This is a genomic window from Streptomyces sp. NPDC057099, assembly GCF_042671245.1.
Classification (GTDB): Bacteria; Actinomycetota; Actinomycetes; order Streptomycetales; family Streptomycetaceae; genus Streptomyces; species Streptomyces purpurascens.
Genome location: NZ_JBHUTX010000029.1, coordinates 1 through 57,671 on the forward strand (window position 1 = coordinate 1; position 57,671 = coordinate 57,671).

Annotated in this window: 46 protein-coding genes (1 of these 46 running past the window's edge); 25 read left to right on the top strand and 21 right to left on the bottom strand. The window is 71.6% G+C overall.

Going from position 1 to position 57,671, the window contains the following annotated elements; all coding sequences use genetic code 11:
* Window positions 1–13: 13 nt before the first annotated feature.
* The 9 genes from hypE to ACFT4A_RS28390 form a co-directional block, all read right to left on the bottom strand.
* Window positions 14–1,084, bottom strand: coding sequence for a hydrogenase expression/formation protein HypE (gene hypE, locus ACFT4A_RS28350; protein ID WP_382835236.1), 1,071 nt, complete (start codon window positions 1,082–1,084; stop codon window positions 14–16).
* Window positions 1,077–2,219, bottom strand: coding sequence for a hydrogenase formation protein HypD (hypD, locus tag ACFT4A_RS28355; RefSeq protein ID WP_382835239.1), 1,143 nt, complete (start codon window positions 2,217–2,219; stop codon window positions 1,077–1,079). The genes hypE and hypD overlap by 8 nt, the downstream gene beginning before the upstream one ends.
* Window positions 2,216–2,497, bottom strand: coding sequence for a HypC/HybG/HupF family hydrogenase formation chaperone (locus tag ACFT4A_RS28360; protein WP_356949379.1), 282 nt, complete (start codon window positions 2,495–2,497; stop codon window positions 2,216–2,218). The genes hypD and ACFT4A_RS28360 overlap by 4 nt, the downstream gene beginning before the upstream one ends.
* Before the next feature lie 3 nt (window positions 2,498–2,500).
* Window positions 2,501–4,825 (bottom strand): carbamoyltransferase HypF, encoded by a 2,325-nt coding sequence (gene hypF, locus ACFT4A_RS28365; RefSeq protein WP_382835243.1) that lies wholly within the window; start codon window positions 4,823–4,825, stop codon window positions 2,501–2,503.
* Window positions 4,822–5,559: a hydrogenase nickel incorporation protein HypB gene (gene hypB, locus ACFT4A_RS28370; protein ID WP_382835246.1), complete on the bottom strand. Its 738-nt coding sequence runs from the start codon at window positions 5,557–5,559 to the stop codon at window positions 4,822–4,824. The genes hypF and hypB overlap by 4 nt, the downstream gene beginning before the upstream one ends.
* A 49-nt stretch (window positions 5,560–5,608) precedes the next feature.
* A complete protein-coding gene (locus ACFT4A_RS28375) occupies window positions 5,609–6,196 on the bottom strand; it encodes a hydrogenase maturation protease (protein WP_382835250.1) in 588 nt (195 codons plus the stop codon).
* Window positions 6,193–7,929: a hydrogenase maturation protein gene (locus ACFT4A_RS28380; RefSeq protein ID WP_382835252.1), complete on the bottom strand. Its 1,737-nt coding sequence runs from the start codon at window positions 7,927–7,929 to the stop codon at window positions 6,193–6,195. The genes ACFT4A_RS28375 and ACFT4A_RS28380 overlap by 4 nt, the downstream gene beginning before the upstream one ends.
* Window positions 7,930–8,006: 77 nt before the next feature.
* Window positions 8,007–9,497, bottom strand: a complete 1,491-nt coding sequence (locus tag ACFT4A_RS28385; RefSeq protein WP_382835255.1) for a family 43 glycosylhydrolase — start codon at window positions 9,495–9,497, stop codon at window positions 8,007–8,009.
* A complete protein-coding gene (locus tag ACFT4A_RS28390; protein ID WP_382835258.1) occupies window positions 9,494–12,754 on the bottom strand; it encodes a hypothetical protein in 3,261 nt (1,086 codons plus the stop codon). Before ACFT4A_RS28390 ends, ACFT4A_RS28385 begins: the two co-directional genes overlap by 4 nt.
* Before the next feature lie 267 nt (window positions 12,755–13,021).
* Here ACFT4A_RS28390 and ACFT4A_RS28395 point away from each other — a divergent pair, with 267 nt between their 5' ends.
* Window positions 13,022–14,650: a family 43 glycosylhydrolase gene (locus ACFT4A_RS28395; RefSeq protein WP_382835261.1), complete on the top strand. Its 1,629-nt coding sequence runs from the start codon at window positions 13,022–13,024 to the stop codon at window positions 14,648–14,650.
* Here ACFT4A_RS28395 and ACFT4A_RS28400 read toward each other — a convergent pair.
* The 6 genes from ACFT4A_RS28400 to ACFT4A_RS28425 are packed head-to-tail and all read right to left on the bottom strand — an operon-like array spanning window position 14,568 to window position 22,443.
* Window positions 14,568–15,302, bottom strand: a complete 735-nt coding sequence (locus ACFT4A_RS28400; RefSeq protein WP_382835264.1) for a TetR/AcrR family transcriptional regulator — start codon at window positions 15,300–15,302, stop codon at window positions 14,568–14,570. The two genes, ACFT4A_RS28395 and ACFT4A_RS28400, sit on opposite strands and share 83 nt — an antisense overlap.
* Entirely contained in the window at window positions 15,269–17,275 is a 2,007-nt protein-coding gene (locus tag ACFT4A_RS28405; protein ID WP_382835267.1) for a CocE/NonD family hydrolase, read from the bottom strand. Before ACFT4A_RS28405 ends, ACFT4A_RS28400 begins: the two co-directional genes overlap by 34 nt.
* Window positions 17,272–19,020, bottom strand: a complete 1,749-nt coding sequence (locus ACFT4A_RS28410) for a dipeptide ABC transporter ATP-binding protein (protein WP_382835270.1) — start codon at window positions 19,018–19,020, stop codon at window positions 17,272–17,274. Before ACFT4A_RS28410 ends, ACFT4A_RS28405 begins: the two co-directional genes overlap by 4 nt.
* Window positions 19,020–19,904, bottom strand: a complete 885-nt coding sequence (locus ACFT4A_RS28415; RefSeq protein ID WP_382835272.1) for an ABC transporter permease — start codon at window positions 19,902–19,904, stop codon at window positions 19,020–19,022. The genes ACFT4A_RS28410 and ACFT4A_RS28415 overlap by 1 nt, the downstream gene beginning before the upstream one ends.
* Complete coding sequence (locus ACFT4A_RS28420; RefSeq protein ID WP_382835274.1) at window positions 19,901–20,857, bottom strand: ABC transporter permease; 957 nt, start codon at window positions 20,855–20,857, stop codon at window positions 19,901–19,903. Before ACFT4A_RS28420 ends, ACFT4A_RS28415 begins: the two co-directional genes overlap by 4 nt.
* Before the next feature lie 2 nt (window positions 20,858–20,859).
* The gene (locus ACFT4A_RS28425) at window positions 20,860–22,443 is read right to left on the bottom strand and encodes an ABC transporter substrate-binding protein (protein WP_382835276.1); all 1,584 of its coding nucleotides are present in this window, start codon (window positions 22,441–22,443) and stop codon (window positions 20,860–20,862) included.
* A 201-nt stretch (window positions 22,444–22,644) separates the two neighbouring features.
* Between ACFT4A_RS28425 and ACFT4A_RS28430 the strand changes: the two genes are divergently transcribed.
* Together ACFT4A_RS28430 and ACFT4A_RS28435 are read left to right on the top strand one after the other, a co-directional pair.
* On the top strand, window positions 22,645–23,403 hold the full coding sequence (locus ACFT4A_RS28430) for an IclR family transcriptional regulator (protein WP_382835278.1): 759 nt from the start codon (window positions 22,645–22,647) through the stop codon (window positions 23,401–23,403).
* Between the two features lie 116 nt (window positions 23,404–23,519).
* A complete protein-coding gene (locus ACFT4A_RS28435; RefSeq protein ID WP_382835280.1) occupies window positions 23,520–24,734 on the top strand; it encodes a PP2C family protein-serine/threonine phosphatase in 1,215 nt (404 codons plus the stop codon).
* Here the strand turns inward: ACFT4A_RS28435 and ACFT4A_RS28440 are convergent.
* The gene (locus ACFT4A_RS28440) at window positions 24,701–25,963 is read right to left on the bottom strand and encodes an acyltransferase family protein (protein WP_382835283.1); all 1,263 of its coding nucleotides are present in this window, start codon (window positions 25,961–25,963) and stop codon (window positions 24,701–24,703) included. The two genes, ACFT4A_RS28435 and ACFT4A_RS28440, sit on opposite strands and share 34 nt — an antisense overlap.
* 84 nt (window positions 25,964–26,047) lie before the next feature.
* Between ACFT4A_RS28440 and ACFT4A_RS28445 the strand changes: the two genes are divergently transcribed.
* Window positions 26,048–29,773, top strand: coding sequence for a helix-turn-helix domain-containing protein (locus ACFT4A_RS28445; RefSeq protein WP_382835286.1), 3,726 nt, complete (start codon window positions 26,048–26,050; stop codon window positions 29,771–29,773).
* Window positions 29,774–29,777: 4 nt separating this feature from the next.
* On the opposite strand, the gene paaK is transcribed toward ACFT4A_RS28445, so the two are convergent.
* Together paaK and paaI are read right to left on the bottom strand one after the other, a co-directional pair.
* Complete coding sequence (paaK, locus tag ACFT4A_RS28450) at window positions 29,778–31,085, bottom strand: phenylacetate--CoA ligase PaaK (RefSeq protein ID WP_382835288.1); 1,308 nt, start codon at window positions 31,083–31,085, stop codon at window positions 29,778–29,780.
* Window positions 31,082–31,519: a hydroxyphenylacetyl-CoA thioesterase PaaI gene (gene paaI / locus ACFT4A_RS28455; protein WP_382835433.1), complete on the bottom strand. Its 438-nt coding sequence runs from the start codon at window positions 31,517–31,519 to the stop codon at window positions 31,082–31,084. The genes paaK and paaI overlap by 4 nt, the downstream gene beginning before the upstream one ends.
* 197 nt (window positions 31,520–31,716) lie before the next feature.
* On the opposite strand from paaI, the gene paaA reads away from it, so the two are divergent.
* Genes paaA through paaE form a run of 5 tightly spaced genes read left to right on the top strand, consistent with a single transcriptional unit; the run spans window position 31,717 to window position 35,458 of the window.
* Window positions 31,717–32,703 carry a 1,2-phenylacetyl-CoA epoxidase subunit PaaA gene (paaA, locus tag ACFT4A_RS28460; protein WP_382835291.1) on the top strand — a complete coding sequence of 329 codons (987 nt, stop codon included), beginning with the start codon at window positions 31,717–31,719 and terminating at the stop codon, window positions 32,701–32,703.
* On the top strand, window positions 32,700–32,996 hold the full coding sequence (gene paaB, locus ACFT4A_RS28465) for a 1,2-phenylacetyl-CoA epoxidase subunit PaaB (RefSeq protein ID WP_382835294.1): 297 nt from the start codon (window positions 32,700–32,702) through the stop codon (window positions 32,994–32,996). Before paaA ends, paaB begins: the two co-directional genes overlap by 4 nt.
* A gap of 10 nt (window positions 32,997–33,006) precedes the next feature.
* Window positions 33,007–33,834: a 1,2-phenylacetyl-CoA epoxidase subunit PaaC gene (gene paaC, locus ACFT4A_RS28470; protein WP_382835297.1), complete on the top strand. Its 828-nt coding sequence runs from the start codon at window positions 33,007–33,009 to the stop codon at window positions 33,832–33,834.
* Window positions 33,828–34,343, top strand: a complete 516-nt coding sequence (gene paaD, locus ACFT4A_RS28475) for a 1,2-phenylacetyl-CoA epoxidase subunit PaaD (protein WP_382835300.1) — start codon at window positions 33,828–33,830, stop codon at window positions 34,341–34,343. Before paaC ends, paaD begins: the two co-directional genes overlap by 7 nt.
* Window positions 34,343–35,458 (top strand): 1,2-phenylacetyl-CoA epoxidase subunit PaaE, encoded by a 1,116-nt coding sequence (gene paaE / locus ACFT4A_RS28480; RefSeq protein WP_382835303.1) that lies wholly within the window; start codon window positions 34,343–34,345, stop codon window positions 35,456–35,458. The genes paaD and paaE overlap by 1 nt, the downstream gene beginning before the upstream one ends.
* Window positions 35,459–35,491: 33 nt before the next feature.
* Here paaE and ACFT4A_RS28485 read toward each other — a convergent pair whose 3' ends face one another.
* Together ACFT4A_RS28485 and ACFT4A_RS28490 are read right to left on the bottom strand one after the other, a co-directional pair.
* Complete coding sequence (locus ACFT4A_RS28485; protein WP_382835306.1) at window positions 35,492–35,794, bottom strand: hypothetical protein; 303 nt, start codon at window positions 35,792–35,794, stop codon at window positions 35,492–35,494.
* A gap of 80 nt (window positions 35,795–35,874) precedes the next feature.
* The gene (locus ACFT4A_RS28490; RefSeq protein WP_382835309.1) at window positions 35,875–37,491 is read right to left on the bottom strand and encodes a PucR family transcriptional regulator; all 1,617 of its coding nucleotides are present in this window, start codon (window positions 37,489–37,491) and stop codon (window positions 35,875–35,877) included.
* Window positions 37,492–37,714: 223 nt separating this feature from the next.
* On the opposite strand from ACFT4A_RS28490, the gene ACFT4A_RS28495 reads away from it, so the two are divergent.
* The 3 genes from ACFT4A_RS28495 to ACFT4A_RS28505 are packed head-to-tail and all read left to right on the top strand — an operon-like array spanning window position 37,715 to window position 43,301.
* Complete coding sequence (locus tag ACFT4A_RS28495) at window positions 37,715–38,983, top strand: aspartate aminotransferase family protein (protein ID WP_376385305.1); 1,269 nt, start codon at window positions 37,715–37,717, stop codon at window positions 38,981–38,983.
* Entirely contained in the window at window positions 38,980–41,865 is a 2,886-nt protein-coding gene (locus ACFT4A_RS28500) for an FAD-binding and (Fe-S)-binding domain-containing protein (RefSeq protein ID WP_382835311.1), read from the top strand. Before ACFT4A_RS28495 ends, ACFT4A_RS28500 begins: the two co-directional genes overlap by 4 nt.
* Window positions 41,862–43,301, top strand: a complete 1,440-nt coding sequence (locus ACFT4A_RS28505; RefSeq protein WP_382835314.1) for an NAD-dependent succinate-semialdehyde dehydrogenase — start codon at window positions 41,862–41,864, stop codon at window positions 43,299–43,301. Before ACFT4A_RS28500 ends, ACFT4A_RS28505 begins: the two co-directional genes overlap by 4 nt.
* Before the next feature lie 107 nt (window positions 43,302–43,408).
* Here ACFT4A_RS28505 and ACFT4A_RS28510 read toward each other — a convergent pair whose 3' ends face one another.
* Window positions 43,409–44,155: an IclR family transcriptional regulator gene (locus ACFT4A_RS28510; RefSeq protein WP_382835436.1), complete on the bottom strand. Its 747-nt coding sequence runs from the start codon at window positions 44,153–44,155 to the stop codon at window positions 43,409–43,411.
* A gap of 270 nt (window positions 44,156–44,425) precedes the next feature.
* On the opposite strand from ACFT4A_RS28510, the gene solA reads away from it, so the two are divergent.
* The 13 genes from solA to ACFT4A_RS28575 all read left to right on the top strand — a co-directional run.
* On the top strand, window positions 44,426–45,559 hold the full coding sequence (gene solA, locus ACFT4A_RS28515; protein WP_382835317.1) for an N-methyl-L-tryptophan oxidase: 1,134 nt from the start codon (window positions 44,426–44,428) through the stop codon (window positions 45,557–45,559).
* A 5-nt stretch (window positions 45,560–45,564) separates the two neighbouring features.
* Window positions 45,565–46,563 (top strand): succinylglutamate desuccinylase/aspartoacylase family protein, encoded by a 999-nt coding sequence (locus tag ACFT4A_RS28520; RefSeq protein WP_382835320.1) that lies wholly within the window; start codon window positions 45,565–45,567, stop codon window positions 46,561–46,563.
* 99 nt (window positions 46,564–46,662) lie between these two features.
* Entirely contained in the window at window positions 46,663–47,790 is a 1,128-nt protein-coding gene (locus ACFT4A_RS28525; protein WP_382835323.1) for an extracellular solute-binding protein, read from the top strand.
* Entirely contained in the window at window positions 47,783–48,922 is a 1,140-nt protein-coding gene (locus ACFT4A_RS28530) for an ABC transporter ATP-binding protein (RefSeq protein ID WP_382835326.1), read from the top strand. The genes ACFT4A_RS28525 and ACFT4A_RS28530 overlap by 8 nt, the downstream gene beginning before the upstream one ends.
* 4 nt (window positions 48,923–48,926) lie before the next feature.
* Window positions 48,927–49,847, top strand: a complete 921-nt coding sequence (locus ACFT4A_RS28535; RefSeq protein WP_382835329.1) for an ABC transporter permease — start codon at window positions 48,927–48,929, stop codon at window positions 49,845–49,847.
* The gene (locus tag ACFT4A_RS28540) at window positions 49,844–50,710 is read left to right on the top strand and encodes an ABC transporter permease (protein WP_382835332.1); all 867 of its coding nucleotides are present in this window, start codon (window positions 49,844–49,846) and stop codon (window positions 50,708–50,710) included. The genes ACFT4A_RS28535 and ACFT4A_RS28540 overlap by 4 nt, the downstream gene beginning before the upstream one ends.
* A complete protein-coding gene (locus ACFT4A_RS28545) occupies window positions 50,707–52,116 on the top strand; it encodes an aminotransferase class III-fold pyridoxal phosphate-dependent enzyme (protein WP_382835335.1) in 1,410 nt (469 codons plus the stop codon). The genes ACFT4A_RS28540 and ACFT4A_RS28545 overlap by 4 nt, the downstream gene beginning before the upstream one ends.
* 41 nt (window positions 52,117–52,157) lie before the next feature.
* Window positions 52,158–53,111 carry a succinylglutamate desuccinylase/aspartoacylase family protein gene (locus tag ACFT4A_RS28550; RefSeq protein WP_382835338.1) on the top strand — a complete coding sequence of 318 codons (954 nt, stop codon included), beginning with the start codon at window positions 52,158–52,160 and terminating at the stop codon, window positions 53,109–53,111.
* Entirely contained in the window at window positions 53,108–54,562 is a 1,455-nt protein-coding gene (locus tag ACFT4A_RS28555; RefSeq protein ID WP_382835341.1) for an aldehyde dehydrogenase family protein, read from the top strand. The genes ACFT4A_RS28550 and ACFT4A_RS28555 overlap by 4 nt, the downstream gene beginning before the upstream one ends.
* The gene (locus ACFT4A_RS28560) at window positions 54,559–55,497 is read left to right on the top strand and encodes an aldo/keto reductase (RefSeq protein WP_382835344.1); all 939 of its coding nucleotides are present in this window, start codon (window positions 54,559–54,561) and stop codon (window positions 55,495–55,497) included. Before ACFT4A_RS28555 ends, ACFT4A_RS28560 begins: the two co-directional genes overlap by 4 nt.
* Window positions 55,498–55,561: 64 nt before the next feature.
* Window positions 55,562–56,227, top strand: coding sequence for a haloacid dehalogenase type II (locus ACFT4A_RS28565; RefSeq protein WP_382835346.1), 666 nt, complete (start codon window positions 55,562–55,564; stop codon window positions 56,225–56,227).
* Window positions 56,228–56,256: 29 nt separating this feature from the next.
* Complete coding sequence (locus ACFT4A_RS28570; protein WP_382835349.1) at window positions 56,257–57,540, top strand: NAD(P)/FAD-dependent oxidoreductase; 1,284 nt, start codon at window positions 56,257–56,259, stop codon at window positions 57,538–57,540.
* A 104-nt stretch (window positions 57,541–57,644) separates the two neighbouring features.
* Window positions 57,645–57,671: the 5' portion of a heavy metal translocating P-type ATPase gene (locus ACFT4A_RS28575; protein ID WP_382835352.1), read on the top strand. The gene runs 1,941 nt beyond the window's last position; only the first 27 of its 1,968 coding nucleotides appear in the window; it begins with the start codon at window positions 57,645–57,647; the stop codon falls past the right edge of the window.

Here is a 57,671-nt window from a genome sequence, read left to right on the forward strand (position 1 = left end):
GTCGCATGCCCGGTCAGCAGATGCGCGGCAACTGCTCGCCCAACGGCAGATCCACCACCCGTGTCCCGCCCAGACCGGTGGCGACCACCACCATCCCGGGGTGCTCGGCGACGCACTCGCCGATCAGCGTGGCCCCGGCACCCTGCGGATGGGCACGCATCGCCGCGAGCACCTCGTCCGCCGCCGACGGGGGCACGAAGGCGACCAGCCGGCCCTCGTTGGCGACGTACAGGGGATCGAGCCCGAGGAAGCCGCAGGCGTTCGCCACGGCGTCCGGCACCGGAACGGCCCGCTCCTGAAGCCGGACCCCGGTCCCGGAAGCGCGGGCGATCTCGTTGAGGGACGCCGCGAGGCCACCCCGGGTGGGGTCGCGCAGCACATGGATGTCCGGCGTGACGGCCAGCATCGCCGCCACCAGATCCGCCAGCGGCGCGGTGTCGCTGGCGATCTCGACCCCGAACTCCAGCCCCTCCCGCACACTCATGATCGCCACCCCGTGCAGACCGATCGGCCCGCTGACGATCACGACGTCACCCGGCCGCGCACGCTGAGGCCGGATGTCCACGCCGTCGGGCACGAGCCCCACCCCGGCGGTGGTGACATACACCCCGTCGCCGTGCCCGGACTCGACGACCTTGGTGTCACCCGTGGCGATCGTGACCCCGGCCGCCTTCGCCGCCGCACCCATGGCGCGCGCGATCCGCCCGACGACGCTCAGCTCCACGCCCTCCTCCAGGACGAACGCGGCGGAGAGGTAGGCCGGCCTGGCGCCGCTCATCGCGAGATCGTTGACCGTGCCGTTGACCGCGAGGTCACCCAGGCTGCCGCCCGGGAAGAACAGCGGCCTGACCACGTAGGAGTCGGTGGAGAACGCCAGCCGCGCGCCGCCCAGTTCGAGGACGGCGGAGTCGGCCAGAGCGGCCAGGGTGGCATTGCCGTAGGCGGGGACGAAGACCTGCTCCATCAGCTCCGCCGACAGCGCGCCTCCGCCGCCGTGCCCCATCACCACCACCGGCTGGTCGCGCAGGGGAGCGGGGCAGGTCCAGTTCGCCGGGTCGACGGTGTCGGCGAGTTGTTCAGGCAACGGGATTCATCTCCTCCCGCGCGGCCCGATCGGCCTGCGGTGTCGCGGCGTTCATCCGGCGGTACAGGTAGTAGGCCGCGCAGGCGCCCTCGCTGGAGACCATGGTGGCGCCGAGCGGGGTGCGCGGGGTGCAGGTGGTGCCGAACGCCTCGCACTCGGTCGGCTTGATCAGCCCCTGGAGCACCTCGCCGCTGCGGCACTCGGCGGGCTCCTCGGTGCGGATGCCGGTGACGTCGAAGCGGTGCTCGGCGTCGTACGCGCGGAAGGCGTCGGTCAGCCGCCAGCCGCTCAGCGGGATCGGCCCGATGCCGCGCCAGTTCCGGTCGGTGACCTCGAACACCTCCTCGATCATCCGCACCGCGGCCGGATTGCCCTCCTCGCGCACGGCACGCGGGTAAGCGTTCTCCACCCGGTGCTCACCGCGCTCCAGCTGCCGGACCGCCAGGCGGATGCCCTCCAGGATGTCCAGCGGCTCGAAGCCGGTCACCACCATCGGTACACGGAACCGCTCGGCCAGTTCCGGGTACTCCGCCATGCCCATCACGCTGCACACGTGCCCGGCGGCCAGAAAGCCCTGCACCCGGCAGGCGGGCGCCGTCATGATCGCCTCGACGGCCGGGGGCACCCGCACATGGGAGACCAGCAGGCTGAAGTTGGTCAGCCCGAGTCGTCGCGCCTGGTGCACGGCCATCGCGTTGGCCGGGGCCGTGGTCTCGAAGCCGATCGCGAAGAACACCACCTCCCGGTCCGGGTGGCGACGGGCCAGTTCCAGGGCGTCGAGCGGCGAGTAGACGACCCGTACGTCGCCGCCCTCGCCCTTGACCCGGAACAGGTCGCGGTCGGTGCCCGGCACGCGGAGCATGTCGCCGAAGGAGCAGAAGATCACGCCGGGCCGCGAGGCGATCTCCAGCGCCTTGTCGATGACGTCCAGGGGCGTGACACAGACGGGGCAGCCGGGGCCGTGGATCAACTCCACCTGTTCGGGCAGCAGTTGGTCGATGCCGTGCCGGATGATCGAGTGGGTCTGCCCGCCGCACACCTCCATCAGGGCCCACGGCCGGGTGGCGGTGGCTCGGATCTCGTCCAGCAGCCGCCGGGCCAGATCGGGGTCGTTGAACTCGTCGATGTACTTCACGCCGTTCCCGCCTCCTTCGCCGCCTGCTCCCAGGCGTCCCCGAACTCCTCCTCCAGCAGCCCCAGTTCCTCGAAGAGCTTCAGCGAGGCAAGAGCCGACTCCTCGTCCAGCCGCTGGAGCGCGAAACCGACATGGACGATGACGTACTCACCCACCCGCACATCGGACACGTACTCCAGGCACGCCTGCTTCTGCACTCCGCCGAAGTCGATCAGCCCGGTGAGCGGATCCGCGCTGTCGTCGATGGACACGACCTTTCCGGGCACTGCCAAACACATGGGTCACTCCTCCTGTCGTAGATGCGCCGCGACCATCAGCTGGCCGAGGGCCAACCCGCCGTCGTTCGGCGGGACTTCGCCGTGGCGAAGCACCGCGAAGCCGTCTTCGGACAGCAGCCGCGCGCACTCCTCCTCCAGCAGCGCGTTGGCGAAGACCCCGCCGCTGAGAGCGACGGTGACCAGGCCGGTGTCCTGACGCGCACGCCGGCAGATCTCCGCGACGGCCCTCGCCACCGCACGGTGGAAGCGGGCGGCGAGCACGGGGGCCGGGGTGCCGCGCCGCAGATCGGCGACGAGCGCGTGCAGCACGGGCGCCGGGTCGTACGTACCGGCGGCGAAGCCGAAGTCGTAGGCCGAGGCGCCCTCGCCCCAGGCCGCAGCGGCGGCGGCCTCCAGCTCCAGGGCTGCCTGGGCCTCGTACCCCGCGCGATGGCACACGCCCACCAGGGACGAGACGGCGTCGAAGAGCCGGCCCATGCTGGAGGTCGCCACACAGGCCACGCCGCGCGTCAACTGACGCTGTACGACGGCCAGTTCATCGGCCGCGCAAGCGGTCACACTCGGCAGGTCCGCGTCCCACGCCAGGCCCGCCGCCCACAGCCGGGCCAGGGCCAGGCGGCACGGGTTGGCCACGCCCGCGTCCCCGCCGGGCAGCGGGGCGGGCGCCAGACGGGCGAAGCGCCGGTAGCCGGAGTAGTCGGCGAGCAGGATCTCGCCGCCCCAGACGGTGCCGTCGTCGCCGTAGCCGGTGCCGTCGAAGGCGACGCCGATCACGGGCGCGGTGCCGTCGAGGCCGTGCTGGGCCATCGCCGAGGCGATGTGCGCGTGATGGTGCTGGACGAAGACGGGCGCCAGCCGGTGGGCTCGCCTCCGTGCCCACCGCGCGGAGTGGTATCCGGGATGCCGGTCGGCGGCGACGAGCTCGGGGGTGATGCCGGTCAGCGACCGCAGGTGCGCCTCGGCCCGCCGGGCCGCCTCCAGGGTGCTCAGATCGCCCATGTCCCCGATGTGCGGGCCGAACCAGGCGTGGTCGCCCTCGCCGAGGCACAGGGCGTTCTTCAGATCCCCGCCCACGGCGAGCGTCGGGCGTACCGGGACCGGCAGCCGCAGCGGGCGGGGCACATACCCCCGGGACCGGCGCAGCACCTGTTCGGTGCCGTCGGGGCGTACCCGCAGCAGCGAGTCGTCGCAGGGCGAGGAGATGGGCCGGTCATGGGCGAGCCAGGCGTCGGCCAGACCGGCCAGCCGGGTCAGCGCCTCGTCGTCGTCCGTGACGATCGGTTCGCCGGAGCGGTTGCCGCTCGTCATGACCAGCACGCGCGGGCCGGGCGGATCGCCGGGCAGACCGAACAGCAGGGTGTGCACGGGCGTGTAGGGCAGCATGACGCCGAGGTGCGGGCTGCCGGGACAGACACCCGGCGCGAGGCCCGCCCGCTCCGCTCGCCGCCGCAGCAGGACGATGGGCCGCCGGGCGCTGGTGAGGGCGGCCAGTTCAGCCGTGGTGGGGTCGGCGATCCGCCGTACGGCGTCGAGGTCCGCGCACATCACCGCGAACGGTTTGCCGCCGCGCGCCTTGCGGATGCGCAGCGTCTCGACGGCCCGTGCGTCGGTGGCGTCACACGCCAGGTGGTAGCCGCCGAGGCCCTTGACGGCGACGATCCGCCCGGCGGCCAGCAGCGCCCGCGCCCCGGCCAGGGCGTCGGCGTCCCGGGCCGGGCGGACGTTGCCGCCGGAGCCGGGCACCAGACGAAGCCGGGGGCCGCAGCCGGGGCAGGCCACGGGCTGGGCGTGGAAGCGCCGGTCGCCGGGATCGCCGTACTCCCGGGCGCAGTCGGCACACATCGGGAAGCCGGCCATGGTCGTGACCGCCCGGTCGTACGGCATGCCCGTGGCGATCGTGAAGCGGGGCCCGCAGTGGGTGCAGGTGACGAACGGGTGCCGGTGGCGGCGGTCGGCCGGATCGGCCAGGTCCCGCAGGCAGTCGGGGCAGGTCGCCGTGTCGGGCGGGAGGAGGGTGCGGCCGGGGGAGCGGTCGGTGGAACGGATGCTGAAGGCGTCGTCGGCGCCGCTGACGGGCAGGTCCTCGAATCCGACGCCGGTGACCGTGGCCAACGGCGGCGGCTCCAAGGCCAGCCGGTCGCAGAAGTCGGCGACGCCCTCCGGCGGTCCCTCCACCTCGATGAGGACACCGCTCGCCGTGTTGCTCACGAACCCGGCGAGCGCGAGGTCGGTGGCCAGGCGGTGCACGAAGGGGCGGAACCCCACGCCCTGCACCGTGCCGCGCACGGTGACGCGGCGGCGCACCGCCTGAGCGGCGGGCGCCGTCACGAGACGAGGCCGGCTTCGGTGCCCTCGTGGGAGTGGGAGTGCGGGCGGGGCGCCAGGGGAGGCCGGTGGACCGGGGCACCGTCCCGTACGGCGAGTACCCGCTCCAGGAGGGTGTCGACACCGTCGTCGGTCCGGGCGCAGGAGAACAGCAGCTCCACACCGGGGTTGACCCGCTGGACGTTGGCGGCGAAGGCGGCCTGGTCGAAATCGGCGGGCCCGGCCAGATCGACCTTGGTGAGTACGACCAGATGGGCGGACCCGAAGGCCGTGGGGTACTTCAGCGGCTTGTCCTCGCCCTCCGTCACGGCCATGAGCACGATCCGCAGGCTCTCGCCGAGGTCGTAGGAGGCCGGGCAGACGAGGTTGCCGACGTTCTCGACGAACAGCAGCGAGGTGCCCTCGGGCAGCCAGCTCTCCACATGGCCGCGCAGCTGCCGCGCCTCCAGATGGCACAGCCCGTCGGTCAGCAGCTGCTTCACCGGGGCTCCCGAGCGGGCCAGCCGGTGGGCGTCGTTCTCGGTGGCCAGGTCGGCGGTGAGCGCGGCCACCGGAAGGCCCCGCCGCACCGCCCTGGCCAGCACCCGCCCGAGCAGTTCCGTCTTGCCGCTGCCCGGGCTGGACAACAGGTTGACCACGCTCACGCCACGCCGGGCCAGCTCCTCGCGCAGCCCCGCGGCCAGGGAGTCGTTCTTCGCCAGGACGGCCTGGGTGACCTCGTCCACGGAATCGCACATGGAGCCGCTCCTCGCGGTCGGTAAGGACATCGGTAGGGAAATCAGTCCGCTACCGATCCTCCGCGCCACCGCTCACCGTGCCCGGCAGCCCGGCCGACGACAGGGCGCCGGATTCGTCCGGGCGGCTCAACGCGGGCGTGGCACCCGGGTCCGCGAGCAGCTCCGGGACCATGGTGTGCAGCGCCGCGACAGCCCGCCCGACCGCCTCGCGCACCGTCGCGCTGATGCCCGGAGCGATGTCCTCGTCGGCGGGTGCCCGCAGCTCGGGCTCGCAGGCCAGGACGAGGACACGCGGCAGCGGCTCGTCGCCCAGGTGGGCGGCCAGGGCGAGGACCTTCGCCGGGTCCATGCCGTGCGCCTCGGGCGGGGCGCCCCCCGAGGCAGCGTCGGGCAGGTCCGGCTCGACCAGCGACAGGGTGCCCGGCGCGTGTCCCCGCACCGCCGCGTCGACCAGGACGGCCGTGTCGTAGCCGTCGAGCAGTGCGTACGCCAGATCCATCCCGCGGATGCCGAAGTCCCGCACCCGCACCTCGGGCGGCAGCGGGTTCCGCTCCAGGGCGCGGATCACCTCGGGGCCGAAGGCGTCGTCCGCGAGGAAGATGTTGCCGACACCGGCGACGAGCAGCCGCGCACTCATCGCGCGCCTCCCAGGGGCCTCGGGGAGCCGGTCGGGAGCTTGCGGACGAAGGCGGACCGCAGCGCGTGGTACGGGGCCTGACGGTCGAAGAAGATCGTGCGCATGCGGGCGAGTTCGGTCCGCCGGTACTCGGCCAGCGGGCGCTGCAGCTCGTCCGCGTGACGAGCCGTGGTCTTCGCGGTGATCCGGCCTGCGAGATCCGGGTCGTCGGCGAGCACGGCAGCCAGTCGCTCGACCTCGGGCGTGAACTCGTCCGGCCGGCCGGGCACCAGACGATCCACCAGCCCGATCCGTGCCGCCGTCGCGGCGCTGACCGGCAGCGCCTCGCTGGTCAGCCGCTCGGCCGTCTCGGCTCCCACGCGGCGCGGCAGCGAGTACGTCCAGTACTCCGAGCCGTACAGGCCCATGGTGCGGTAGTGCGGGTTGAGGACGCTGCCCGTGCGGCACCAGACCTCGTCCGCGGCCAGGGCGAGCATGACGCCGCCGGCCGCCGCGTTGCCGCCGAGCGCCGAGACCACCAGCCGGTCGGTGGTGCGCAGCACGGCCTCGACCAGGTCGTTCATGGCGTTCAGGTTGGACCAGGACTCGCCCGCCGGGTCGCTCGACGCCTCGATGACGTTGAGGTGGATGCCGTTGGAGAAGAAGTCACGGGCGCCGCCGAGCACCAGCACCGAGGTGGGGCGGCTGAGCGCGTACCGGTAGGCGGCCAGCAGCCTGCGGCAGTGGGTGGTGCTCATCGCCCCGCCGGGGAACGAGAAGCTCACGAAGCCGACCTCACCGTGCTGCCGGTAGCGGATGTCGGTCCAGGTGCCGCGGTCCGGGGGCAGTTCGAGCGGCGCGGCGATCTCGGGCAGCCAGTGCGGGCGGTCGCTCGAGATCGGCATGCCGTGGGATCCGGGCGGGGCCGGGAAACCGGCCAGGACCGAGGCCGCCGGGCGGCGGAACGGCGCAGGGTCGCCGGAGCTCTTGCGGGGGCGCAGCTCCGGGATCCACACCGCGCCGTCCCGAGTGGCCCGGCAGACCGCGCCGGACCGGGTCGCGAGCAGCTCCCCGGGCTCACCCCGCAGCCGGTCCTCGGGATGCCCGCCGTGCAGGAACACCTCCCGGCCGCAGATCTCGTCCCGGACGCCGGGCTGCGAGTCGGCCCCGCGGAGCTTGCGCAGCACCGTCCGGGTGGTGTCCCGCTCCCAGTCGATCCGCCGCTGCTCCTGGCGGAAGAAGTCCCGCCACACCACGTCGATCCCGGGCTCGCTCTGCGGGCGCGGTTTGTACGAGCCGTCGGCGTAGCGCCGCACGGCCTGGAGGACCGCGGCGGTCGCGGCGTCGGCGACCTCGTTGCGGTAGACGTTGCTCTTGCCCGCGGGCGGCACGGGGAAGGACCCGTCAGCCCACACGTCGCCCGCGTCCATCGCCGCCTCGGCCTGAAGCACCGTCACGCCCCACTCGGGCGCCTCCTGGGCGATCGCCCAGTCCAGGGAGGAGGGACCCCGGTCGCCGGGTGGTCCCGGGTGCACGATCAGGCAGGTGTGCTGCTGCCACACGTCCTCCGGCAGGGCCGTCTTCAGCATCGGGGCGACGATCAGGTCCGGGCGCACCTCCTGTACGGCGGCCCGGACCGCGTCGGCGCCGTGCGAGGCGAGGACGACGTCCACCCGGTGCCCCTCGTCCGACAGTTCCGCGTACACACGCTGGGACAGGCTGTTGAACGCGCTGGCGACAAGCAAGATGTCCATGACATGGCATGCTCGCCGTTCGGACGAGGGCCGAGAAGGACCACCGCGGCGTTTCGCGGCCCTCGTCCGCTTCCGGGCTACTCTCCCGACGGTGCGGTCAGCGGGACGCCCAGGCCCACCGGGGTGCCGAAGTTCGGCGTCCCGTCGGCGTTCCAGGTGAACTTCTGTGCTCTGGTGGAGCGGTTCATGTCGCAGCCGCCGCCCGCGGAGCTGTTGGCGTGGTACACCATCCAGTCCTCCGTGCCGTCCGGCGACTTGAAGAAGCCGTTGTGGCCGGGGCCGTACACCCCGTTGGCGTTGGACCGCTGGAACACCGGGTTCGGTGACTTGGTCCAGGAGGAGGAGCTGAGCGGGTCGCCGCCGTTGTAGGTGAGCATGCCCAGCTTGTAGTCGGGTGTGGAGCAGTGGCTGGCCGAGTAGACGATGAACGTCTTCCCGTTCCGCTGCAGTACCTCGGCGCCCTCGTTGACCGCGCCGCCCACCGTCTCCCAGCCGTACGTGGGGGTGGAGAGGATCCGGCGGGTGCCGCTCGCGGTCCACGGGTTGGACAGTGGCCGGATGAACATCGGCTGCGAGCCGTTGTAGAAGGTGCCGAGCAGATACAGCTTGCCGTTCAGCTGCAGGATGCCCGGGTCCAGCTCCCAGGTGTTGTCCTGCGACGGGTCGAGCAGATCGGCCTTGAAGGTGTAGGGGCCCATCGGGTCCTGGCCGGCGCTCTCCAGGACATGGATCCGCTGGGTGCCCAGGTCGAACGGCTCCCGCCCCGCCGTGTAGTAGAAGTACCACCGCTTGCCGTTCGGGCCGTCGAGCAGATGGAACTCCGGGGCCCACATGGTGCCGGCGCCGTTGGGCCTGGTCAGATTGAAGATCACCTGTTCGGCGGCCGTGGCGAGGCCTCCCAGGGTGCGGGACTTGCGCATGGTGACCGTCGAGTTCCACGTCGTGGTGGCGAGGTAGTAGTAACCGTCGTGGTAGGTCAGCCAGGGGTCGGGGCCGCGCTGGGCGATCGGGTTGGTGAAGGTGCCCGGGCTCGTGCCGTCGCCGGTGAAGCCGGCCAGGCGCCACACCCTGCCGTTCGCGGCGGAGCACGGCAGCTGCACCAGGCCGGTGTTCGACGCCGACGAACCCCCGCTCGGCGTCACGCACTTGCCCGAGGCCGTGGAGACCACGTTGAAGGCCTTGTCGGCGCCGCTCACCGGCACCAGCCGCCACTGCTGGTTGGTGGCACCGTGGCAGGGCCACTGGATGACCGTGGCGTTGTCCGCGGTGGACGCGCCGGAGACGTCGACGCACTGCCCGGACTGCGTGGTGATCGTGTACGTGTCACCCGAGCCGGAGACCGGAGCGAAACGGAAACTCTGGTTGGCGCCCGAACCGCACGAGAAGGCACGCAACTGCGTCCCGTTCGTCGACGAACCACCCGGCAGATCCAGGCAGTTGCCGCCGTTCTGATTCACCCCCGTCGACGTGAACGCGACGGCGGCGGCAGCGGGCTGCGGCGCCGCAAGGAAGGCGACCACCATGGTGAGGACGCCGAGGAGCGCGGACAGACATCTGAAACGGGTCACGGGCCGTACACCTTCGCTTCGAGGAGGCCGACGGAGTTGCTGCCGTTGCTGGTGAGCTGCACACGCAGCCGTGTGGTGTTCGTCGCGGTGAAGGTGACCGCGTTGTACTGGTTCTTCGCCACCGGGTAGCCGCTCGCGCCGGGCACGTCGACATAGGCGCTGCCGTTCCAGTACTGGAGCTTCCACGAGGCGGGCATGTCGATGCCCTGGTCGTCGTCGAAGAAGTACACCTCGGCCTTGTTCACCGTCTTCGCCGACGGCCAGGTCAGCTCGGCCCACTGCTGCCCGGTCTCGGGCCAGGTGCCCCAGCGGGTGTTGACGGTGTCGTTGGACGAGGGCGGATCGACCCCGTCGTTGATCGCGGTGACGTTCTCCCAGGAGGAGGTGTACGAGGCGGACGCCGTCGCGGACGTCGCCAGGTTGGCGGGTGGCTGGGCGCCGCCCCGGTTGTGGACCTTGATCTCGGTGAGGCCCGTCTTCGCGCCGGAGGCGTTCGTCGCCAGGACCCTGACGCGCTGGGCGCTGATCGCCGGGAACCGCACCAGGTTGTAGTTGGCGCGGGGCGCGGCCGGGCTCTTGGTCTGGCCGTCGGCGTTCACCCAGGTCGTGCCGTTGTGGTACTGGATCGTGTACGAGGACGGCGCCCGGTACGTCGTACTGGCGGGGCGGCTGTCCTTGAAGTACAGGCGCACCTCGTTGAGCGTCCGGGTGGTGCCGAAGTTGAGCTCGTACCAGTCCTGGCTGTTCGAGGAGCCGCCCGCGCCCCAGAACGGCTCATTGGTGGGAAGCCCGTCGACCGCGCCCGAGACGGCGCTGCCCGACCCGGTGTGGGAGGCGGACGCGGTCGCCCCGGAGGCGAGGTCGGCCGGGTCGCCGGTCAGGTCGACACCGGCCTTGGCGAGCATGTCGACCATGCGCGGACTGTCCTGCACGACCTGGTTGGGGGCCTTCAGCCCGGAGACGGCCGTGCGGTGGGTGACCGTGCCCTTCGTGGTGACCTCGCCGCTGGCCGGGTCCCAGGTGAAGGGCACCAAAGAGCTGACGGTGGCGGCCCGGGTGCCGTTGACGTAGATCGAGTAGCCCTCCGGGATGCCGGGGTAGCGCACCACGCCGTCGGCCGGGTCGTCCCAGACGACGGACAGGTCGGCGCCCCGGTAGCGCAGGTTGTTGACCGTGAAGTGGGACCAGCCGATGTCGATGGGGGACAGCTCCACCTTCGCGTCGCTGCGCGGCCGCAGCCCCGCCACGTCCTCGATCACCGTCCAGTTGCTGCTGCCCAGGATGTTGTGGTGGATCCACGAGCGGTAGTTGACGGAGCTGCCGTTCCAGTCGGCCCAGAACTCGTTCGCGTCCGGCCACTGGGTGTTGCCGCCGACGTACTGCGCCCAGGTGTTCCAGTAGAGGAGCTTCTTGTAGTCGGTGGCGTTCATCCAGGAGTTGGAGTAGTTGCGCAGCACCGAGGAATACAGCCGGAACTGGACGGTGGAGTTGATGGTGGAGAAGTTGTTGGAGCCCGGCTCCCCGGCCTCGGCCGCCGCCTTCTTGTCGACCTGGTTGGCCGTGTAGAAGGGGAAGATCGGGTACTGCGCCGGGTCGTCGAACAGCCGCAGGGCCTGCTTGTACGTCGCCGTGTCGGGGACGGCGCCGACCGAGAACGGGTAGTAGTTGTTGATCTCCTTCCAGGGCACCCACTCGTTGGTCGACTTCAGCCGGTGCTCGAACAGCTGCCGGTTGGGGTTCCAGAGCACGTTGACGATGGCGTCCTTGATCTGGTTGGCGAGGGTGCGCATCTCACTCGCCTTGGCCGTGTTGCCGGTCGCCTCGTAGGCCTGCGCGGCGGCCAGCGCCCCGCTGTACTGGTAGGCGGACTCGGCGCGGTCCATGTTGCCGGGCTTCCAATGGAAGGAGACCGCGTCGGCGTCGTTGCCCGTCAGAGCGCCCCAGTCGTACTCGATGAGCTTGTTGTTGTCGCGGTCGTAGTGCGCGAGCTGGCCCTTGACGTCGCCCTCCGCGTAGCGGGCGAGGCTCGCGGCGATGCCCGGCTGGCCGCCGTGGATCTGGTAGCTCTTCCACGCCGCCTCGGCGATGTACTGGGTGTAGCTGTTGGACCAGTTCTCCGGGTCCCCCGGGTTGTCCAGGAAGCGGCCGCCCTTGGAGGTCTGGCCGACGCTCAGCCAGTCCCCGTAGGCGTACGACGGGTCGCGCAGGTACTTCAGGTCGTCGATGTGCATCGGCTGGGTGAGCGCGATGGCGTTGTTGTAGCCGAGGACGCCCTCGGTGGAGGTCGGGAACTGGAACGTCTGCCCGGGGATGTCGGCGTCCAGGTGGTTGAAGCGCATCAGCCACCAGCGGTAGTAGATGTTCTTCTTGATCGCGGGCTCGGGCACGTCGATGTACGGCACGTTCTGCGCCCACCACCGGTTGTAGGCCTTGACGTGGGTGGCGAACGCGGTGGCCGCCGAGTAGCCCGCGTAGGCGTCGTACTCGCTCCGCGACTCGGGGATCTCGTCGGTGACGAAACCCATCACGACCTTCGCGGTCACCGTGGCACCCGCCGCGACCGTCACGGACCGGTTGAGGCCGCCGCTGGAGACCGCGAACCCGTCACCGGTCAGCCGGGGGCGCAGCGTCGTGAGGTTGTTGTAGGCGTTGACCTGCCCGGTCAGCTCGCTGCCACTGCCCGAGGTGGCGTAGGGCGAGGTAGCCCGCAACTGGAGCGTGGTGGAGGACGAGCCGCTGTTCTTGATCGACAGGTTCGTCACGGCCACGTTGTTGTCCGTGATGAACTTCGTCTGGTCGACCGTGACCGAGCCGCTGGTGTGCACGCTCTTCCAGTGGCTGGGCGTCTGCCGGCGCTGCGCGACCTGTTCGGTGAAGGTCCCCGGGGTGACCGCGACGGTGTAGGCGTTGTCGCCGTTGATGTTCTCCCAGTAGGCGACCTTGCCGCCGAAACCGAACCGGGCCGGGTCGTGCTCCTTCATGAACAGTGCGCGTCCCCGGCTCATCAGCCAGGGACCGGCCGGATCGTTGCCCGAGCGGGCGAGCAGCCGGTCCATCCAGAAGTCGGTCCCCGAACTCTCCGCGTCGTAGATCGCCCGCATCATGTCGCCCGACGTGTGGGCGACGGGCGGGGCCGGGATCGCGGGGCCGCTGAAGCTGGGGAACCCTATGGTCTGCGCCGCCGCGGCCGGGGTGGCGGGGACCACGCAACAGACGGCGAGTACCAGTGCGGCCAGGAGGATCTGCGGTCTTCTCATCGGAGCTCCCTGTCCGGACCTGCAGAGCACGGAAACGACCTAAAAGGTTTTCGCAACGTAAGAGCGAGCTGATGAGGTGTCAAGAGAGGTGCGTGATAACGGAGTTGGTGGGCCGGGTGAGGGGGTGCGTCCGGAGAGTGGATAAACGGCGTGGTCGGAGCCCCGGAAAACCTTTCAGGCCGGCGTTGCTCGCGAACGTATTCGACATTACGGTCCTGCGGTGATCACCCGGCGCACGCCGGAGCGGGCGTCACGAGGGGACATCACATGCGAAACCGGCCGGCAGGCGTCATCCGCAACCCCGTGCTCCCCGGTTCCCACCCGGACCCGTCGATCCTGCGGGTGGGGCCGGACTTCTACCTGGCCACCTCGACGTTCGAGTGGTACCCGGGCGTGCGCCTGCACCACTCCACGGACCTGGTGCACTGGCGCCCCCTCGGCGGCGCCCTCGACGACACCCGCCTGCTCGACCTGACCGGCTGCCCGGACTCCGGCGGCGTCTGGGCGCCCAGCCTCACCCACACCGAAGGCCTGTTCCACCTCGTGTACAGCAACGTCTCCACGTATGTCGGCGGCTTCACCGACTGCCCCAACTATCTGATCACCGCTCCCTCCATCGAGGGCCCCTGGTCGGATCCGGTACGGATGCACGCCCGGGGCTTCGACGCCTCCCTCTTCCACGACGGCACGGACAGCCGGCTGCTGAACCTGGTCCACGACTGGCGCCCCGGCCACGGCGGCTCGGCGGGCCTGGAGGCCCGGCGCTACGACCGGGCCGCACGCCGCCTCGTCGGCGACCCCGAGCGGATCGAGCTGCCGCCGCAGTCCGGCTGGATCGAGGGCCCGAACCTCTACCGCCGGGGCGACTGGTACTACCTGCTCACCGCGGACGGCGGCACGGGCTACGACCACCAGGTCACCGTCTCCCGCTCACGCACCCTGGCGGGCCCCTACACACGCGACCCCGACGGCCCGCTCCTCACCGCCCGGGACCACCCCGACCTGCCGCTGCAGAAGGCCGGGCACGGCAGCCTGGTGGAGACCGGCGACGGTGACTGGTACCTGGCCTATCTCGTGGCCCGGCCCCTCGGGCGGCGCGGACCGTGCGTCCTGGGCCGGGAGACGGCACTGGCACCCGTGACCTGGACCGCCGACGGCTGGCCCCGCGTCGAGAGCGGCCTGCCCGCGCTGGAAGTGCCGGTCGGCATCTCCAGGGCGGACGAGGGTCAGGAAGACGGCACCGACGGATTCGACGGCCCTGCCCTGGGCCCCCAGTGGTCGACCCTGCGCCGACCTCCGACTCCAGACTGGGTCTCGCTCACCGAACGCCCGTCCCACCTCCGACTCCGGGGCGGCCGGTCACCGCAGAGCCTGGTCGAACCCAGCCTGGTGGCCCGCCGCGTCACATCGGCGCGCTGCTCTTTCGAGGCGACGATGGAGTACCGGCCGGAGGCGTTCCAGCACCTGGCCGGGATCACCGCGTACTACAACACCCGGAACTGGCACTACCTGTACGTCACCGTGGATGACGCGAGCCGGCCGGTCCTGCGCGTCGCGAGCTGCGACCGGGGTGTGCTCCGTGTCGATGAAACCGGCCAGGCGCAGCTCGGCTCCGCCGCACGACTGCGGCTCGGCCTCGACTTCGACGGGGCCGACCTACGCTTCCGGTACGACACCGGCCGGGGCTGGGAGCCCTTCGGTGCCGTCCTGGACGCCACGGTCCTGTCCGACGAGCACGCCGAGCACATCGAAGACGGCCAGATCCGCGCTCTCGGCTTCACCGGCGCGTTCGTCGGCCTGTGGGCCTGGGACCTCAGCGGGGGCGGGCACCCTGCCGACTTCGACGAGGTGACGTACCGGGCCGGGGAACGAGCTCCCGTTCGATCAACCGGTTGAGGTGGTGCCGTGCCTGCTGCGTGGTCAGGGGCGGTGCCTGGCGCAGGCGTTGCAGGGCGAGGCCGTCGGCGAGGGCGGCGAAGCGGGCCGTGAAGCCGTCGAGGTCGTCGCCGGTGAACTCGCCGTCTGCGACGCCCCGTTCGGCCAGGGCGCGGATCTGCCGGTGCCAGGCCGCGTACCGGTCGGCCTGCCCCCGGGCGAAGGTCTCGTCCGTGCTCTGCTCGCCCGCGTGCCAGAAGTCGAACCACATCCGCCAGTGCCGGTCGGTGTCCTCGGTGAACAGCGCGTCGACGAGCAGCCTGAGCGCCTCGGCCCCGCTCGTCGCGTGCTCGGCGGCCTCGCTGAGCGCCGCGTAGTACTGCTCGATGTGCAGCACCATGGCCTCGGAGAGGACCTCCTGCACACTGTCGAAGTGGTACGTGACCGTGCCGACGGACACCCCCGCCGCCGCTGCCACGTCGCGCACGCCGACCGACTTGTAGCCGCGCTCCGCGATCAGCGGCACGGCCGCGTCGACGATGAGACGCCGCCGCACCTCGGTGGGCTGCCGGGTCCGGTCCCGGGCGGCGACGGCACGGCGCGGGCTCTTCCCGCCCTGCCGGGGCTGCTCGGCGGCCGTCATCCCGACGTCCTCGGGGTGGTGCGGTGCCATGCGCGCTCGGCCACTGTCTCTCCGTTCCCCCGCGCCTCGATACGGCTGTCCATGATGAACTCCGCGGCCGTGGCGCGCAGCTCCGTCCGGGCCATGATCTCAGCGTCCCAGTCGTCCCCGCGCCGCAGCCGGATACGCCACTCGGAGACGGCCCGCGCCGACAGCGAGTCGTCGGTGCGGATGGTGTACGTCTCGCGGGCGCTCTCCTCGTAGCGCAGCCCGTCCGGGTACGTCCGGGACCCCCCGTATCCGGGGTCGACGTCCAGGGTCCACTCGCCCTTGGCGATGTCGTGTGTGACCAGCCGCTCGGGGCGGGGGTCCGGGGGAGAGTCGTAGGTGACCGCCATCGGTACCGCCTGCTCCGGTTCCTCGAAGCGGACGGTGACCTCGTCGGCGGCCTCGCGCACGGGCAGCAGGACCGCGCTGTCGGCCGGGACGACGTGCAGCGCCCCGCGTTCGCCGTGCGGCCACACCCAGGGCCAGTACGCGTCGGAGACGGCGACACGGACACGGTGGCCGGGCGGGAAGGCGTAACCGATGCCGTTGAGCTCGAACTCGACGTCCTCGAACGTCCCCGGAGTCCACTCGACGGCGTGCTCGCGGCCCTTCCTGCTGAGCAGGTTGAGCACGCCCCGGGTGACGAGGGTTGACGAGCCGTCGGGAGCGACGTCGCACACGCGGGCGATGACATGGGCCCGCGGTGTGTCGCTGTCGAGGCGGAGCCGGACACGCGGCCGGCCGAGGATCTCCACGCGCCGGTCCAGGGGCGCGGAGTCGAAGCAGACGGACCGCCCGTCCTCCTCGCGCTGGTCGGGCGGCAGGTCGGCGGCGTTGCCGAACGGGAAGAAGCGGCCGGCGTCCAGGCCGGTGTGCAGCGGAGAGCGCACGAGGACCGGGTCCCGGCTCTCGCCGAGCGGCCGGGTGTCCCAGGTGACGTCGGGGCTCGGCCACTCGGCGTCGCTCACCCAGCGGCCGGGCATCTCCTCGTGCGACGGGGAGGGCGGTACGGGGTCGTTCAGCCAGGCGCGCAGCAGCGGTTCCGCCATGACGCCCGTGTCGACGCCCTTGAGGTGCTGGTCCCACCAGCGCAGGGTCTCCTGGAGGAACCCGATCGCCGGGCCGGGCGGCAGTCCCCGGTCGGGGTACTGATGCGACCAGGGGCCGACGATGCCCCGCACCTGATCGCCGGGGAGGTGCTCCACGAGCCGCAGCACGGTGTCCCGGTACGGGTCGTTCCAGCCGCCGACCGCGAGCACGGCCGCGTCGATCGCCGTGTAGTCCTCGCAGACGCTGCCGTGCCGCCAGTAGTCGTCGCGCTGCTGGTGCTCCAGCCAGGTGTGCAGGAAGGGTTCCAGCGCGTCCAGGCGCTCGCGCCACAGCGGCAGCCAGCGGTCCGCGCCCACGTTCGCGGGGTCCGGCGGGCGTGCGGTGAAGGCCAGCATGGTGCCGGCCCACGCGAGCATGTCGATGCCGAGGACGGCACCGCCCGTGTAGTGCACGTCGTTGTCGTAGCGGTCGTCGGTGGAGCAGACCGTCACGACCGCCTTGAGCGGCTCGGGGGCGAGGGCGGCGATCTGGAGGGAGTTGAAGCCGCCCCAGGAGATGCCGAACATGCCGACCTTGCCGGTGCACCAGGGCTGCGCGGCGAGCCAGTTGACGACGTCCACGCCGTCCGCGAGTTCCTGGGCGTCGTACTCGTCGCCGGGCGTGCCCTCGCTGTCCCCGTGGCCTCGGACGTCGACCCGGACGGAGGCGTAGCCGTGCCCGGCGTACCAGGGGTGGCGCTGGGCGTCGCGCGGGGCGGTCCAGTCGCTCTTGCGGTACGGCAGGTATTCCAGCAGCGCGGGGACGGGGGCGGACTCGGCGTCGGCCGGGCGCCAGATCCGGGCGTGCAGGCGGGTCCTGCCGTCCCGGGTGGGGATCCACACGTCCTCGCGGACGACCTGGCGTTCGAACCGGTCGCGGTACTTCACGAAACTCCTTCTGCGACGGGAGAGGTCGGGTTGTCCTCGGGGGTGTCGGCGGGCCGCCAGCGGCGCGAGCGGTGGCCGTCGCCGTGGTCGGTCCACACCTCGCCCTCCTGGGCCGCGTCGTTCCAGTCGGGGGCCGTCTCCACCGGCGGCCGGGCGTCGGGGTCGGGTTCGAGGGCGGCCGCCATCAGCTGTCGTGTGTAGGGGTGCCGGGGATCCGAGAAGACGGCTTCCGTCGGGCCCTCCTCGACCACGACACCGCCCCGCAGGACGACGACACGGTCCGCGATGCCCCGGACCACGGCCAGGTCATGGCTGATGAACAGACAGGCCAGGTCGCGTTCCCGGCGCAGGTCGTCGACCAGGTGCAGCACATCGGCCTGGACGGAGACGTCCAGCGCGGTGGTGATCTCGTCGGCGATCAGGACGTCCGGCTCGCCCGCCAGCGCCCGTGCGATGCCGATGCGCTGCCGCTGGCCGCCGGACAGCTGGGCGGGCAGCCGGTCGGCGAAGGCCGGGTCCAGGCGTACGTCGGCGATGAGCCGCCGGGCGCGCTCGGCCGACTCCGCCCGGCCGCCGGCCGTGCCGAAGAACCGCAGCGGACGCCGGACGGCGTCGCCCACCGAGCGCCGGGGGTTGAGCGAGGTGTCCGCGTTCTGGAAGACCAGCTGCACCCGCCGCCGCAGGGACATCGGCCGCCGCTGAGCGAGCCGGGCCAGATCGCCCGACTCGTGGGTCATGGTGCCGCCGGACGGGGTGCGCAGCCCCGCGAGCGTCCAGGCCAGCGTGGACTTGCCGCTGCCCGACTCGCCGACCAGGGCCAGGACCTCGCCGCGCCGGACCTCGAAGGAGACCCCGTCCACGGCACGGGAGCTGCCGTAGTCGACGGTGACGTCACGGGCCGAGACGGCGACCGGCGCGTCCTCGGGCACGACGGCCCTCGGGCGGATCTCGCGCTCGCCCGACTCCCGTACGAGAGCCAGACCGGCGTCGTCCAGACGGGGCACGCTCGCCAGCAGCCGCTTCGTGTACGGCTCCCGAGGTGTCGCGAACAGCTGCCGGGTGGGCGCCGACTCCACGACGCGGCCCGACTTCAGCACACACACCTCGTCGGCCAGGTGCGCGACGACGCCCAGGTCATGGCTCACCAGCACGGCCGCCAGGCCCAGTTCGTCGCGCAGGGCGGCGATCAGGTCCAGCACGCCCCGCTGGGTGACGACGTCCAGGCCGGTCGTCGGCTCGTCGAGGACCAGCACCTTGGGGCGGGCGGCGATGGCCATGGCGAGGGCGACGCGCTGCTGCTGGCCGCCGGACAGCTCGTGCGGATAGCGGCGGGCCAGCTCGGCGGGGCGCGGCAGCCGGACCTGGTCCAGCAGGTCGGTGACGGGGATGTCGCCGCCCGCCTCCGCTATCTGCCGGCCGACGCGCATCGAGGGGGTCAGCGCCTGGCCCGCGTTCTGGGCGACCATGGCGACCGTCCGGCCGCGCAGCCGCCGCAGCTCGGGCGCGGACAGGGCGAAGACGTCCCGGCCGTCCACCGTCACCGACCCGCCGGTGACCTGGGAGCCGTGCCGCAGATGCCCGAGCAGGGCCGCGGCGAGGGTCGACTTGCCGCTGCCGGACTCGCCGACCAGCGCGAGCGTCCGGCCCGCGGCGGCCTCGACCGACACCTCGTGCACCACGGGTATCCGACGGCCGCCGGAGCGGTACGCCACGGACAGGGAGTCGACGGAGACGAGCGGGGTCATCACAGGCCCTCCCTGATCCGGTCGACACCCCAGGCCTTGGAGAGGCCGTCGGCCGCGAGATTGAGTCCGATCACGAGCGTGGCCAGGGCGATGATCGGCGCGACGCTCGCCATCGGCACGACGGTGATGGCGGTGCGGTTCTCGGCGACCATCAGGCCCCAGTCCGGCGTCGGCGGGTCGGCGCCGAAGCCCAGGAACGACAGCGAGGAGATCAGCAGCACGACCCAGGAGGCGCGCATCGCGAACTCGACGCACACCACGTCGACGATGTTCGGCAGGACCTCCCGCCGCAGGATCGGCCAGGTGCCCTCCCCGCGAGCCCGGGCGGCGGTCACATAGTCGGCGGGCACCACCGCCAGGGCGGCGCCGCGCACCACCCGCACCACCTGCGGGACGAACACGACGGCGACGGCGAGGACGATGACGGCCGGTCCGGTGCCGAGCGCGGTCACGACCACGAGCAGCGCCAGCACCGCCGGAATGGCCAGCACGGCGTCCAGCACCCGCCCGATCAGGTCGTCGAACCAGCCGCCGCGCAGGGCGGTCGCGCAGCCGATGACCGTGCCGAGGGCCACGCTCACGACGGTGGCGGCGACGGACACCCCGAGCGCGTACCGGCCGCCGTACAGGACACGCGCGAGGACGTCGCGGCCGTACTGGTCGGTGCCCGCCCAGTGCTCCCCGCCCGGACCGAGCAGGGCCTGCGAGGCGTCGCCCGCGATCGGGTCGTAGGAAGTGAGCAGGGGGGCCAGCAGCGCGATCACGACATGGACGGCGACGATCGCGAGCCCCACGACGGCCGCCCGCGAGGAGCGCAGGGTGCGCCAGACTCGGGCGGCGCGCGAGGCCGGGGCGTCGGCCCGGACGGTGTCGAGCGTGGTCATCGGGTCCTCCCTCGGGTGCGGAGCCTGGGGTTGAGGGCCATGGCGCCGAGGTCGGCGGCGAGATTGCACACGACGTAGACGACGGCGCTGATCAGGGCGATGGCCTGGATGACGGGCAGGTCCCGGTTCTGCACCGAGGAGAGCATCAGCTTGCCGATGCCCGGGTAGTTGAAGACGTTCTCGACGACGGCGACGCCGCCCAGCAGCCAGGCCACGTTGAGCGCGATCACGTGCAGCACGGGCAGCAGGGCGCTGGGCAGGGCGTGCCGGGTGACGACCCGCCAGGTGGACAGGCCCTTGAGGCGGGCGGTGGTGACGTACTCGCTCGCCATCACGTCGATCACCGAGGTGCGGGCCATGCGGACGATGTAGGCGGCCATCACCACCGCGAGGGCGAGCGCCGGGAGCCAGACGGCGGGCAGGAGCTGGCCCACGGTGGCGTCGGGGCCGTAGAGGACGACCGCGGGGAACCAGGGCAGCGCGACCGAGAAGCACAGCACGAGGACGGTGGCCACGACGAACTCGGGGACGCTCATGCCGACGAGACTGACCGTCGAGATGAGGTGGTCGGGCCAGCGGTCGCGGTAGAGCCCGGCGAGGATCCCCAGCAGCAGCGAGCCGGTCACCGCGAACAGGATCGTGAGGGCGGCGATGAGCATGGAGTTGCCCAGATACTGGGTGACTTCACCACCGACCCCCGTCCCGGAGACGAGGGACGTGCCGAAGTCGCCGTGCAGGGCGCCCCACATCCAGTCGCCGTAGCGTTCGAAGGCGGGCCGGTCCAGGCCGAGGCTGCCGCGCAGTTCGGCCACCGCCTGCGGGGTCGCGTCCTTGCCGAGGACCTGGGTGGCGACGTCCCCGGGCAGGGCCTGGACGGCGAGGAAGACCAGCAGCGAGGAGAGCAGCAGCGTGCCGAGCGCGGCCGCGATCCGGCGGGCGACGAAGGAGAGCATGGTCAGGCCCCCTTCAAGCCGATGCCGAGGTAGTCGAACTCGAAGCCGTGCTCGGCGTAACCGCGCACCTTGCGCGAGATGCCCACGAGCCGGTCGGCGAACATCGGGGTCATCGCACCGCCCTTGTCGATCACCCAGGTCTGCGCCTCGCCGTAGAGGTCACGGCGCCTCGCGTCGTCGGTCTCGGCACGCGCCCGGTCGAGCAGGGCGTCGAAGCCCCGGTCGGACCAGGCGGTCTCGTTGTACGAGGAGCCGCCGCGGAAGACCTGGTTGAAGAGCTGGTCGACGGGCCGGCCGGTGTACCAGTAGGTGGCCATCAGCGGCTGCTTCATCCAGATCTGTGTGTAGTACGAGTCCGCCGACGCCGTCTTGACGCGGATCCGGACGCCTGCCCGCTTCGCCGACTCCTGGTAGGCGAGCGCCATCGGCGTGAAAAGGGGGTCGTACGCCGAGGTGTACAGGTCGACGGCCAGGTTCTCGTGGCCCGCCTGCTTCAGCAGGAACCGCGCCTGCTCGGGATCGTGCTCGGGGTGCGCGGAGATGTGCGCCGGGTCGTCCGGGGGCACGGGGTTGTCCCAGCCGGGCCTGCCCGCGCCCTGCAGGGCGGCCTTCACGATGTGCTCGGGGTCGTAGGCGAGCTTCATGGCCCGGCGGACGCGGACATCGGTGAAGGGCTTGTCGGTGGTGAGCATCGGCAGCACGTACCACTGGCCGTTCTTCACCCGGGCGATGGTCGCGCGGTCGGAGGCGGCCACGACGCGGGCGGTGGCGAAGTCCAGGTTGGTCTGGGACAGCAGGTCGACCTGCCCGGCAAGCAGGGCGTTCGAGCGGGCGGACATGTCCGCGACCGAGTAGAAGGCGATCGCGTCGAGCACGGGGCGGCCCGCCCAGTGGTCCCGGTACGCGGTGACGCGGCCGGGGCCCGCCGGTGCGAAGGACTCCAGCCGGAACGGGCCGGTGCCTATGCCGGTGCGGCCGATGGACTTCCCGCTGCCCTCGGGGACGACGTAGCAGTTGTAGTGCGTGAGCAGGCTCGGGAACTCGGCGTTCGGCGACTTCAGCGGCACCACGAGGGTGTGCGCGTCGGGTGTGCGCAGCCGCTCCGGGTCGACGAGCGGGGCGAGGACGCCGGCCTGCGGGGACGCCGTCGCCTTGTCCAGGATGTGCCGCAGCGTGTAGGCGGCGTCGGCGGAGGTGAAGGCCCGGCCGTCGTGGAAGGTGACGCCCTTGCGGAGCCGGAAGGTCCAGGTGCGTGCCGTGCTGTCCGGCTCCCACGACTCGGCGAGATCGGGAGCTACCTCGCCGTCGGCGCCGATGCGGACCAGCCGGTTGTAGAGGGCGCCCAGGTACTCGTAGGCGGACAGGGAGCCGGCCGGGTCGAGGGTCTCGGCGTCGGAGGCGGGCGGACGCGCGATCCGCAGGGTTCCGCCGCGGTCGGGCGCGCCGCGCTGGGCGGCGGCCGGCAGGACGGGTGCGGCGGTGGCGCCCGAACAGCCGGACAGCAGCCAGGACGCGCCGAGCGAGGCCGCACAGGCGGTGCCCGCGGCGAGCACCGAGCGGCGCCCCGGGTGGTGCATGCCGGACATGAACCGACCTTCCCTGTCGCTATTCGTTCACTGAACGATTGAGTGAAGTCCGTGAACGATAGCGAGCAGGCGGTTTCCAGCCAACCCTTCCGGCTGTGAAGAAGTCGTCACAAACGCAACGACTGCTCCGGGCCCGAGGATGAGCCGGGGCGGACGGCCGACCGCCTTGCCCCCGCCGTACGGCTGACGCACGCTGGTCCTATGGCTGAGCAAGCCGGCCCTACGCTGATCACGTCCGTCCAGCGGGCCATGCGTCTGCTGGAGGCGGTCAGCGCGCACGAGAACGGCGCGCCGGCGAAGCAGCTGGCACGGGAGACGGGCCTGCCCCTGGCCACCGCCTATCACCTGCTGCGGACCCTCGTCCACGACGGATATGTGCGGAAGCTGGACGACGGCGGGTTCGTCCTCGGCGACAAGCTGCAGACGCTGCGGACCACCGGCCGGGCGCAGGCGCTGCTCAGCCGGGTCCGCCCCACGCTCGGCGCACTCCGGGACGAGCTGGCGTCAGCCGCCTACCTCACCTTCTACGAGGAGGGCGAGATCCGGGTCGCCGAGATCGTCGACGGCCCCGGGACGCCCCGCGTCGATCTCTGGGTGGGCTTCGAGGACGCGGGGCACGCGACCGCACTGGGCAAGACCGTGCTCCGTGAACTGGACGAGGAGGCCCGCAAGGACTACCTCTCCCGTCACCAGCTCGCCGACCTCACCCCGCGGACGATCACCAGCCTCCCGGAACTGCTCCGACGGCTGGACACCGAGCCCATGGCCCCGGCCGTCACGGACCTCGAGGAGTACGCCCTCGGCACGGTCTGCGTCGCCGTCCCGGTCTACAGCGGGGACACGCTCGGGTCCCTCGGTGTCTCCCTGCCGGTGAACCGCTTCTCCCGGCTGCAGAAGGTCCGGGAGCGGCTGCTCCCGACCGCGAGCCGGGTGACGCGGAGCCTTTCGCTCACTATCTGAAAATCCGCTCCTTGCCGGTGCCCCAGGTCACCCCTTTATCTGGATGAAACAGACATTTCAGGGGTGTGCTTCTCGGATTCGCGCCCCGCGCACAGGTGAGGGACCCGGATACCAACATGAGCCATGCGCGTGACCTCGGTGCCGACCACAGGCCTGCCGGGCCGTCCAGAAGCCGAGTGGCCGGTGCCGGGGATTCGGCCCGCAGACGCGCCCTGGCGCAGCTGGCCGCCGGTATGCCCGTCCTGCCCGTCCTGGTCGTCACAGCCGTCCTGCTCGCCGACCTCGCCGACGGCGCGGGGATGATCTGGCTGCCCCTGCTCGCCGCCGGCCCCGCGCTCGCGGCCACCACCAACGGACCGCGAGGTGTCGTCTGTGTGGGGCTCCTCGCCGCGGTGCTCGGCGCGCTGCTCGGGGTCCGGGACGGCGTTCCGAGCCGTGAACTGGCCGCCGTGCTGTCGGCTCTGATGGCCGTCACGCTCGCGAGCGGCTGGGCCAGTGTCCTGCGCGGGCGCCGCGAACGGGTGCTCGCGGCAGTCCGCTCGGTCGCGGAGACCGCCCAGCACGCGCTGCTCAGGCCCGTACCGGCGATCGTCGGTCCCTTCCAGGTGGCCGTCCGCTACAGCGCCGCGGCCGCCGAGGCCCGCATCGGCGGCGACCTCTACGCACTGATACCCACCCGGCACGGGGTGCGGCTGATCGTCGGCGACGTACGCGGCAAGGGCCTGCCCGCCGTGGGGACGGCCGCGCTGGTGCTGGGCGTCTTCCGCGAGGCCGCCCATGACGAGCCCGACCTGCTCGCCGTGGTCGAGAGGATCGAGCGCAGCCTGACACGCAACCTCGGCCACGACGACTTCGTCACCGCCGTGGTCGCCGGATATCCGCCGGGCGGGCATCTGGAAGTGGTGAACTGCGGGCACACGCCTCCGCTGCTGGTGAGCGCCTCGGGGAGCGTCACACCGGTCGAGCCCGACCTGCCGTCCCCGCCCCTCGGACTGCGCGCCCTGGCCGGCCACGCGCCCGGCCTCCAGGAGCTGCCGTTCGCCGACGGCGACCAGCTGCTGCTCTACACCGACGGTGTCACCGAGGCCCGCGACCACGGCCGGACCTTCTACCCGCTCGCCGAAGGTCTGGAGCGCCATGTCTCCCACGAGCCGGCCCGCACCCTCGGCGCACTCCACGACGAACTGCTGGCCCACGTCGGCGGACGGCTGCACGACGACGCGGCCCTGCTCCTGATCCGCAAGCCCGCCACATCCGAGGCAGGAGTCGCGGCGGCGATCGATCCGGGCAGCACGGCTCAGGTTCCGGCGTGCGAGGCGGGGTGCCGCTGACGCTCGTCGCGTGGCCGGAGGCGGTGGGTGAGCCGGCGGCCCCAGGCCCGGCCGGGCACTTCGACACAACGGTGGGTCAGCAGGCACAGGGGAAGCAGCACGCCGAAGAACGCGACTTCCAGCGCGAGACTGTCCTGCCGCCGTCGGCCCATCGTGCCGTCGATCACCGCCAGCAGCACCGGATGCACCAGATAGACCGAGTAGCTGATCGTTCCCAAGACGGTCAGTATCCGGGGTGCGCGTCGGCGGCGGGACCACAGCCCTGCGCCGAAGGTGACCACGGCCAGCAGGAACGCGACGATCCAGCCGCGCCGCGTGAAGTGGTCACCGTCGCCGTACCGGTAGGCACTTCCCACGGCACAGGCGACCACCAAGAGAGCAGTTCCGGCCACGTCGCGCCAGGTGCTCTGACCGTGCTCGGCACGGTAGACGGCGGTGCCGAGGAACATCACGGCGAGAATCACCAGGCCCTCCCACAGCGGGACCGTGCCGTTGAACAGGACCAGGACGAACGCCAGGACCCCGCCCAGCACACCCCCGAACACCCGCGGTGCGGGTGAGCCGGAACTCGCGCAGCCGATGGCGACCACCATGGCCATCGAGGCGAACGCGACCAGCGGGCCAGTGCCGACGACGCCGGACAGGGCGGAGACCGGCAGTACGACCCCTGCCGCCACACTCACGGCGGCGAGCGCGGCCAGGACGACCGAGACCGTCGCTGACCGCTGGTGCAGACGGACGGTGAACAGGGCGACGACGAGCAGGTAGAAGGACATCTCGTACGAGAGCGTCCACAGGACGAGCAGGAGATTGGGTGTCCCCAGTAACTCCTGGAGCATCGTGGCGTGGGCGACCGCCACGGTGACGACGCCCTGCCCCCCGAAGTCACGCACCTCCGCGACGCCTATGAGGCCGAGGGTGAGAAGCACGGCGACGACGGCTGCCCACAGCGGATACACGCGGAAGATCCGCCCGATCCAGAACGTCCGGACGCAGCCCCGGCGCTCCAGCGAGGCGGGGATGATGTAGCCGCTCACCAGGAAGAACACCATGATGCCGTAGCGACTGGTGTTGAACTCCGGCATCAGCTCCCGCCGGAGTTCCGGGACAAAGGTGTACGACGAGTGGTCGAACACCACGACGAGCGCCGCGATGCCGCGCAACGCGTCCAGCCAGCCCGACCGCGAGGGATGCGTCGGGACGGCGGGGACGAGGGGTGGGGATTCCATGCGGCCGAGTTCAGCGGCTGGATCATTGTCCGGCAGTACCGTTCTGGCGGCCTGACAATGAGGCGGGCCGGAGGGGGTGCGGGCGTGGCGGGGCGTCATGAGGTGCCGGTGGATCCGGCGGCGGGACCGGTGCAGCGGTTCGCGTTCGAGTTGCGCAAGCTGAGGGCGGAGGCGGACGGGATCACCTACCGGGCGCTGGCCCGGCGGGCGGGCTACTCGGTGACCACGCTGGCGCAGGCGGCAGGAGGCGAACGGCTGCCGACGCTGCCGGTGGCCCTCGCCTATGCGGAGGCGTGCGGAGGGGACCCGGCCGAATGGGAGGCCCGGTGGAAGGAGGCGGTGGAGGAGTCCGCCGGTGACGGCACCCGGGACGACGACGGCTCCCGCCCGCCGTACCGGGGACTGGCACGGTTCGAGACCGGGGACAGCGGCCTGTTCTTCGGCCGGGAGCAGCTCACCGACGACCTGGTCGAGCTGTTGCGCCGACGGCGGTTCGCCGCGGTCTTCGGCCCCTCCGGCAGCGGCAAGTCCTCCCTGTTACGGGCCGGCCTGATACCCGTGCTCCGGCACGCCCAGGCGCCGGACCTGCGCCCGGCCGCGATCCGGATCCTGACACCGGGCGAACGCCCCGCCCGCAACCACGCATCCCTGTTGACCCCCGCACCACCCCACGACGGCAGCGCCGGAGCGGACACCTTCCTCATAGTCGACCAGTTCGAGGAGGTCTTCACGCTCTGCCACGACACGGCCGAACGCGCACGCTTCATCGACCTGTTGCTGAGGGCCCGGCAGCCGGAGAGCCGCCTGCGGGTGCTGCTGGCGGTACGCGGTGACTTCTACGGCCGCTGCGCCGAGCACCGCGACCTGGCCGACGCACTGCGCGATGCCAACCTCCTGGCCGGAGCGATGAGCCAGGCCGAACTGCGGGCCGCCGTCGTCAAACCGGCCAAGGCCGCCGGACTGACCGTGGAACGCGCCCTCACCGCCCGGCTGGTAGAGGAGGTCGCCGACGCGCCGGGCGGACTGCCGCTGCTGTCCCACGCGTTGCTGGAGACCTGGCGCCGCCGCCGCGGCAAGACACTGACCCTGGCGGGGTACGAGGCGGCCGGCTGCCTGGACGGTGCGATCGCCCGGACCGCCGAGGAGGTCCACGGCCGGTTCACCGACGACCAGGCGACCGCCGCCCGCCGGGTGTTGCTGCGCCTGGTCGCCCCCGGCGACGGCACCCCCGACACCCGCCGTCCCGTCGACCGCGCGGAACTGCCCGGCACCGGCCGGGACGACACCGCGCGTGTGGTCGACGCGCTGGCCGGGGCGCGGCTGCTCACCCTGGACGGCGACACGGTCGAGATGGCCCATGAGGCTCTGATCACGGCCTGGCCTCGACTGCGCGGGTGGATCGAGGACGACCGCGAACGCCTGCGTGTGCACCGGGACCTGACGGAGGCGGCCCATGCGTGGCAGGAACTGGGGCGGGAAGAGGGCGCGTTGTGCCGGGGGAGCCGGCTTGCCGCCGCGCAGGAACACTTCGGCGGCGCGCCGCGCGAGGACCTGACCGCCTTGGAGCAGGCCTTCCTCGACGCCAGTCGTGTACATGAGCAGAAGGGCCGTCGCCGGTACCGGTTGGTGCTCGGGGCGGTCACCGCGGCGCTGTGCCTTGCGCTCGTGGCTGCGGGGCTTGCGGTGGGGCAGTGGGAGAGTGCGGTGAGTGCCCAGCGTGTGGCGCAGTCGCGGCAGTTGGCTGCGCAGTCCGGGGCGCTGCTGGATTCTGAACCTGATCTGGCTTCGTTGCTCGCTGTGCATGCGTACCGCATCAGTCCGACGCGTGAGGCCGCCGCGGCGCTGTATGCCGCTGCGGCGTTACCGCTGAGTGAGCGTCTGGTCAGCGGCACCGAGCCCGTGGGTTCCATCGCCCTCAGCCCGGACGGACGCACCGTCGCCACACACAGCAGAGATGGCAAAGTTCGGATCTGGGATCTGCCCGGAGGCCGGCTCCGACACACGTTCACCGGCCACGACACTGACCAAGTCGCGGCGTTCAGCCCCGACGGACGCACCCTCGCTGTCGCTATGGCCCGTGAATCCGGCACGGAGATAGGTATGTGGGATCCGGTCACCGGCAGGAAACTCGGGACCCTCGCCATCCCAGACGGTGCGGTAGGCGGGTTGGCCTTCAGCGCTGACGGTCGTACCGTGGCCGCCACCTCCCCGGCCGCTGTACGAGTGTGGGACGTGGCCACCGGCCGCACGAGGCACAGCTTCACCAGTCTCCCCGATCCGGAAGCCGTCTCCTTCGGCTCGGACGGACGTACCGTCGCCGCCGCAGGCTTCAACGGACTGGTGCGGGTGTGGGACGTTGCCACCGGCCGCACCCGGATCACCCACGACAGCCACATCGAGGGCCGTGCCGTGGCCATCAGCCCTGACGGCCGGACATACGTGTTTGTCCGCACCGACGGTTCGGTGCAACTGCGGGAGGTGGACACCGGCGCCCTCCGGCGCACCATCAGTGACGGTCTTCCCATGAACTTGGACGGACTGGCCTTCACCCCGGACGGGCGGACCCTCGCCATCCCGGACCATGGGGACACGGTGCACCTGTGGGACACCGCCTCCGGCGCGGCCCGAGGCACCGTGACCGCCGGTCGCCACGGGCGCGGACTCACGACGGTGGCCCTCAGTGCGGACGGCCGCAATCTGGTCACCAGCGGCAACTCAGACCCCACCATTCGCGTCCACCGTCTGACTGCGTATCACCCGCGTACCACTCTGCGAGGCCACGAGGGCGCGTACATCGCGGGCCTGGCATTGGGTCCGGATGGACGCACGGTTGCCGCGGTTCGCCAAGAGCGGCCCGGCCGTGGCTCGGTACAGCTTTGGGATGCCAGGACCGGCGATCGCGAAGCCACACTGACGCTCGACACCGGCCCGGTGCGCCGGGGAAACCGACTGCTGATCGCGGCTTCTCGCCTCAAAGCCGCAGGGTTCGGCCCGACCGGGCGCGCCCTGGCCGTCCGGGCCACCGAGAACGGCGTGATCGAGGTCCGGGAGGTCGCCACGGGCCGCCTTCGCCAAAGCCGTGCCCGGGGCGACACCGGCGAGGCGGTCTTCAGCCCCGACGGAACACGGCTCGCGCTCATCGGCCATGACGGATCCGTTCGGATCTGGCACCTCTCGACCGGCGCACTACGCACCGTAGACCCGGGCCACGGCGAACCCGTCAGGACGCTGGCGTTCACCCCGGACGGCCGTACACTCGCCGTCGCGCACGTCCGGGCAGGCCACGAACAGGTCAAGCTGCTCGACGCAGCCAATGGCCGGACCCAGCGCATCATCAAGCCGAGCTCCCGAATGGTGCTGTCCCTCGCCTTCAGCCCGAACGGCCACACCCTGGCCACCGCGAGCAGCGCCAAGGGAACCGTGAAGACGTGGAACGCACGCACCGGTCAGCTCCAGGACAGCTTCAGTGTCAGCGGTGAGGTAGCGGCGCTGGCCTTCAGCTCCGATAGCCGCACCCTGGCGGCGAGCAACGAACGAGGAGTCCACCTCTGGGACCTCTCCACCAGCCAGATCAGAAGCACCCTGCCGACCCGCTCGCCCGCAGAAGCCGTGACGTTCAGCCGGGACGGTCACACCCTGGCCATCAGCGCGGGCACCTCCGTCGAGCTGTGGAACGTCGACCTGCCCGACCCGGCCCGCGCGATCCGCGACATCTGCGCTGCCATCGACACCACGCTCACCCCGCTGGAAGAGTCCCGCTATCTGCCCGACCAGTCCGCTGAAACCGGCTGCCCGCCGGCCGAGCGATAGGGCCTCAACTCTCGCGCAGATCCTTCACCCGCCGGAGCTTGCCCACCGACCGCTCCAGCGTCTCCGGTTCGACGATCGCCACGTCGACCGTGACACCGACACCGTCCTTGACGTCCTGCGCGATCGCGCGGGCGGCGGCCTCGCGCTGCTCAGCAGCTGCGCTGGGGCGGCTCTCGACGTGGACGGTCATGTGGTCCATGCGACCGCGCCGGGTCAGCTGGATCTGGAAGTGCGGGGCGACACCCGGCGTGCGCAGGACGATCTCCTCGATCTGGCTGGGGAAGACGTTCACCCCGCGCAGGATGATCATGTCGTCGCAGCGGCCGGTGATCTTCTGGATGCGGCGGAACGCGGGCCGTGCCGTGCCGGGCAGCAGCCGGGTCAGGTCGCGGGTGCGGTAGCGGACGACCGGCAACGCCTCCTTGGTCAGGGACGTGAAGACCAGCTCGCCCTCCTCGCCCTCGGGCAGCACCTCACCCGTGATCGGGTCGACGACCTCCGGGTAGAAGTGGTCCTCCCACACGTGGAGCCCGTCCTTGGTCTCCACGCACTCCTGCGCGACCCCCGGCCCGATCACCTCGGACAGGCCGTATATGTCGACGGCGTGGATGTCCATGCGCTCCTCGATCTCGCGGCGCATCTCCTCCGTCCAGGGCTCGGCGCCGAAGATGCCCACCCGCAGGGACGTGGAGCGCGGGTCGACGCCCTGATGCTCGAACTCGTCGAGAAGTGTCAGCATGTAGGACGGCGTGACCATGATGATCTCGGGCTCGAAGTCCTGGATGATCTGCACCTGGCGTGCGGTCATGCCCCCGGAGGCCGGGATCACCAGACACCCGGCGCGCTCGGCGCCGTAGTGCGCGCCGAGGCCTCCCGTGAACAGCCCGTAGCCGTAGGAGATGTGCACCTTGTGTCCCGGCCGTCCGCCGGCGGCCCGGATCGAGCGGGCGACGAGGTCCGCCCACATGGACAGGTCGTTCTCCGTGTAGCCGACGACCGTGGGGCGGCCCGTGGTGCCGCTGGAGGCGTGGACACGGCTGACCTGGTCCATGGGGACGGCGAACATGCCGAACGGGTAGGTGTCGCGCAGATCGGCCTTGGTCGTGAAGGGGAACCGGGACAGGTCCTCCAGCGAGCGGCAGTCCTCGGGTGTGACCCCGGCGGCGTCGAACTTCTTGCGGTACGTCTCCACGTTGTCGTACGCGTGCCGCAGACTCCGGCGCAGCCGGTCGAGCTGGAGCTCGCGCAGTTGCTCGCGGGTGAGGCGCTCGGCGTCGTCCAGCAGATCGTGGGGGAGGGGCTCGCCGGTCATCGCGACTCCTTCGACGTCGTACTCGCGGGAGTGCTCGCGGCCGCACTCGCTGCCGTACTCGCGCTCGTGCTCCCGATGGTGCGGCTGCGGCCCCGGAACTCCGCGATCACCTCGTCGCCCCGCAGCACGCTCACGTCGTAGAGGCCGCTGCGGCCGAACCGGGTGCGTTCCTCGGCCCGCGCCACGAGCACGTCGCCCTCGTACGCCGGAGCCACGAAGGTGACATCGGCCCCGGCCGCGACGGTCACCGGGCCGTGGCTGTTGCACGCGCAGGCGAAGGCGCTGTCGGCGAGCAGGAAGTCATAGCCCCCGTGGGCGATCCCGTGCCCGTTCACCATCCCCGGGGTCACGGTCATCCGGAGCACGGCGGTCCCTTCGCCCTGCTCGAGCAGCTCGACACCGAGCCCGCGTGAGGCCTGGTCCGCGGCGAACATCGCCTCCGCGGCCGGCGTCGCGTCAGCGGTATGGGTCACCTTCGCACCACCTTGTCTACCGACCGAACATTCGGTTAGCTTCGGCGTTGCCAAGTAATCCCATCGCCTCCGGGCATGTCAAGGGTCGAGGGCTTACCAAGGGGCCCGGGCCTGTCCTATCATGGACCGAACGAATGGTCGGTTGGGAAGTGGGACGGATGGATACGACACGCTCCAGCCCCGCGGGGGCGGACGGCGCCGAGCCGGTTCTCCAGCAGCACTTCGACGCGACGATCGCGCGGGACCAGCGGATCGAGCCGCGCGACTGGATGCCGGAGGGCTACCGGAAGACACTGATCCGTCAGATCGCGCAGCACGCGCACTCGGAGATCATCGGCATGCAGCCGGAGGGCGAGTGGATCACGCGCGCGCCGTCGCTGCGCCGCAAGGCCATTCTGTTCGCCAAGGTCCAGGACGAGGCCGGGCACGGGCTGTATCTGTACTCGGCGGCGGAGACGCTGGGCGCGGACCGCGCGGATCTCACGGACCGGCTGATCGAGGGCCGCCAGAAGTACTCGTCGATCTTCAACTACCCCACGTTGAGCTTCGCGGACGTCGGGGTGATCGGCTGGTTCGTGGACGGTGCCGCGATCTGCAACCAGGTGCCGCTGTGCAGGTCGTCGTACGGGCCGTACGCGCGCGCGATGGTGCGGATCTGCAAGGAGGAGTCGTTCCACCAGCGGCAGGGCTACGAGCTGCTGATGACGATGATGCGCGGCACCGCGGCGCAGCGGGAGATGGTGCAGGACGCGGTGGACCGCTGGTGGTGGCCGTCCTTGATGATGTTCGGCCCGCCCGACGACGCCTCGCCCAACTCCGCGCAGTCGATGGCCTGGAAGATCAAGCGGCACAGCAACGACGAACTGCGTCAGCGCTTCGTCGACATGACCGTCCCGCAGGCCGAGAAGCTCGGCGTGACGCTCCCGGACCCGGAGCTGCGCTGGAACGACGAGCGGGAACACCACGACTTCGGCACCCCGGACTGGGACGAGCTGATGCGGGTCATCAAGGGCGACGGCCCGTGCAACGCCCAGCGGACGGAGCGACGCCGCACGGCCCACGAGGAGGGCACCTGGGTGCGCGAGGCGGCCACCGCCCACGCCGCCAAACAGGCGGCCCGCGCACAGAAGGGAGCGGTGGCATGAGCGCCGCCGACAAGAAGGACTGGCCGCTGTACGAGGTGTTCGTACGGGGCAAGCGCGGCCTGAACCACGTCCACGTGGGCTCGCTGCACGCCGCCGACGACCGCATGGCGCTCACGCACGCCCGCGACCTGTACACGCGGCGCAACGAGGGCGTCAGCATCTGGGTCGTGCGGTCCGAGCACATCACCGCCTCGACCCGCGACGAGAAGGACCCGTTCTTCGAGCCCAGCGCCGACAAGGTCTACCGGCACCCGACGTTCTACGACATCCCCGCCGACGTCCCGCACATCTGAAGGAGAGGGCATGAGTGACGACCACGTCTACATGACCCTCGCCGAGGGGCACGAGGACGACACCCGCTGGGCCTACGGCACCGGCTTCGAGGACCCCCTGCACGGCGTGGACACGGCCGTGCCCGACGGCGTCGACGCCGGTGAACTGGCCGCCCTCTGCGTCACCCTGGCCGACGACGCCCTGGTCTCGTCCCAGCGGCTCGCCGAGTGGACCACCCGGGCCCCCGAGCTGGAGGAGGAGGTGGCCCTGGCCAACATCGGACTCGATCTGCTCGGCCAGGCCCGTCTGCTCTACGCCCGCGCGGGCCAGGTCGACGGCACCGGCCGCGGCGAGGACGCCTACGCCTACTTCCGGGACGCCGGCGACTTCCGCAACGTACGCCTGGCCGAACTGCCCAACGGCGACTTCGCGTTCTCGACCGTACGGCTGCTGGTGTTCGCGAGCTGGCGCCTCGCGTACTTCGAGCGGCTCACCGCCCACCGGGACCCGGTGCTCGCGGCGATCGCCGCCAAGGGCGTGAAGGAGCTGGCCTACCACCGGCAGTACGCGGCCGAGTGGGTGGTGCGCCTCGGCGACGGCACCGAGGAGTCGCACCGCCGGACGCGCAGGGCGCTGGAGCAGGTCGGGCCGTACCTCGGCGAGTTGTTCACGGCCTACGACGTACGGGACGAGGTCGTTGCCGTCCTGCGCCAGGTCACCGAGGCGGCCGGACTGCCCATGCCCGTCTACCGGCCGCTGCCCGGCTCGGGCCGTACCGGCGAGCACACCGAGCATCTCGCCCCGCTGCTGGCCGAGTTGCAGGGCATCGCCCGTGCCCACCCGGAGGCGACATGGTGACGACACTCCTGGACGAGCGGCGGGCCCGGCGCATCGCCGAGCAGGTGCCCGACCCCGAGCTGCCCATGCTCACCCTGGCCGACCTCGGAGTGCTGCGCGAGGTGTCCCTGACCCCGGACGGGACGGTCGTCGCGAGCCTCACCCCGACCTACTCGGGCTGCCCGGCGATGGCGGAGATGCGCGCCGGGGTCGCTGCCCGGCTGAGGGACGCGGGCTACGCGCGTGTGGAGATCCGCACCGTCCTCGACCCGCCGTGGACCAGCGACTGGATCACACCGGACGGCCGGCGCAAGCTCGCCGAGCACGGCATCGCCCCGCCCGGGGCAGCGCCCGCACGCACCACCGGCCCGGTCCCGCTCGTGCTGTCACCGACCCGCCGCTCGGTGCCCTGCCCCCGCTGCGGTTTCCACGACACCGAGGAGACCTCCCGCTTCGCCGCCACGTCCTGCAAGTCCCTGTGGCGCTGCCTCGCCTGCCGCGAGCCGTTCGAGTACGTCAAGGAGATCTGATGGACGACCTGATGGAGCCGGCCCCCGCCCCGGCGGCACGCGCGCGTGCCCGCCGACGTCCGGTCTTCCACCCCCTGCGGGTCGCCGCCGTGCGGCCGCTGTGCGAGGACGCGGCAGCCGTCAGCTTCGACATCCCGGCCGAGCTGGCCGAGGAGTTCGCCTTCGAGCCGGGCCAGTCGCTCACCCTGCGGCGCGAGATCGACGGCCGCGACGAGCGCCGCTCCTACTCGATCTGCTCACCCGCAGGCACCGCCCCGCGCATCGGCGTCCGGGTCGTACCGGGCGGCCTGTTCTCCTCCTGGCTGGTGCGCGACGTACGCCCCGGCGACACCGTCGAGGTCATGGCACCCACCGGCGCCTTCACACCCGACCTCACCGCCCCCGGCCACCACGTCCTGATCGCGGCCGGCTCCGGGATCACGCCCATGGTCTCCATCGCCGAGTCCGTCCTGGCCGCCGACTCCCGCTCGACGGTCACCCTCCTCTACGGCAACCGCCGCACCGGCACCGTGATGTTCGCCGACGAGCTGGCCGACCTGAAGGACCTCCACCCGACGCGGTTCCAGCTCGCCCATGTCCTCTCCCGCGAGCCCCGCGAGGCCGAGGTGCTCTCCGGCCGCCTCGACGCCGACCGGCTGTCGGCCCTCGTCGACGCGCTGGTGGACGTGGACTCCGCCGACCACTGGTGGCTGTGCGGCCCGCACGGCATGGTCCGTGCCGCCCAGCAGGTCCTGACCGGCCTCGGCGTGCCCGCCGACCGCGTCCACCAGGAGCTGTTCTACGCCGACGACGAGCCCGTGCGCGAGGTGCGCCACGCCGAGACCGGCCCGACCGGCCCGGTCAGCCAGGTCACCGTCACCCTCGACGGCCGCTCCACCACCTCCGCCCTCCCCCGGGAGCGGAGCATTCTCGAAGGCGCCCAGCAGACCCGCCCCGACCTGCCGTTCGCCTGCAAGGGCGGCGTCTGCGGCACCTGCCGCGCCCTGGTCACCGACGGCAAGGCCGACATGCGCCGCAACTTCGCCCTCGAACCGGCCGAGGTCGACGCGGGCTACGTCCTCACCTGCCAGTCGTTCCCGGTCTCCGACGCGCTGACAGTGGATTTCGACACCTGAGGTGCCGGTCGCCTTCTGGCAAGTGGGTGTCTCTCAGCGGGACTTCACTTCGCCGAGACACTCCTCCGGCACGGCCACGTCCCCCACGATGACCGACTGGTACGCGACGTCCGGCGAGGCGTCGATCATGTCCTGCTGCTCGCGCCTGGCCTCGGCCCGGGCCTGCTCGATGGAGTCGTAGATCTCCTGGCAGTCGTACGTGCCGGTCGGTGTGGCTCCTCGGGTCGGAGAGTTCGAATCGTCCGTAGATGAACCGGAGTTGAGAGTGGAGGTGGCGGCGAGCCCGGCCAGGCACGCCCCCGCCCAGACGACGACGATCCGCCGACGGGTACTCAAGTGCCGCCCCGTTCACCGTGCTCGACCTTCATCGAACCCCCTCTGAAGATGGTGCCGACGCCTCGGCACTGAGGCATCCTTCACCCGGCGCGCAGCACGCGCAACGCCGTGAGTGCCACGTGGAGTTCGGTGCGCCGCTCCCCGGATTCCAGATCCGATTCGAGGAGGCGCTCAATGGTGCGCAGGCGCTGGTACATGGTCTCCCGGGACAGACCGCCGCGCCGGGCCGCCGTCGTCTTGTTGCCGGCGGCGTCGAGGTAGTGGCCCAGCGTCGTGAGCAGCTCGGTGCCGTGCCGGGTGTCGTGGTCGATGAGCCGGCCGAGGCGGCGCTCGGTGTAGTCCTGGACGCGCGTGTCCTCGCGCAGGGCGTACAGCAGGCGGCGCAGATCGATGTCCGGCAGCTCGTGGAAGGAACGGTCCGGGGGAGGGAGCTGGCCGGGCGGGGTGGCCTCTATGACACGGGCCGCCTCCCGGAAGGAGCGTGCCGTGTCGGCGAGGTCCGCCACCTCCGAGCCGACACCGACGATCGCCCCCGGGACCAGCCCCAGCGCGGTGCGGCACAGCCGTTCCGCCACAGGACGCCAGGGCCGGTCGGGGCGCAGGGCGGGCAGGATGCCGAGGCGCCCGGGGGCGAGTTCGCCGACGAGGGCCGGGACCCCCGCCGATCGCAGCTCGCTGTGCAGTCGGGTCTCCAGCTCGCCTCCCTCGGCACCCGGGCCCAGGTCGAGGAGGATCGCCAGATAGCCGACGCCCTCCGTGGGCAGGCCCAGCGCGGCGCAGCGGGCGCGGGCGTCCTCGGGGGAGTGGTGGCGCTGTTCCGCCAGCTCCCGCAGGGCGGTGCGGTGGGCCGTGTGCTCCCAGGGCGTGGAGTGGATCAGCCGGGCGACGGTCAGGGCCATAGCCGTCCGCTCCAGGACGGTGATGTGCTCGGGCCCGAAGGCCGGGCCGCCGTCGACGGGGGCCCTGAGCATGGCCAGGCGGCCCCACTGTTCGCCCTGGTAGGAGACGGGCGCCGTCAGCCAGCCCTCCGGGCCGCTCGCCCCGGTGTGGTCGCCGGGCTCGGTGGCCCGGGAGCGCTGTTCCCAGTCGCCGAGCGCCTCCTCCACCGTGCTGCCCGACGGTTCGCAGATCAGCGCCTGGTGCACCAGGTTCTCCAGGACGACCGTGCGGCCGCTCATCTCCGCCGCCGCGCGCACCACGTCCTCAGGGCCCGCGCCGCGCAGCGTGAGCCCGGTGAACGCCTCGTGGATCCGCTGGGTCCGGCGCATCGCGTCGGCCTGGCTGCCGAGGATGAGCGCGTGGACGACCTGCGTGACCTCCAGGAAGTTGACGTCCCGTGCGAGGGTGACCAGGGGCAGCCCCCGGGCGCGGCAGGCCTGGACGAGGGCGTCGGGCGGCCGGTGGTAGCGCCGTACCAGCTCGATGACCAGGGCGGCCGCTCCCACGTCCGTGAGTTCGTCGACGTACCGGCGCACCCCCGCGGCGTCGTCGGGCAGGGGCATGCCCGTGGTCAGGACCAGCTCGCCGCCCTTGAGGAAGGACGCCGGGTCCGTCAGCTCGGTGATGTGCACCCAGCGCACCGGCCGGTCCAGCCCGGCCGGCCCGGTGACGACCTGGGGCTGCCCGGCGGCCAGGACCGGCAGGGCCAGGATGTCGGCGACGCTCGGCGGGTGTGGATTCACGGTGGCTCCCTGCATGCCTGGTCACTCTGACAAGCGCCACTGACCTGCGCAAGAGCTGTCCACGGGAGGGACGGGCGGGATCAGGGGGGTCCGGTGGTTGACACAACGTCCGAACAACGCGTTCCGGCTGGACAGATCACGCGTTGTCGCGCCGCGCGGCGGCCCGGATGCTCGGGGTTGTCGGACCAGTACCGCGGATCACCGCAAGCAGACCTCGACGTACGGCCGGGAGACGAACATGACCGCACTGTCGCCGCACCTTCGCCAGGCCACGCCCGTGGTGGCCGCCCGGGGCGAGGGCGTCCATCTCTACGGTGAGGACGGCCGCCGCTACCTCGACTTCACCGCCGGCATCGGCGTCACCAGCACCGGGCACTGCCACCCCAAGGTCGTGGCGGCGGCGCAGGAGCAGGTGGGCACGCTCATCCACGGCCAGTACACGACCGTCATGCACCAGCCGCTGCGCCGCCTCGTGGAAAAGCTGGGCGAGGTGCTGCCGGCCGGCCTGGACAGCCTGTTCTTCACCAACTCCGGCAGCGAGGCCGTCGAGTCGGCACTGCGGCTGGCCCGCCAGGCCACCGGCCGTCCCAACGTCCTGGTCTGTCACGGCGGCTTCCACGGCCGTACGGTCGCCGCCGCGTCCATGACGACCTCCGGGATCCGCTTCCGGTCCGGCTTCTCCCCGCTGATGAGCGGGGTGGTCGTCACACCGTTCCCGACGGCCTACCGGTACGGCTGGGACGAGGAGGCCGCCACCCGCTTCGCCCTGAAGGAGCTCGACTACACCCTCCAGACGATCTCCTCACCGGCCGACACGGCCGCGATCATCGTCGAGCCGGTGCTCGGCGAGGGCGGGTACGTGCCCGCGAACCGTGCCTTCCTGGAGGGGCTGCGGGAGCGGGCGGACCGGCACGGCTTCCTGCTGATCCTCGACGAGGTGCAGACCGGCGTCGGCCGCACCGGACGCTTCTGGGGCCACGACCACTTCGGTGTCACCCCGGACATCCTCGTCACCGCCAAGGGAATCGCCAGCGGCTTCCCGATCTCCGGCATCGCCGCCTCCGAGGAACTGATGGCCAAGGCCTGGCCCGGCTCCCAGGGCGGCACCTACGGCGCCAACGCCGTCGCCTGCGCCGCTGCCTGCGCCACCCTCGACGTCGTACGCGACGAGAAGCTCGTCGAGAACGCCGAGACGATGGGCCAGCGGCTGCGCCAGGGCCTGGAGGCGGTGGCCGACCGCACCCCGGGCATCGGCGACGTCCGCGGCCTCGGCCTCATGCTCGCCAGCGAGTTCGTCACCGAGGACGGCAGCCCCGACCCCGAGACCGCAGCTCGCGTGCAGCGCGCCGCCGTCGACGAGGGGCTGCTCCTGCTGCTGTGCGGCGCCTGGAACCAGGTGGTCCGGATGATCCCGGCGCTCGTCATCGACGAGGCGGGCGTGGACGAGGGCCTGCGGGCCTGGGCGAAGGCGGTCGAGGCCGGCACGTCGGGAGCCGGGGACCGATGACCACCGCCACCCGCGACCTGGCGGGTCTGACGGCCCGGATCGCCGAGATCGCGCCCGGTCTGCGGGTGGAGACCGGCCCGGGGGCGACGGGCCCCTACGCCTACGACGCCTCCAACTACCGGGTGCTGCCGTGGGCCGTGGCCTTCCCGCGCACCGCCGACGACGTGGTCGCGGTGTTGCGGGCCTGCCGGGAGGCGGGCGTGCCCGTCACGGCCCGGGGCGGCGGCACCAGCATGGCGGGCAACGCCGTCGGACTCGGGGTCGTCCTGGACTTCTCCCGGTACATGAACCGGATCCTGGACATCGACCCCGAGACCCGCACCGCACGCGTCGAGACCGGTGTCGTCCTCGACGCGCTGCGGAGCGCGACCGTCCCGCACGGGCTCGACTTCGGCCCCGACCCGTCCTCGCACAGCCGCTGCACCCTCGGCGGCATGATCGGCAACGACGCGTGCGGCAACCGGTCGGTGCGCGACGGGCGGACCAGCGGCCATGTCGAGGCCCTGGAGATCGTCACGGCCGACGGCGTGCGGGCCGTCGCCGACCGCACCGGACTGCATCCGGTCGATCCCCGCGACGCCGAAGTCATCGCGCGGCTCGCATCCGACCTCCGGAAGCTGATCGCCGACAACCTGGAGCCCATCCGTACCGAACTGGGCCGGATCCCGCGCCAGGTCTCCGGCTACCAACTGCACCGCCTGCTGCCCGAGAACGGCTTCGACATGGCCCGCGCGCTCGTGGGCACCGAAGGCACCTGTGCGGTCGTCACCGCCGCGACGGTCCGCCTGGTGGCGACCGCACAGGCATCGGCGCTGCTGACCCTCGGCTACGACGACGTCGTCGAAGCGGCCGAGGACGTGCCGGAGATCCTGCGCTTCTCGCCGAGCGCCGTGGAGGGCATGGACGAGGCGATCGTCGCCACCATGCGCGTCCGCCGCGGCCCGGACTCCGTCACCGGCCTGCCCGAGGGCCGCGCCTGGCTCTACGTCGAACTCGAGGGCGAGGACCAGGCCACGGTCGACGGCCGTGCCGCCGCACTGCTCGACGTGCTGAAGGCACAGGGCCGGCTGACCGGCGGACGGGTCGTCGAGAGCCCGGCCGAGCGGCGCTCGCTGTGGCGGGTCCGCGAGGACGGGGCCGGGCTGGCCGCCCGGCTGGTGGACGGCGGGGAGTCCTGGCCCGGCTGGGAGGACGCGGCCGTCGCCCCCGAGAACCTCGCCGCCTATCTGCGCGACTTCCGCAAGCTGCTGGCCGCGCACGGTCTCACCGGTGTGCTGTACGGGCACTTCGGCGCGGGCTGCGTCCACGTACGCGTCGACTTCGACCCGGCCACGGACACCGGCCGGGCCGTCATGCGGCGGTTCCTCTCCGAGGCGGCCACGCTGGTCGTCTCGCACGGCGGCACCCTGTCGGGCGAGCACGGCGACGGACGGGCCCGCAGCGAACTGCTGGAGGTCATGTACAGCCACCGCATGATCCGCGCGTTCGCCGCGTTCAAGCGGATCTTCGACCCGGACGGACTGCTCAACCCCGGAGTGATCGTCGAGCCGGCCCCCCTGGACGCCGACCTCGCGCTGCGTGAACTCCCGCTCGTGGACACGTCGTTCACCTTCCCGCACGACACGGACGGTTTCACGGGCGCGGTGCGCCGCTGTGTCGGCATCGGCCGCTGCCGCAGCGACTCCGGCGGCGTGATGTGCCCGAGCTACCGGGCCACGGGGGAGGAGAACGACTCCACTCGCGGCCGGGCCCGCATGCTCCAGGAGATGGTGCGTGGCGAGGCTGTCCAGGACGGCTGGCGCTCGACCGAGGTCAAGGACGCCCTCGATCTGTGCCTGTCCTGCAAGGCCTGCTCCAGCGACTGTCCGGTGGGCGTCGACATGGCGACGTACAAGGCGGAGTTCCTGCACCGGCACTACAAGGGCAGGCTCAGGCCCCGCTCCCACTACTCGCTCGGCTGGCTGCCCAGGACCTCCGCCCTCGCCGGATACGCGGCCCGACCGGTCAACGCCCTGCTGCGCGGACCGCTCGGCAGGCTTCTCGCCCGGCTCGGCGGTGTGACCACCGAGCGCAGGATCCCCGCCTTCGCCTCCCGGCGCGCCCTGCGGAAGACCCTGCGCGCGGCGGAGACCCTGAGTGAGGCGAAGTCCCCGGGGCCGGCGAAAGCCCTGCTCTTCGTCGACAGCTTCACCCGGGCCTTCCGCCCCCAGGTCGCGGGAGCGGCGAGCCGGGTCCTCGCCGACGCCGGTGTCCCCTGCACCCCGCGCGAGGGCCTGTGCTGCGGACTCACCTGGGTCAGCACCGGCCAGCTGTCCGTGGCCCGCAAGGTCATGGCCCGGACGGTCGCCCACCTCGACGACGGCGACGACCGGCCGATCATCGTGGCCGAGCCGAGCTGTGCCGCCGCCCTCAAACGCGACGTGCCCGAACTGCTCGGCACCGAGGCCGCACAGCGCGTCGCGGACCGCGTCCACACCTTCACCGGGGCCCTCACCGACCTCGCCGACCAGGGCTGGGCCCCGCCGCCGCTGCCGCAGGACGTCGTCCTGCAGACCCACTGCCACGAGTACGCCACCTTCAAGGGCCGCCGCCCCGCCGACCTGCTGCGCCGCCTCGGTGTCCGCACGGTCGACGAGGCCGAGGGCTGCTGCGGACTCGCCGGGAACTTCGGCTTCGAGGCGGAGCACTACGACACCTCGATGGCCGTCGCGGACCTGGCTCTCACACCCCGCCTCGACGCCCTCGACGGACGACCCGTCGTGGCCGACGGCTTCAGCTGCGCCACCCAGATCGACCACCTCGCCGGTGACCGGGGCATCCGCGCCCTGCACCTCGCGGAGCTCCTCGACCCCAGCGCCGACCGATCAGGAGAGACATCATGACCGAGGTACTGAACCAGCTGTTCATCGGCGGTGCCTGGGTGGACGCCGCGGACGGCGCCACCATGCCCGTCGACGACCCCGCCACCGGCGAGATCCTCAGCCATGTCGCCGACGCCGGTGCCAAGGACGCCAGGCTCGCGGAGGAGGCGGCCGTCCAGGCCCAGGCCGAGTGGGCCCGTACGGCACCCCGGGCGCGCAGCGAGATCCTGCGCCGCGCGCACGAGATCATCCTCGAACGCACCGACGAACTCGCCCGCCTGATGACCTCCGAGATGGGCAAGCCGCTCGCCGAGGCCAGGGGAGAGGTGGCGTACGCCGCCGAGTTCTTCCGCTGGTTCTCCGAGGAGGCCGTGCGGATCGACGGGGGCTGCGGCACGCTGCCCGACGGCCGCAATCGCATGTTCCTCTCCCGCCGCCCGGTCGGCCCCTGTCTGCTGATCACGCCGTGGAACTTCCCGCTGGCCATGGGCACCCGCAAGATCGGCCCGGCGATCGCCGCGGGCTGCACGATGATCCTCAAGCCGGCCCCGCAGACCCCGCTGTCCAGCCTCGCCCTCGCCGGGATCCTGAAGGAGGCCGGGCTGCCCGACGGCGTGCTGAACGTCGTCACCACCTCCCGCGCCGGAGAGGTCTGCGAACCGCTGCTGCGCGGCGGCCGGATCCGCAAGCTGTCCTTCACCGGCTCCACGGCCGTCGGCCGGCTGCTGCTCGCGCAGTGCGCCGACGCCGTCGTACGGACATCGATGGAGCTGGGCGGCAACGCGCCGTTCATCGTCTTCGACGACGCCGACCTGGACGTGGCCGTGGACGGCGCGATGGTCGCCAAGATGCGCAACATGGGCGAGGCCTGCACCGCCGCGAACCGCTTCTTCGTCCACCGGTCGGTCGCCGACGAGTTCGGACGGCGGCTCGCCGAGCGGATGGGCGCGCTCGAGGTCGGCCCCGGTACCCGGGACGGCGTGGACGTCGGCCCGCTGATCGACACCGTCGGGCGTGCCAAGGTCGAGGAGCTGGTCGCCGACGCGGTGGAGCGCGGCGCCCAGGTGCTGGTCGGCGGCCGTACGCCCGAAGGGCCCGGCTGTTTCTACCCGCCGACCGTGCTCGCGGACGTCTCCCCCGAGAGCCGCCTCATGGACACGGAGATCTTCGGCCCGGTCGCCGCGATCCTCACCTTCGACGACGAGGACGAGGTCCTGCGCCGGGCCAACGACACGCCCTGGGGTCTCGTCGGCTACGTCTTCACCGAGGGGCTCGACCGAGGCCTGCGCGTCAGCGAGGGCCTGGAGGTCGGCATGGTGGGCCTGAACACCGGGCTCGTCTCCAACCCGGCCGCGCCCTTCGGCGGGGTCAAGCAGTCCGGGCTCGGCCGTGAGGGCGGCCGGGTCGGGATCGACGAGTTCCTGGAGTACCAGTACATCGCGGTGCCCGTCCGATGACAGCCGTACCCTCCGACACGTCCGGGCGCACGAGCGCCTGACCCCGTGACATGCCACGCCCCCTGGTGCCGGTCGTCACCAGGGGGCCTGTCACGCGTGCCGGGCTGTCACGCGCCCAGGCGGCGGTCGGTGATCTCCGTCGCCGTGTCGGCGACCAGACGGCCCCACTCGGGCAGCCGTGCCTCGTCGTAGCGCGAGTCGGGCAGGGAGACGGCCACGGAGGCGAGCGGTGTGCCGTCCTCGTCGAGGACGGGCGCGGCGATCGCGCAGACGTCCGGGCGGTACTGGTTGCGGTTGAGCGCGTAGCCGTCGGTGCGCACCCGCTTCAGCTCGGCGCGCAGTTCGGCCGGATCGACGAGGGTCGCGTCGCTGTAGCTCTCCAGCCCGCGCTCCACCAGCTCTTCGACGTCGGCGGGCGGCAGGTGGGCCAGGACCGTGCGGCCCGTCGCGGTGGCGTGCAGCGGCGAGGTGTCGCCGATCGCGTGGAACGTCCGCACCGCGTGATGGCAGTCCACCCGGTCCACGACGACCATGCACTGCAGCGCGTCCGGCACCGACAGATGGATCGTCTCGTTCAGCGCGTCCCGCAGGCGGATCATGGGCTCCCGCGCGGCCGCGAACAGACTCGATCCCTGCAGCGCCGCCGGCCGCACGGCGAGCACGCGCGCGCCGATCTCCCAGCGCGTGGTGTCCTTGCGGTTCGCCCGCAGCCACCCGGCCTCGTTCAGAGTGACCAGCGTGCGCTGCACGGTCGACTTGGGCAGCCCGAACAGCTTGGTCAGTTCCCCCACCGTGACCGGCTGGTGCTGCGCGACCGCTTCCAGGATCCGCAACGACCTGGTCACGCTCTTCATTTCCATCTGATTTCCCCCGTTAACTCGCGGAATCCCTGGCGTACACCCCTTGACTCCCCTCCTCGCCACTGCCATTCTCGTGCCAGATTCTAGCACACCGTTCCACAATGTGGCACAGCAGGTTGGCGAAGACAGCCTGAAGCCCCCTCCCCCCGGACAGTGCGAGCCATGGCCCTTCGGTCCATCGCCTACGCCGTCCCTTCCGGAATTCCAGAGTCCGCATACCGGGCGTACAGCATCCGCGCTCCGGGAGACGAAAGGAACCCCCTCGTGTCTGCCAAGAAGCGCGTCGCCGTCGTCGGCGTCGGAACGATGGGCGCTCAGGCCGCCTGGCGCCTGGCCGCCCGCGGAGCCGAGGTCGTCGGCTACGACCGTTTCGCCCCGGGCCACGACCGCGGTGCCGCCGGCGGCGAGACCCGGATCTTCCGCAGCGCCCACTTCGAGGACTCCCGCTATGTGCCGCTGCTCCAGCACGCCGACACCCTGTGGGAGACGCTCCAGCGGGAGACCGGCCGCGAGCTGCGCCGGCTGACCGGATGCCTGCTGATGGGGCCCACCGCCCACCACCAGATGGCCACGGTCCTGCAGTCGATCGCCGAGCACGGCCTCGACCACGAGGTGCTCGACGCCGAGGCACTCGCCAAGCGTTTCCCGCAGTTCCGGATCGAGGACGGCGACGCCGCCGTGCTCGACCGGCGCGCGGGCTTCATCCGGCCCGAACTGACCATCCAGACCGCCGCCCGCCGCGCCGAGGAACTCGGCGCCCGCATCCACCGCTACACCACCGTCCGCGAGATCGTGCCCACCGGCAACGGCGTGGAGATCCGCACCGACACCGGCGGCGAGCGGTTCGACGCGGCCGTGGTCAGTCCCGGCCCGTGGGTGAACGACCTGCTGCCCGACCTGCCGTGGGAGGTGGACATCCGCCGCCTGCTCAGCGCCTGGTACGTGCCCACCACCGACGCCTGGTTCGGCGAGGAGCGCCCGGCGTTCATCCGCACCGCCCCCACCCACTGCTACGGACTGCCCTCCCCGGACGGCGTCTCCGTGAAGCTGGGCCTGTCCCGCGCCCTGCACCGCCCCGCCGGGGACCCGAACCGCCTCGACCGCACGGTGGCGCCCGAAGAGCTGGAGATCTTCACGGAGCTGATGGGCCGCTACATGCCGGACCTGAACCCCGACCCGGTCCGTCTCTCCGTCTACATGGAGGGCTACACCGAGAGCAGCCGCCCGCTCGTCGGCCCCCTGCCGGGCCACAGCGATGTCGTCCTGCTCGCGGGCTTCTCCGGCCACGGCTTCAAGCTCTCGCCCGCCTTCGGCGACATCGCGGCGGACCTGGCGCTGGACGGCACCTCGCCGCAGCCCATCGACTTCCTCTCCACCCAGGACCGCACGGAGGCCTGACGACCATGACCGAGCAACCGACCGTGGGCACTCTGACCGTCGGGACCCTGAGCGCCGAGTCCGGCACCAAGACCCGCGGCACCGTCCTTGCCGACCTCGGCACCCTCACCGTCGACATCCCGCTGACCCTGGTCAACGGCGCCCGGCCCGGCCCCCGCGTCGTCATCACGGCGGGCGTGCACGGCGGCGAGTTCACCGGCATCGACGCCGCCACCCGGCTCGCGGCCCTGCTGGAGCCCGGCGAGGTGCGCGGCCAGATCGTCCTCTGCCCGGTCGCCAACCCCCCGGCCGTCTACCAGGGCCGGCTCGGTGTCTCCCCGCTCGACGGCGTCAACATCAACCGCGTCTTCCCCGGCGACCCCGAGGGCGGCCCCACGGAGCGCCTCGCCGCCTGGCTCTTCGCGCATCTGCTCGACGGTGCCGAGGCCTACGTCGACCTGCACTCCGGCGGCATCGACGAGGTCCTGCGCGACTTCGTCGGCTACCGCCTCACCGGGATCCCCGAACTCGACGCCAGGACCGCCGACATGGCCCGCTCGGCCGGCATCGAGGACGTCATCCTCGGACTGAACGCCGAGGGCGGCAACAGCCACGCGGCCGCCGCCCGCCAGGGCATCCCGGCGATCCTCGTAGAGACGGGCGACCTCGGTGAGCGGGACCCGGCCGTCGCCCGCCGCCTGGTCGACGGCCTGTACGGAGTGCTGGCCCGGCTCGGTGTCCTGGAGTCGGAGGCCCGGAACAGCACCGCCGTCCGCGAGTGGGTCTGGGTCGCGGGCGTCACCTCCGACGCCACCGGCCTCTGGTACCCCGAGTTCTCCCTCGGCGACGACGTGACCGAGGGCCAGGTCATCGGCCGTGTCATCGACCCCGCCGACGGCCGGGAGCACAAGATCCACACCCCCGCCTCCGGACGCGTCTTCTACGGGATGCACGGACTGACCGTCGCCCCCGGCACCGAACTCGCCGCCATCGCCGCACCCGCTCCCCGGGACCCGGCCCCCTGACCCCACCCCCCTGACGCACGCCCCCCCACAGAACGAGCCCCCGCTACACGCCTCACCCCCACGCTCCCCCTTTCCGCACAGCACATCCAGGAGGCCCCCGTGACGCATCGATTCGCGGCTCCGCCGCGTGGCACCCGGATCGACCGCAGAGTGTTCCTGCGCGGCGTCGGCTCGGTTGCCGCAGGCATCGCCGCCGCCGGCACGCTCAGCGCCTGCGGCACCGGCACCAGCCGTTCCGTCGGCAGCGGCTCCAAGAGCTCCAAGACGCTCGTCGTCCGCAACAGCGGCGGTTCCTACGGCGACGCCAACCAGCAGGCGATCTACGAGCCGTTCACCAAGGAGACCGGCATCCAGGTCAAGGTGGTGAACATCGAGTACGCCCAGATGCTCGCCCAGATCAAGCAGGGCCGCCCCGAGTTCGACGTCATCGACGACTCGATGGCCGACTTCGTGCTCTTCCAGCAGGAGGGCGCCACCGAGGCCCTGGACTACGACCGGCTGAAGAACTTCAAGAAGGCCGGCGTCGCCAAGAACCTCGTCACCTCCAACGCCGTCGGCAAGAACTACTGGGCCAGCGTGATGGCGTACCGCACGGACGCCTTCGGCAAGAGCAAGCCTTCTTCCTGGGCCGACTTCTGGGACACCAAGGCGTTCCCCGGCAACCGCGCCCTCCAGGCCCTGGACGCCGACCTGCCCGAGCTGGAGTTCGCCCTCCTCGCCGACGGCGTGGCCCTCGACAAGCTCTACCCCCTCGACGTCGACCGTGCCTTCAAGGTCCTCGGCGAGATCAAGCCCCACGTCCGCAAGTTCTGGGACACCGGTGCCCTGCCCGGCGTACTGCTGGGCCGCAAGGAGGTCGACGCCTCCAGCGTCTGGCACGGCCGCCTGGACGCCCTGATCAAGGGCGGCGCACCCCTCGCCTACCAGTGGAACGGCGCCCGCCGCCAGAGCAACGGGCTCGGCATCCCCAAGGGAGCCGCCAACCTCGACGCCGCCTACCGACTCATCGACTTCTCGCTGCGCCCCGAAGTACAGGCCGCCTACGCCGAGATCTACCCCATGGCCCCCTCGGTGCCCGCCGCCTACAAGAAGCTCAAGCCCGCCACCGCCGCCAACCTGGGCAGCTCGCCCGAGCACCTGAAGAGCGGCTTCGACCTGGACGTCGAGTGGTGGATCAAGAACCAGGACGCCGTGTCCAAGCGCTGGCAGGAGTGGACGCATGCCTGACCTGAACGTGATGCCCGACCCCTCGCTCACCCTGCCGTCGATGCCGACCGGTACCGGAAAACCCCTGTCCGTCACGCGACTTCGCAAGACCTACGGGGGCGTCACCGCCGTCGACGAGGTTTCCATGGAGATCGCGGCGGGCGAGTTCGTCACCTTCCTCGGAGCGTCCGGCTCCGGCAAGACCACCACCCTGATGATGATCGCCGGGTTCTGCGAGCCCGACTCCGGCAGCATCGTCGTCGGCGGCCGTGACGTCACCCGCCTCGCCCCGCAGAAACGCGGACTGGGCTTCGTCTTCCAGCAGTACCTGCTCTTCCCGCACATGACGGTGTGGGACAACGTCGCCTTCCCGCTGACCCTGCGCGGTGTGTCCAAGGCGGACCAGCGCCGCCGGGTCGGCGAGACCCTGGAGATGGCAGGACTGTCGGCCATGGCCCGCCGCAGGCCACGCGAACTCTCCGGCGGCCAGCAGCAGCGCGTCGCGCTGTGCCGGGCCCTGGTCTACCGGCCCCCGGTCATCCTGATGGACGAACCCCTGGGCGCTCTCGACAAGAAGCTGCGCGACCAGCTCCAGACCGAGATCAAGCGCATCCAGCAGGAACTCGGCCTGACCGTCATCTATGTGACGCACGACCAGGAAGAGGCCCTGGTCCTCTCCGACCGCATCGCGGTCATGCGGGACGGGCGGATCGACCAATTCGACACCCCGCAGGAGCTCTTCGAGCGCCCGCGCACCCCGTTCGTCGCCGACTTCCTCGGCGCCGCCAACTTCCTCCCGGGCCGCCTGGAGGCGCAGACGGGGGAGTTCACCACCGTCCGGCTCGACTCGGGCGGCCTGATCACGGCCCGTCCGCAGGCCGTCCCGGACGGAGCGCGGGTGCGCGCTGCGGTCCAGCCCGGCCGGCTCGTCCTGTGCCCGCCCGACCAGGGCTTCTGTACGGGGACCGTCGAGACGGTCACCTATGTCGGGACCCTCGTACGGGTCACCGTCCGCCCCATGGGTGGCGCCGACAGCGAACTCGTACGGCTGGAACTGCCCGCCGGACGCGCCCCCTCCTTCGGCGAGCGCGTCGGCCTCACCGCGGACCCCGCGAACGTCAGCGTCTTCCCCGACACGGAAGACGGGGGGTGAGGACGTGGCCGTACTCGCTCCGGCATCCCGCCCCGCCGCCCCGGTGCCCCGCAGGAAACGACAGGCCCGCCTGCTCTCCGACCGCCGCACCCGCTTCGGACTGCTCAACGCCGCGCCCGTCGTCCTCTATCTGCTGATCCTCTTCGTCTATCCGATCTTCAGCACGCTGATGCTGAGCCTCAAGGACCAGGCCGGCGGCTTCACCCTCCACTGGTACGCCGATGCCTTCCGCGGCGCCAACCTGGAGATCCTGCTCACCACCCTGCGGATCTCCGCCGAGACCTCACTGATCAGCCTGGTCGTCGGTTTCGTGCTGGCCTCCGCGATCTGCCGGCTCAAGCCCCTGTGGGCGGGCCTCGCGATGCTCGTGGTGGTCGTCCCGCACTTCATCAGCGCCCTGGTGCGCACCTACGGCTGGATCATCCTGCTCGGTGACAACGGCGTGGTGAACAACGCCCTCACCGACACGCACTTCCCCGGCGCCCCCTTCCAGCTGCTCTACAACGAGATCGGCGTCGTCATCGGCACCACCGCCGTGATGCTGCCGTACACCGTGCTGCTGCTGTACGCGGTCATGAAGGGCATCGACCGCCGGCTCCTGGCCGCCGCGGCCAGCATGGGCGCCGGAAAGATCACCATCTTCCGCCGCGTCTACGTGCCCCTGGTAGCGCCCGGCCTGGTCAACGCCGGCGTCCTGTGCTTCATCCTCTGCCTCGGCTACTACCTCACGCCCGCCCTGATGGGCGGCGAGAAGCAGACCATGGTCGCCTCGCTCATCGACGAGCAGGTCATGAAGCAGAACCAGTGGAACGGCGCCTCGGCCCTCGGCATCATCCTGCTGCTCTTCACCTTCGCCGGGCTGATCCTGCTGCGGCTGCTGAAGTCGGCGGGCGAGGCCTACCGGAACCGGGGGACGGCGTCGTGATCGAGCTGCGTGCCACCCTGGCCGGACGCATCGCCCTGGCGGTCCTGTCCACCCTGATCCTGCTGTTCCTGGCGATGCCGATCATCGTCATCGTGGTCACCTCCTTCGGCAAGGACGCCTTCGGCTCCTTCCCGCCGGAGGCCTGGACGCTCGGCTGGTACGAGCAGTTGTTCGCCGACGGCAGCAAGTGGCCGGCCGCGCTCTCGCTGAGCGTCCTGGTCGCCTCACTGACCACCGTCTTCTCCCTCGTCCTCGGCATCACGGCGGCCACGGCACTGGTCCGCAGCGACCTGCCCCTGCGCTCCGCGGTCTACGGCCTGGTCCTCGCCCCGCTGGTGATCCCCCAGGTCGTCATCGCCCTCGGCCTGTTCCTGCTCTTCGAACCGGCCGCGATGCTCGGCAGCCCCATCGCCATCGCCTTCGGCCACACCGTGCTGGCCTCGCCCATCGCGGTGATGATCCTCATGGCCACGCTGAAGGGCATCGACGAACGCCTGGAGGACGCGGCGGCCAGCATGGGCGCCAGCCGTCTGACCGTCTGGCGCCGCATCACCTTCCCCCTCGCCGCACCGGGCATGATCGCCGCCGCGATCTTCTCCTTCATCACCAGCTTCGACGAGTTCTTCATCTCGCAGTTCCTGTCCTCCGTGGACACCGTGACGCTGCCCGTCCAGGTGTTCAACGTCCTCCAGTACAACGTCGATCCGTCGGTGACCGCCATCAGCGCGATCCTCATCGCGGTCGCCGTCGTCGCCCTCGCCCTGGTCGCCGCCGTGCGCCGACTGGGCGGCCCGGGCAAGCAGGCGGGCCTGCTGCCCACGGAATCCGCCGTGAGCCTCCCCGCCGGAAGTGAGAGCCGATGACCATCAGCACCCAGGCCCCGGCCGGTGAACTCTCCGCCACCGCGGCCAGACACCTGCTCCTCAACATGACCCCCAACGGCTCGCTCGGCCGCTCCGGCGAGAACCTCTTCGTCGTCCGGCGCGGCGAAGGACCGTACGTCGACGACGCGGACGGCAAGCGCTACATCGACGGCCTCTCCGGCCTGTACTGCTGCCAGCTCGGCTACTCCTACGCCCCCGAGTTCGCCGAGGCCGCCGACCGCCAGCTGCGCGAGCTGTGCTTCAGCCCCCTGTGGTCCTCCTCCGCGCACCCCACGGCCATAGAGCTGTCCGAGCGCCTGGCGCGCATCGCCCCCGTCGACATCGAGCACACCTTCTTCTCCGGCGGCGGCGCCGAAGCCGTCGAGACCGCATGGAAGCTCGCCCGCCGCTACCACGCCCTGCGCGGCGAAGCGGGCCGCACCAAGGCCATCGCCCGCCGCGGCGCCTACCACGGCCTGACCCTCGGCGCCCTGTCGCTCACCGACGACCCCGGTCTGCGGGAACCGTACGGGCCGGGCGCGATCGAGACCCGGTTCGTGTCCAACACCAACCGCTTCGGCCTCGCCCCCGAGGCCCCCGAGGCCCCCGAGCGCATGGACGACGAGACGTTCACCTCCCGCCTGCTCGCCGAGCTGGAGGCCGCGATCCTGGCCGAGGGCCCGGACACCATCGCGATGCTGATCGCCGAGCCGGTGCAGAACCGTGGCGGCTGCATCACCCCGCCCGAGGGCTACTGGCCGGGCCTGCGGGCGCTGGCCGACCGGTACGGCTTCCTGCTCGTCGCCGACGAGGTCATCACGGCCTTCGGACGGCTGGGGGAGTGGTTCGGCGGCGACCTGTACGGGGCCCGCCCGGACATCGTCACCGTCGCCAAGGGCATCACCGCCGGCTACGCCCCCATGGGAGCGACGCTCGTCAGCGACCGCGTCACCGAGGTCATCAACCGGCCAGGAGCGGTCCTCAACCACGGCTACACCTTCGCCGGCCACCCGCTCAGCGCGGCCATCGCCCTGCGCAGCCTGGACATCATGGAGCGGGACCGGATCCTGGACAACGTCCGCGGCCACCAGGCGCATCTGGCCCGGCGCATGGACTCCCTGACCGACCTGCCGATCGTCGGAGACGTCCGCGGCGCCGGCTTCTTCTACGCCGTCGAACTCACCGGCGACCTCGACGACGGCGGCTTCGGCGACACCGCCCGCACCGCACTCGTCGCCGACCTGATCCCGCGCCGGCTGCGCGAGGCCGGGCTGCTCGCCCGCGTCTACAACCGCGCCGCCCCGCTGGTCCAGATCGCGCCCCCGCTGATCAGCGACCGCGAACTCCTGGACCGTATCGCCGACATCATCGCGGCCACCCTCGACGAGGCCTCCGCCCGCCTCTGACTCATGTTCTGGATCTGACACATGTTCTGGAAAGGAACCACATGTACTCCATCGGCCCCCTGACCGTCGCCCCCGGCGAGCGTGCCCAGGGTCTGATCCCCGTCGGCACCAGCACCTATGGCGTGGAGCTCGGCATTCCGCTGATCGTCGTCAACGGAACCGAGGACGGCCCGGTCCTGTGTGTGGACGCCGGTGTGCACGGCGACGAGTACGACGGCCAGGAGGCCATCCGCCGCGTCCTCGCCGAGATCGACCCGGTGGGCTTGCGCGGCACCCTCGTCGGCATCCCCTGCATGAACACCCCGGCCTTCGAGGCGGCGGCCCGCACCAGCGGCCTCGACCACCTGAACCTCAACCGGATCTTCCCGGGCGACGCGGACGGCTCCTACTCGCTGCGCCTGGCCGCCACCTTCGTCGAGCAGGTCGTCCCGGCCATTGACGCCCTGGTCGACCTGCACACCGGCGGCACCTTCGGCGAGATCGCCCCGCTCACCATCGTCCAGGGCGGCTACGAGGACCTGGCCACCGGCATCGGCCTGGCCGCCGGGCACCGGCTGATCTGGAAGGGCGGCAAGTGGGGCGGCACGGTCCGCCACCCCACCCTGGCCGCGGGCAAGCCGGCCATCACCATCGAGGCGGGCGGCGGCACCTACCGCGAGGAGAACGTCCGACTGCACATCGACTCCGTCCTCAACATCATGCGGCAGCTGAACATGACCGACGGCGGGGCCGAGCTGCGGGACGACTACATCGCCGTCTCCGGCACCTTCGCCCGCTCCGCCGCCGGCGGCTTCTTCCTCGGCCACGCCGTACCGGGCGAGACGTGCAAGGAAGGCGACCTGATCGCCCACATCGTCGACCACTACGGCAACACGCTGGAGGAGGTCCGCGCCCCGCAGGACGGCATCGTGCTCTGGGTGCGCCGGATCCGCACCGTCCGGCCCGGCGACGAGGTCGTCATCTTCGGCGAGGTGCAGGGAGAGATCAAGCCATGAGCGGCGATCCCCAGTTGCTGCTCGTCGACGGCAAGCGGATCCCCGCCGCCGACGGGCGCACCTTCACCGTCCTCGACCCGGCGGACGGCACGGCCCTCACCCAGGTGGCGCTGGCCGGACCGGCGGACGTGGACCAGGCCGTGGCGGCCGCCCGCGCGGCCTTCACCGCGCCCGAGTGGGCCCGGATGCGAGCCGCCGACCGGGGCAGGCTGCTGAACCGCATCGCGGACGCGATACGCGGCGAGGGCGAGCGGCTGGCGCGCCTGGAGTGCCAGGACGTCGGCAAGCCGCTCCGCCAGGCCAGGGCGGACGTCGAGTCCGCCGCCCGCTACTTCGAGTTCTACGCGGGCATCGCCGACAAGCTCGGCGGCTCCACGATCCCCCTCGGACCCGGTCTGATCGACTACACCGTCCGTGAACCCATCGGAGTATCCGGCCAGATCATCCCGTTCAACTACCCCCTCCAGAACACCGCCCGCGGTTCCGCCCCGGCCCTCGCGGCAGGCTGCACGGTGGTGCTCAAGCCCTCCCCGGAGGCGCCCCTCACCCCGCTGGAGGTCGGCCGCATCGCGCTGGAGTGCGGGCTGCCGCCGGGCGCGCTGAACGTCGTACCCGGCGACGCCGAGACCGGCGCGGCCCTCGCCGGACACCCCGGCATCGACCAGGTCACCTTCACCGGCTCGGTCCCGACCGGCATCAAGGTCGCCCAGGCCGCCGCCGCCAACGTGGTGCCCTCCGTCACCGAACTGGGCGGCAAGTCGCCGTTCATCGTCTTCGCCGACGCCGACTTCGACCTGGCGCTGAGCGCGATCCTGGGCTGGTCGTTCAGCAACGCCGGCCAGATGTGCTCGGCCGGCACCCGGCTGCTGCTCCAGCGCGGCGCCGAGGAGTTCCTGGACCGGCTGGTCGAGAGGATCGCCGCCCTGCGCGTCGGCCCCGGCCTCACGGACCCGGACATCGGCCCCCTGGTCGCCGCCCGGCAGCGCGACCGCGTCCTCGGCTACCTGGAACTGGCGAGGCAGGAAGGCGCCGTGGCCCGGGTCGGCGGCGGCGCCCCCTCCGCCCCGGAACTCGCCGACGGCTACTACATCGAGCCGACCGTCCTCACCGGCCTGACCAACCAGGCCCGGTGCGCCCGTGAGGAGATCTTCGGCCCCGTCGTCACCGTCATCGACTTCGACGACGCCGACGAGGCCCTCCGGATCGCCAACGACAGCCCGTACGGCCTGTCCTCCTACGTCTGGAGCCGCGACCTCGACCAGGCGATGCGCCTGGCCGAGGGCATCCGGGCCGGCCAGGTCTACGTCAACGTCACCAGTGCCGGCAGCGGCATCGAGCTGCCCTTCGGCGGCTACAAGCACAGCGGCTGGGGCCGGGAGAAGGGCCTGGAGGCGCTGGCGAGCTACACCCAGACGAAGAACGTCTGCATCGGATTCGGGGACCGGTCATGAGGTATCGCACGCTCGGTGAGCAGGGCCCGGTCGTCTCGGCGGTGGGCGTCGGCGGCAACAACTTCGGCTCCCGCCTCGACGAGGAGGGCACGAACGCGGTCGTCCACGCCGCCCTCGACGCCGGGATCACCCTGTTCGACACCGCCGACATGTACGGCGGGTTCGGCGAGCGCGGCGGGGAACGCGGCGACGGCGAACGCCTCCTCGGCGCCGCCCTCAAGGGCCGCCGCGACGACGTCGTACTCGCCACCAAGTTCGGCATGGAGATGGGCCCCGACGCCGACCTGTACGGCAGACGCGGCGCCCGCCCCTACATCCGGTACGCCGTCGAGTCCTCCCTGCGCCGGCTCGGCACCGACCGGATCGACCTGTACCAGTACCACGAACCCGACGGCCTCACCCCGCTGGAGGAGACCGTCGCCGCCCTGACCGAACTCGTGGACGAGGGCAAGATCCGGTACCTCGGCTGCTCCAACCTCCCGGCCGAGGAACTCACCGAGGCGTTCGTGTCGACACAGGCCCGCTACCACCTGCTCGACCGGAGCGCGGAGGCCGACCTCATCCCCGCCTGTCTGCGCCACGGCCTGGGGCTGCTGCCGTACTACCCGCTGGCCAACGGCCTGCTCAGCGGCAAGTACCGGCGCGGCGAGGAGCCCCCGCCCGGCAGCCGGCTGTCCTGGCGGCAGGGCTGGCTCACCGACGCGGCCCTCGACCGCGTCGAGGCACTCACCGCGTACGGCGCCGAGCGCGGCCTGACCCTGCTTCAGGTCGCCGTGGGCGCACTGGCCGCACTGCCCGCGGTCGGCTCGGTCATCTGCGGCGCCATGACCCCCGCGCAGGTCACCGCCAACGCGGCGGCGGCCGACTGGATCCCCGACCCCGCCGACCTGGCCGCACTCGACGCGATCGTCACGCCCGGCGAGCGCGTCGTCTGACGCCCGCCCGCGTCGTCTGACGCTCGCCCCCACTTACCGAACCCGCGAAACGAGGCTGAACACCATGCGAGAGATCGTCACCTTCGACGCCTACGGCACCCTGGTCGACTTCCAGCTCGGCCCCACCACCCTGAAGGTCCTTGAGGACCGTCTCGACCTGGACAACCTGGACGTCGACGAGTTCCTCGACGACTTCCGCGTCATGCGCTTCCAGGCCGTCCTGGAGGCCTACCGCCCCTACCACGAGATCCTGCACTCCAGCCTGCGCAACGCCATGCGGCTGCACGGCCTGGAGTACCGCGCCTCCGACGGCGACGCCCTCGTGGAGGCGGTCCCCACCTTCGGCCCGTTCCCGGAGGTCCCGGACGCCCTGCGTGCCCTGAAGACCAGGTACGAGATCGCCATCATCTCCAACACTGACGACAACCTGATCGCGCGGAACGTGGAGAACATCGGCGTCGAGTTCGACCATGTCATCACCGCCCAGCAGGCCGGCGCCTACAAGCCGGACCGGCAGACCTTCGAGCACGCCTTCACGACCATGGGCGTCGAGCCCTCCCAGGTCATCCACACCGCCCAGGGCTGGGAGTACGACCACATCCCGACCCGCGACCTCGGCCTGAAGCGCCGGGTATGGATCAACCGCTTCGGCCGCCCCGGCAGCGCCGACTACCAGCCGTACGACGAGCTGCGCGACATGACGGGCCTGCCGAAGCTGCTCGGCTGCTGACCCGACGGACGGATGTGAGGACGCACGCCATGAAGCAGATCCCCTACTGGCTCGACACCGCCCCCGCCCTGCCCGACCGTTCCGGAAAGGACCTGCCCGACGAGGCGGACGTGGTCGTGATCGGCGGCGGTCTCACCGGCCTGTCCACCGCCTACCACGCCGCCCGCAAGGGAGCCCGGGTCGTCCTCGTCGAGAAGGACAAGATCGGCTCGGGCGCCTCCGGACGCAACGGCAGCATGTGCACCCAGGGCCTCACCATCGGCGTCGGAGAGGCCCGCAAACGCTACGGGCAGGAGCGCGCCCGCGAGCTGTACGACGCCTTCCGCGAGGCGGTCGACGTGGTCGAGGAGATCACCCGGACCGAGCGGATCGACTGCGACTTCCACCGCGCCGGCCGCCTCGGAGTCGCCTTCAAGCCGCAGCACTTCGAGGGCATGCGGGCCACCCAGCGCGACCTGGCCGACAACTTCGGCCACGAGACCCGGCTCCTGAGCCGCGCCGAGCTGAAGTCGGAACTGAACTCGGACTACTACCACGGAGCCCTGCTCGACCCGCTCAGCGCCGCCCTGCACGTCGGCAAGTACGTCCACGGACTCGCCGAGGCCGCCGAACGGGCCGGCGCGGAGATCCACGAACGCAACGCCGCCACCGGCCTCACCCGCCTCCCCGGCGGCGGCTTCGTGGTCGAGACGCTCCACGGCACCATCCGCGCCAAGCAGGTGATGGCCGCGACCGACGCCTACACCGACAAGGCGATGCCGTGGTTCCGCAAGCGGCTCATCAACGTCGGCAGCTTCATCGTCGTGACCGAGCCGCTCGGCGAGGAGCGCGCCAAGTCGCTCATCCCGAACGGCCGTCTGGTGGTGGACTCCAAGAACATCGGCCACTACATCCGCCTCACCCCGGACCACCGCCTCGCCTTCGGCGGCCGGGCCCGCTTCGCCCCCTCCAACCCGGCCTCCGACGTCAAGAGCGGCGACATCCTGAAGCGGGAGATGACCGAGATCTTCCCGCAGCTCGCCGGGGTGCGGATCGACTACGTGTGGGGCGGCATGGTCGGCTTCTCCTGGGACCGCCTCCCGCACGCGGGCGAGACCGACGGCCTGTACTACTCGATGGGGTACTGCGGCCACGGGGTCCAGATGGCCACCTACATGGGCCGCGCGGTCGCCGAGATGATGGACGGCCGCCCGGAGGCCAACCCGCTGCGCGGCCTCGGGTTCCCGAAGGTCCCGGTGCCCTTCTACAACGGCACTCCCTGGTTCCTGCCGTTCGGCGGCGCCTACTACAAGGCCAAGGACAAGCTGCGCTGACGCCCGTTCCGGGCCGCGGCCGGGGTACATGAAAGTATGAAGGGGTCTTCATGTGTTCCTGTATGGTGAGGTGCGTCCACGCGCCCCTGCCAGAAGGACCCCTGTTGACTTCCACCCTCACGCCGCGGCCG

Bases quoted from the DNA above. Each gene is read 5' to 3' on its own strand.
- ACFT4A_RS28395 (WP_382835261.1), top strand. From the start codon at position 13,022: ATGCGAAACCGGCCGGCAGGCGTCATCCGCAACCCCGTGCTCCCCGGT.
- ACFT4A_RS28570 (WP_382835349.1), top strand. From the start codon at position 56,257: ATGAAGCAGATCCCCTACTGGCTCGACACCGCCCCCGCCCTGCCCGAC.
- paaK (WP_382835288.1), bottom strand. From the start codon at position 31,085: ATGACCGGCGAGCCCCTCCCCCACGATCTGCTGGACGACGCCGAGCGC.
- ACFT4A_RS28550 (WP_382835338.1), top strand. From the start codon at position 52,158: ATGTACTCCATCGGCCCCCTGACCGTCGCCCCCGGCGAGCGTGCCCAG.
- ACFT4A_RS28490 (WP_382835309.1), bottom strand. From the start codon at position 37,491: ATGCAGGGAGCCACCGTGAATCCACACCCGCCGAGCGTCGCCGACATC.
- ACFT4A_RS28560 (WP_382835344.1), top strand. From the start codon at position 54,559: ATGAGGTATCGCACGCTCGGTGAGCAGGGCCCGGTCGTCTCGGCGGTG.
- ACFT4A_RS28520 (WP_382835320.1), top strand. From the start codon at position 45,565: ATGACCGAGCAACCGACCGTGGGCACTCTGACCGTCGGGACCCTGAGC.
- paaB (WP_382835294.1), top strand. From the start codon at position 32,700: ATGAGCGCCGCCGACAAGAAGGACTGGCCGCTGTACGAGGTGTTCGTA.
- paaE (WP_382835303.1), top strand. From the start codon at position 34,343: ATGGACGACCTGATGGAGCCGGCCCCCGCCCCGGCGGCACGCGCGCGT.
- paaC (WP_382835297.1), top strand. From the start codon at position 33,007: ATGAGTGACGACCACGTCTACATGACCCTCGCCGAGGGGCACGAGGAC.
- ACFT4A_RS28360 (WP_356949379.1), bottom strand. From the start codon at position 2,497: ATGTGTTTGGCAGTGCCCGGAAAGGTCGTGTCCATCGACGACAGCGCG.
- ACFT4A_RS28435 (WP_382835280.1), top strand. From the start codon at position 23,520: ATGAGCCATGCGCGTGACCTCGGTGCCGACCACAGGCCTGCCGGGCCG.
- ACFT4A_RS28390 (WP_382835258.1), bottom strand. From the start codon at position 12,754: ATGAGAAGACCGCAGATCCTCCTGGCCGCACTGGTACTCGCCGTCTGT.
- paaA (WP_382835291.1), top strand. From the start codon at position 31,717: ATGGATACGACACGCTCCAGCCCCGCGGGGGCGGACGGCGCCGAGCCG.
- ACFT4A_RS28555 (WP_382835341.1), top strand. From the start codon at position 53,108: ATGAGCGGCGATCCCCAGTTGCTGCTCGTCGACGGCAAGCGGATCCCC.
- ACFT4A_RS28375 (WP_382835250.1), bottom strand. From the start codon at position 6,196: ATGAGTGCGCGGCTGCTCGTCGCCGGTGTCGGCAACATCTTCCTCGCG.
- ACFT4A_RS28440 (WP_382835283.1), bottom strand. From the start codon at position 25,963: ATGGAATCCCCACCCCTCGTCCCCGCCGTCCCGACGCATCCCTCGCGG.
- ACFT4A_RS28530 (WP_382835326.1), top strand. From the start codon at position 47,783: ATGCCTGACCTGAACGTGATGCCCGACCCCTCGCTCACCCTGCCGTCG.
- paaD (WP_382835300.1), top strand. From the start codon at position 33,828: ATGGTGACGACACTCCTGGACGAGCGGCGGGCCCGGCGCATCGCCGAG.
- ACFT4A_RS28545 (WP_382835335.1), top strand. From the start codon at position 50,707: ATGACCATCAGCACCCAGGCCCCGGCCGGTGAACTCTCCGCCACCGCG.
- paaI (WP_382835433.1), bottom strand. From the start codon at position 31,519: ATGTTCGCCGCGGACCAGGCCTCACGCGGGCTCGGTGTCGAGCTGCTC.
- ACFT4A_RS28500 (WP_382835311.1), top strand. From the start codon at position 38,980: ATGACCACCGCCACCCGCGACCTGGCGGGTCTGACGGCCCGGATCGCC.
- ACFT4A_RS28510 (WP_382835436.1), bottom strand. From the start codon at position 44,155: ATGAAGAGCGTGACCAGGTCGTTGCGGATCCTGGAAGCGGTCGCGCAG.
- ACFT4A_RS28430 (WP_382835278.1), top strand. From the start codon at position 22,645: ATGGCTGAGCAAGCCGGCCCTACGCTGATCACGTCCGTCCAGCGGGCC.
- ACFT4A_RS28495 (WP_376385305.1), top strand. From the start codon at position 37,715: ATGACCGCACTGTCGCCGCACCTTCGCCAGGCCACGCCCGTGGTGGCC.
- ACFT4A_RS28380 (WP_382835252.1), bottom strand. From the start codon at position 7,929: ATGGACATCTTGCTTGTCGCCAGCGCGTTCAACAGCCTGTCCCAGCGT.
- ACFT4A_RS28425 (WP_382835276.1), bottom strand. From the start codon at position 22,443: ATGTCCGGCATGCACCACCCGGGGCGCCGCTCGGTGCTCGCCGCGGGC.
- ACFT4A_RS28410 (WP_382835270.1), bottom strand. From the start codon at position 19,020: ATGACCCCGCTCGTCTCCGTCGACTCCCTGTCCGTGGCGTACCGCTCC.
- hypB (WP_382835246.1), bottom strand. From the start codon at position 5,559: ATGTGCGATTCCGTGGACGAGGTCACCCAGGCCGTCCTGGCGAAGAAC.
- ACFT4A_RS28565 (WP_382835346.1), top strand. From the start codon at position 55,562: ATGCGAGAGATCGTCACCTTCGACGCCTACGGCACCCTGGTCGACTTC.
- ACFT4A_RS28400 (WP_382835264.1), bottom strand. From the start codon at position 15,302: ATGGCACCGCACCACCCCGAGGACGTCGGGATGACGGCCGCCGAGCAG.
- ACFT4A_RS28420 (WP_382835274.1), bottom strand. From the start codon at position 20,857: ATGCTCTCCTTCGTCGCCCGCCGGATCGCGGCCGCGCTCGGCACGCTG.
- ACFT4A_RS28415 (WP_382835272.1), bottom strand. From the start codon at position 19,904: ATGACCACGCTCGACACCGTCCGGGCCGACGCCCCGGCCTCGCGCGCC.
- ACFT4A_RS28505 (WP_382835314.1), top strand. From the start codon at position 41,862: ATGACCGAGGTACTGAACCAGCTGTTCATCGGCGGTGCCTGGGTGGAC.